This window comes from Microbacterium sp. NPDC088619, from assembly GCF_044752825.1.
GTDB lineage: Bacteria > Actinomycetota > Actinomycetes > Actinomycetales > Microbacteriaceae > Microbacterium.
Genome location: NZ_JBIVLZ010000002.1, coordinates 388,621 through 445,358, shown reverse-complemented (window position 1 = coordinate 445,358; position 56,738 = coordinate 388,621). Strand labels below are relative to the sequence as shown.

Annotated in this window: 51 protein-coding genes and 1 tRNA gene (2 of these 52 only partly in view); 38 read left to right on the top strand and 14 right to left on the bottom strand. The window is 68.0% G+C overall.

What is annotated here, in order from left to right; translation table 11 throughout:
• Positions 1-492: the end of a helix-turn-helix domain-containing protein gene (locus ACIP5T_RS16700; RefSeq protein ID WP_400865933.1), read on the top strand. 579 nt of this gene lie to the left of the window's left edge; only the last 492 of its 1,071 coding nucleotides appear in the window; the start codon falls outside the window, past its left edge; its stop codon occupies positions 490-492.
• A gap of 526 nt (positions 493-1,018) precedes the next feature.
• On the opposite strand, the gene ACIP5T_RS16695 is transcribed toward ACIP5T_RS16700, so the two are convergent.
• The 3 genes from ACIP5T_RS16695 to aceA all read right to left on the bottom strand — a co-directional run bounded on the left by ACIP5T_RS16695 (position 1,019) and on the right by aceA (position 4,592).
• The gene (locus ACIP5T_RS16695; RefSeq protein ID WP_400865930.1) at positions 1,019-1,453 is read right to left on the bottom strand and encodes a hypothetical protein; all 435 of its coding nucleotides are present in this window, start codon (positions 1,451-1,453) and stop codon (positions 1,019-1,021) included.
• A gap of 120 nt (positions 1,454-1,573) precedes the next feature.
• Positions 1,574-3,244 carry a malate synthase A gene (gene aceB, locus ACIP5T_RS16690; protein WP_400865927.1) on the bottom strand — a complete coding sequence of 557 codons (1,671 nt, stop codon included), beginning with the start codon at positions 3,242-3,244 and terminating at the stop codon, positions 1,574-1,576.
• Between the two features lie 22 nt (positions 3,245-3,266).
• On the bottom strand, positions 3,267-4,592 hold the full coding sequence (gene aceA / locus ACIP5T_RS16685) for an isocitrate lyase (protein ID WP_400865924.1): 1,326 nt from the start codon (positions 4,590-4,592) through the stop codon (positions 3,267-3,269).
• 136 nt (positions 4,593-4,728) lie between these two features.
• On the opposite strand from aceA, the gene ACIP5T_RS16680 reads away from it, so the two are divergent.
• A complete protein-coding gene (locus ACIP5T_RS16680) occupies positions 4,729-6,180 on the top strand; it encodes a helix-turn-helix domain-containing protein (protein ID WP_400865921.1) in 1,452 nt (483 codons plus the stop codon).
• 6 nt (positions 6,181-6,186) lie between these two features.
• Here the strand turns inward: ACIP5T_RS16680 and ACIP5T_RS16675 are convergent, their stop codons facing one another.
• On the bottom strand, positions 6,187-7,509 hold the full coding sequence (locus ACIP5T_RS16675; RefSeq protein WP_400865918.1) for an MFS transporter: 1,323 nt from the start codon (positions 7,507-7,509) through the stop codon (positions 6,187-6,189).
• Between the two features lie 111 nt (positions 7,510-7,620).
• Positions 7,621-8,271, bottom strand: a complete 651-nt coding sequence (locus tag ACIP5T_RS16670) for an amino acid deaminase (protein ID WP_400865915.1) — start codon at positions 8,269-8,271, stop codon at positions 7,621-7,623.
• Between the two features lie 135 nt (positions 8,272-8,406).
• On the opposite strand from ACIP5T_RS16670, the gene ACIP5T_RS16665 reads away from it, so the two are divergent.
• The 6 genes from ACIP5T_RS16665 to ACIP5T_RS16640 are packed head-to-tail and all read left to right on the top strand — an operon-like array spanning position 8,407 to position 13,439.
• On the top strand, positions 8,407-9,051 hold the full coding sequence (locus ACIP5T_RS16665; protein ID WP_400865912.1) for an HAD family hydrolase: 645 nt from the start codon (positions 8,407-8,409) through the stop codon (positions 9,049-9,051).
• 53 nt (positions 9,052-9,104) lie between these two features.
• Complete coding sequence (gene phnD / locus ACIP5T_RS16660) at positions 9,105-10,094, top strand: phosphate/phosphite/phosphonate ABC transporter substrate-binding protein (RefSeq protein WP_400865909.1); 990 nt, start codon at positions 9,105-9,107, stop codon at positions 10,092-10,094.
• A gap of 22 nt (positions 10,095-10,116) precedes the next feature.
• A complete protein-coding gene (phnC, locus tag ACIP5T_RS16655) occupies positions 10,117-10,920 on the top strand; it encodes a phosphonate ABC transporter ATP-binding protein (RefSeq protein WP_400865906.1) in 804 nt (267 codons plus the stop codon).
• A complete protein-coding gene (gene phnE, locus ACIP5T_RS16650) occupies positions 10,917-11,726 on the top strand; it encodes a phosphonate ABC transporter, permease protein PhnE (protein ID WP_400865903.1) in 810 nt (269 codons plus the stop codon). The genes phnC and phnE (ACIP5T_RS16650) overlap by 4 nt, the downstream gene beginning before the upstream one ends.
• The gene (gene phnE / locus ACIP5T_RS16645; protein WP_400865900.1) at positions 11,723-12,556 is read left to right on the top strand and encodes a phosphonate ABC transporter, permease protein PhnE; all 834 of its coding nucleotides are present in this window, start codon (positions 11,723-11,725) and stop codon (positions 12,554-12,556) included. The genes phnE (ACIP5T_RS16650) and phnE (ACIP5T_RS16645) overlap by 4 nt, the downstream gene beginning before the upstream one ends.
• On the top strand, positions 12,543-13,439 hold the full coding sequence (locus tag ACIP5T_RS16640) for a MurR/RpiR family transcriptional regulator (RefSeq protein WP_400865897.1): 897 nt from the start codon (positions 12,543-12,545) through the stop codon (positions 13,437-13,439). Before phnE (ACIP5T_RS16645) ends, ACIP5T_RS16640 begins: the two co-directional genes overlap by 14 nt.
• Positions 13,440-13,447: 8 nt before the next feature.
• Here the strand turns inward: ACIP5T_RS16640 and ACIP5T_RS16635 are convergent, their stop codons facing one another.
• Positions 13,448-14,974, bottom strand: coding sequence for a PucR family transcriptional regulator (locus ACIP5T_RS16635; protein WP_400865895.1), 1,527 nt, complete (start codon positions 14,972-14,974; stop codon positions 13,448-13,450).
• A gap of 121 nt (positions 14,975-15,095) precedes the next feature.
• Between ACIP5T_RS16635 and gabT the strand changes: the two genes are divergently transcribed.
• From gabT to poxB, 7 genes are all read left to right on the top strand, one after another.
• On the top strand, positions 15,096-16,463 hold the full coding sequence (gabT, locus tag ACIP5T_RS16630; RefSeq protein WP_400865892.1) for a 4-aminobutyrate--2-oxoglutarate transaminase: 1,368 nt from the start codon (positions 15,096-15,098) through the stop codon (positions 16,461-16,463).
• Between the two features lie 111 nt (positions 16,464-16,574).
• On the top strand, positions 16,575-17,957 hold the full coding sequence (locus ACIP5T_RS16625) for a flavin monoamine oxidase family protein (RefSeq protein WP_400865889.1): 1,383 nt from the start codon (positions 16,575-16,577) through the stop codon (positions 17,955-17,957).
• The gene (locus ACIP5T_RS16620; RefSeq protein WP_400865886.1) at positions 17,957-18,841 is read left to right on the top strand and encodes a universal stress protein; all 885 of its coding nucleotides are present in this window, start codon (positions 17,957-17,959) and stop codon (positions 18,839-18,841) included. Before ACIP5T_RS16625 ends, ACIP5T_RS16620 begins: the two co-directional genes overlap by 1 nt.
• Positions 18,841-20,385: an APC family permease gene (locus ACIP5T_RS16615; protein WP_400865883.1), complete on the top strand. Its 1,545-nt coding sequence runs from the start codon at positions 18,841-18,843 to the stop codon at positions 20,383-20,385. The genes ACIP5T_RS16620 and ACIP5T_RS16615 overlap by 1 nt, the downstream gene beginning before the upstream one ends.
• A 48-nt stretch (positions 20,386-20,433) precedes the next feature.
• Complete coding sequence (locus ACIP5T_RS16610) at positions 20,434-21,900, top strand: NAD-dependent succinate-semialdehyde dehydrogenase (protein WP_400865880.1); 1,467 nt, start codon at positions 20,434-20,436, stop codon at positions 21,898-21,900.
• 74 nt (positions 21,901-21,974) lie between these two features.
• Positions 21,975-23,339, top strand: coding sequence for an NAD-dependent succinate-semialdehyde dehydrogenase (locus tag ACIP5T_RS16605; RefSeq protein ID WP_400865877.1), 1,365 nt, complete (start codon positions 21,975-21,977; stop codon positions 23,337-23,339).
• Positions 23,340-23,616: 277 nt separating this feature from the next.
• The gene (gene poxB, locus ACIP5T_RS16600; protein ID WP_400865874.1) at positions 23,617-25,341 is read left to right on the top strand and encodes a ubiquinone-dependent pyruvate dehydrogenase; all 1,725 of its coding nucleotides are present in this window, start codon (positions 23,617-23,619) and stop codon (positions 25,339-25,341) included.
• A 217-nt stretch (positions 25,342-25,558) separates the two neighbouring features.
• Here the strand turns inward: poxB and ACIP5T_RS16595 are convergent, their stop codons facing one another.
• On the bottom strand, positions 25,559-28,357 hold the full coding sequence (locus ACIP5T_RS16595) for a hypothetical protein (RefSeq protein WP_400865871.1): 2,799 nt from the start codon (positions 28,355-28,357) through the stop codon (positions 25,559-25,561).
• Positions 28,358-28,394: 37 nt separating this feature from the next.
• Positions 28,395-30,218 carry an HSP90 family protein gene (locus ACIP5T_RS16590; RefSeq protein ID WP_400865868.1) on the bottom strand — a complete coding sequence of 608 codons (1,824 nt, stop codon included), beginning with the start codon at positions 30,216-30,218 and terminating at the stop codon, positions 28,395-28,397.
• A 192-nt stretch (positions 30,219-30,410) separates the two neighbouring features.
• Between ACIP5T_RS16590 and ACIP5T_RS16585 the strand changes: the two genes are divergently transcribed.
• The 3 genes from ACIP5T_RS16585 to nusG all read left to right on the top strand — a co-directional run bounded on the left by ACIP5T_RS16585 (position 30,411) and on the right by nusG (position 31,889).
• A tRNA-Trp gene (locus ACIP5T_RS16585) sits at positions 30,411-30,483 on the top strand.
• A 39-nt stretch (positions 30,484-30,522) separates the two neighbouring features.
• On the top strand, positions 30,523-30,795 hold the full coding sequence (secE, locus tag ACIP5T_RS16580; RefSeq protein WP_042539545.1) for a preprotein translocase subunit SecE: 273 nt from the start codon (positions 30,523-30,525) through the stop codon (positions 30,793-30,795).
• 41 nt (positions 30,796-30,836) lie between these two features.
• Positions 30,837-31,889, top strand: coding sequence for a transcription termination/antitermination protein NusG (gene nusG, locus ACIP5T_RS16575; protein ID WP_400865864.1), 1,053 nt, complete (start codon positions 30,837-30,839; stop codon positions 31,887-31,889).
• 94 nt (positions 31,890-31,983) lie between these two features.
• Here nusG and ACIP5T_RS16570 read toward each other — a convergent pair whose 3' ends face one another.
• Both ACIP5T_RS16570 and ACIP5T_RS16565 read right to left on the bottom strand, forming a co-directional pair.
• Complete coding sequence (locus tag ACIP5T_RS16570; protein WP_400865861.1) at positions 31,984-34,545, bottom strand: tetratricopeptide repeat protein; 2,562 nt, start codon at positions 34,543-34,545, stop codon at positions 31,984-31,986.
• Positions 34,546-34,547: 2 nt separating this feature from the next.
• Positions 34,548-35,789 carry a hypothetical protein gene (locus ACIP5T_RS16565; RefSeq protein WP_400867031.1) on the bottom strand — a complete coding sequence of 414 codons (1,242 nt, stop codon included), beginning with the start codon at positions 35,787-35,789 and terminating at the stop codon, positions 34,548-34,550.
• On the opposite strand from ACIP5T_RS16565, the gene ACIP5T_RS16560 reads away from it, so the two are divergent.
• From ACIP5T_RS16560 to ACIP5T_RS16535, 6 genes are all read left to right on the top strand, one after another.
• On the top strand, positions 35,679-36,617 hold the full coding sequence (locus ACIP5T_RS16560) for an SDR family NAD(P)-dependent oxidoreductase (protein ID WP_400867001.1): 939 nt from the start codon (positions 35,679-35,681) through the stop codon (positions 36,615-36,617). The genes ACIP5T_RS16565 and ACIP5T_RS16560 overlap by 111 nt on opposite strands.
• Before the next feature lie 12 nt (positions 36,618-36,629).
• Positions 36,630-37,061 carry a 50S ribosomal protein L11 gene (rplK, locus tag ACIP5T_RS16555; RefSeq protein WP_053097443.1) on the top strand — a complete coding sequence of 144 codons (432 nt, stop codon included), beginning with the start codon at positions 36,630-36,632 and terminating at the stop codon, positions 37,059-37,061.
• Between the two features lie 11 nt (positions 37,062-37,072).
• On the top strand, positions 37,073-37,762 hold the full coding sequence (gene rplA / locus ACIP5T_RS16550; RefSeq protein ID WP_400865858.1) for a 50S ribosomal protein L1: 690 nt from the start codon (positions 37,073-37,075) through the stop codon (positions 37,760-37,762).
• A gap of 163 nt (positions 37,763-37,925) precedes the next feature.
• Positions 37,926-38,738, top strand: coding sequence for a transporter substrate-binding domain-containing protein (locus ACIP5T_RS16545; RefSeq protein ID WP_400865855.1), 813 nt, complete (start codon positions 37,926-37,928; stop codon positions 38,736-38,738).
• Between the two features lie 3 nt (positions 38,739-38,741).
• Positions 38,742-39,407 carry an amino acid ABC transporter permease gene (locus ACIP5T_RS16540; protein ID WP_400865852.1) on the top strand — a complete coding sequence of 222 codons (666 nt, stop codon included), beginning with the start codon at positions 38,742-38,744 and terminating at the stop codon, positions 39,405-39,407.
• On the top strand, positions 39,394-40,218 hold the full coding sequence (locus ACIP5T_RS16535) for an amino acid ABC transporter ATP-binding protein (RefSeq protein ID WP_400865849.1): 825 nt from the start codon (positions 39,394-39,396) through the stop codon (positions 40,216-40,218). Before ACIP5T_RS16540 ends, ACIP5T_RS16535 begins: the two co-directional genes overlap by 14 nt.
• 30 nt (positions 40,219-40,248) lie before the next feature.
• Here the strand turns inward: ACIP5T_RS16535 and lysE are convergent, their stop codons facing one another.
• A complete protein-coding gene (lysE, locus tag ACIP5T_RS16530) occupies positions 40,249-40,908 on the bottom strand; it encodes an L-lysine exporter (protein WP_400865846.1) in 660 nt (219 codons plus the stop codon).
• A 71-nt stretch (positions 40,909-40,979) separates the two neighbouring features.
• Between lysE and ACIP5T_RS16525 the strand changes: the two genes are divergently transcribed.
• From ACIP5T_RS16525 to ACIP5T_RS16500, 6 genes are all read left to right on the top strand, one after another.
• Positions 40,980-41,855 carry a LysR family transcriptional regulator ArgP gene (locus tag ACIP5T_RS16525; protein ID WP_400865843.1) on the top strand — a complete coding sequence of 292 codons (876 nt, stop codon included), beginning with the start codon at positions 40,980-40,982 and terminating at the stop codon, positions 41,853-41,855.
• 223 nt (positions 41,856-42,078) lie between these two features.
• Positions 42,079-42,702, top strand: a complete 624-nt coding sequence (locus ACIP5T_RS16520; RefSeq protein WP_400865840.1) for a SipW-dependent-type signal peptide-containing protein — start codon at positions 42,079-42,081, stop codon at positions 42,700-42,702.
• 2 nt (positions 42,703-42,704) lie between these two features.
• Positions 42,705-43,322 (top strand): SipW-dependent-type signal peptide-containing protein, encoded by a 618-nt coding sequence (locus ACIP5T_RS16515; RefSeq protein ID WP_400865837.1) that lies wholly within the window; start codon positions 42,705-42,707, stop codon positions 43,320-43,322.
• A 39-nt stretch (positions 43,323-43,361) separates the two neighbouring features.
• On the top strand, positions 43,362-43,991 hold the full coding sequence (locus ACIP5T_RS16510; protein WP_400865834.1) for a signal peptidase I: 630 nt from the start codon (positions 43,362-43,364) through the stop codon (positions 43,989-43,991).
• On the top strand, positions 43,988-44,629 hold the full coding sequence (locus ACIP5T_RS16505) for an LAETG motif-containing sortase-dependent surface protein (protein WP_400865831.1): 642 nt from the start codon (positions 43,988-43,990) through the stop codon (positions 44,627-44,629). The genes ACIP5T_RS16510 and ACIP5T_RS16505 overlap by 4 nt, the downstream gene beginning before the upstream one ends.
• Entirely contained in the window at positions 44,626-45,135 is a 510-nt protein-coding gene (locus ACIP5T_RS16500; RefSeq protein ID WP_400865828.1) for a hypothetical protein, read from the top strand. The genes ACIP5T_RS16505 and ACIP5T_RS16500 overlap by 4 nt, the downstream gene beginning before the upstream one ends.
• A gap of 21 nt (positions 45,136-45,156) precedes the next feature.
• On the opposite strand, the gene ACIP5T_RS16495 is transcribed toward ACIP5T_RS16500, so the two are convergent.
• Positions 45,157-45,849: a YqaJ viral recombinase family protein gene (locus tag ACIP5T_RS16495; protein ID WP_400865825.1), complete on the bottom strand. Its 693-nt coding sequence runs from the start codon at positions 45,847-45,849 to the stop codon at positions 45,157-45,159.
• 88 nt (positions 45,850-45,937) lie between these two features.
• Positions 45,938-47,302 (bottom strand): glucose-6-phosphate dehydrogenase, encoded by a 1,365-nt coding sequence (locus ACIP5T_RS16490; protein ID WP_400865822.1) that lies wholly within the window; start codon positions 47,300-47,302, stop codon positions 45,938-45,940.
• A 50-nt stretch (positions 47,303-47,352) separates the two neighbouring features.
• Between ACIP5T_RS16490 and ACIP5T_RS16485 the strand changes: the two genes are divergently transcribed.
• The 3 genes from ACIP5T_RS16485 to rplL all read left to right on the top strand — a co-directional run bounded on the left by ACIP5T_RS16485 (position 47,353) and on the right by rplL (position 50,293).
• Positions 47,353-49,146 carry a glycoside hydrolase family 15 protein gene (locus ACIP5T_RS16485; protein WP_400865819.1) on the top strand — a complete coding sequence of 598 codons (1,794 nt, stop codon included), beginning with the start codon at positions 47,353-47,355 and terminating at the stop codon, positions 49,144-49,146.
• Positions 49,147-49,378: 232 nt separating this feature from the next.
• Positions 49,379-49,867 (top strand): 50S ribosomal protein L10, encoded by a 489-nt coding sequence (gene rplJ / locus ACIP5T_RS16480; protein ID WP_053097428.1) that lies wholly within the window; start codon positions 49,379-49,381, stop codon positions 49,865-49,867.
• A gap of 48 nt (positions 49,868-49,915) precedes the next feature.
• A complete protein-coding gene (gene rplL, locus ACIP5T_RS16475; protein ID WP_042539579.1) occupies positions 49,916-50,293 on the top strand; it encodes a 50S ribosomal protein L7/L12 in 378 nt (125 codons plus the stop codon).
• Between the two features lie 109 nt (positions 50,294-50,402).
• Here rplL and ACIP5T_RS16470 read toward each other — a convergent pair whose 3' ends face one another.
• The gene (locus tag ACIP5T_RS16470) at positions 50,403-51,407 is read right to left on the bottom strand and encodes a LacI family DNA-binding transcriptional regulator (protein ID WP_400865816.1); all 1,005 of its coding nucleotides are present in this window, start codon (positions 51,405-51,407) and stop codon (positions 50,403-50,405) included.
• A 279-nt stretch (positions 51,408-51,686) separates the two neighbouring features.
• On the opposite strand from ACIP5T_RS16470, the gene ACIP5T_RS16465 reads away from it, so the two are divergent.
• From ACIP5T_RS16465 to ACIP5T_RS16445, 5 genes are all read left to right on the top strand, one after another.
• Positions 51,687-53,003 (top strand): ABC transporter substrate-binding protein, encoded by a 1,317-nt coding sequence (locus ACIP5T_RS16465; protein WP_400865814.1) that lies wholly within the window; start codon positions 51,687-51,689, stop codon positions 53,001-53,003.
• Positions 53,004-53,104: 101 nt separating this feature from the next.
• Complete coding sequence (locus ACIP5T_RS16460) at positions 53,105-54,244, top strand: carbohydrate ABC transporter permease (protein ID WP_400865811.1); 1,140 nt, start codon at positions 53,105-53,107, stop codon at positions 54,242-54,244.
• Entirely contained in the window at positions 54,241-55,200 is a 960-nt protein-coding gene (locus tag ACIP5T_RS16455) for a carbohydrate ABC transporter permease (protein WP_400865808.1), read from the top strand. The genes ACIP5T_RS16460 and ACIP5T_RS16455 overlap by 4 nt, the downstream gene beginning before the upstream one ends.
• Before the next feature lie 88 nt (positions 55,201-55,288).
• The gene (locus ACIP5T_RS16450) at positions 55,289-56,665 is read left to right on the top strand and encodes a cystathionine beta-synthase (protein WP_400865805.1); all 1,377 of its coding nucleotides are present in this window, start codon (positions 55,289-55,291) and stop codon (positions 56,663-56,665) included.
• 55 nt (positions 56,666-56,720) lie between these two features.
• A protein-coding gene (locus ACIP5T_RS16445; protein WP_400865802.1) for a cystathionine gamma-synthase crosses the window boundary here: on the top strand, positions 56,721-56,738 show its start. The gene runs 1,134 nt beyond the window's last position; the window shows 18 of its 1,152 coding nt (coding positions 1-18); its start codon is at positions 56,721-56,723; its stop codon lies off the right edge, out of view.

Below are 56,738 nucleotides of genomic sequence, written 5' to 3'. Positions count from 1 at the left end.
GATCCGGATCAGGGTCAGGGGGCGCTCGCCGGCACCGAGGCGGCGCTGATCGCGCTCGTGCGAGGGCTCTTCCGACAGTTCCCCGGCGACGGCGAGACCAGCCGGACGAGTGAATTCCGCGCGGAAGCGGGGCGCATCATCGAGCGGCGGCATCGTGATCCGGCATTCGGCATCGCAGAGCTCGCCGCTGAACTGCACGTCAGCCGTCGCCAGCTCTTCCGCATGTATGAAGGCGCCGACGAGAGCCCGGCGAACCGCTTGCTGCGTCGGCGTCTCGTGACGGCGCGTGAAGAGCTGCTGTCGACACCCCCGCAGGACCTTGCGGCGGTCGCAGCTCGATCCGGTTTCGCCGACGCGTCCGCACTTCGGGCCCAGTTCTCCCGACACGTGGGGCACAGTCCCAGTGCCTTCCGCCTCGCCGCTCGTACGCAGCCGCCGCGTCTCGCCGAGGCGATGCTGCTCAGCGACGAGCAGTCCGCCCCGACCGTCTGACAGAGGTCGGCCCATCGGGCCGACCCGGTCGGGGCTGTCCGTCGTGGACCGACGCACGCGCCCGCGTGGGGCTGCCGTGTGCTGTCCGGCTGCTTCGGCGACCCCCGCCAGAAGAAGCCGGCCCAGGGGTCGACCCGCGTGGGGCTGGCGTGTGCGGCCCGGGTGGTTCGCCGACCCCGCCAGAAAGTGACACATGATCGCGAATCCGGTGCCAACTCGGGTTCTGCGTGCCGGGCCGAGCGCACCGGGTGACGCAACGTCCTGCGGCGGTTCCGGATCGTCGGAGCCGCTCCTAACCTGAACCTGCCCGTGTCCCCAGGCGGGCCATGACGGCAGATCGCGACGGAGCTCCGCTCCTGGCGCATCGGCCGTCACGGCTTCCGGACGCGGCGGGATCGCCCGTCCGGAAGTTCGGGGGACAGGCGCGAAAGCGTCGGGTATGACGGACCACCTGCGCGAGGGCGCGGGTGGACGTGCGGGTGCTTCGGTCAGGGGAGACCGGGGCACCCGCGAATCCCCCTCGGTGTCACGCGCCGAACGAGGAAGGCAGCGCGCAGTAGTCGGCGAAACGACGTGTCGGCGCCGCTGGATCGGTGAGATCGACGATCGCACTGGCGACCGAATGAGGCGCCTCGTCGCCGGCGAGCTGCCAGACAGTGAAGTTCCACAGTCCCCTCGCGGTCGCGCTCAGCAGCACGGCCGGGCCGGAGACCACCAGAACCGTCGCGGTCTCTGAGCTGGCGCGGAACGGCGCGACCGCATCAGCGCGCAACGTCGATTCGGCGCCATCGTCGCTGTGCCAGCGCTCGACCCGCTGCCCCGACGCCCTCAACGCCGAGGCGAGGTCATCGGCCCCGCGACGGGAGCGCTCGGCATCCGCTCCGGCGACGGCGACCAGCCGGCTCCCTCGGGGATAGAGATGCAGGAACTCGGAGGAGATGTCTGACCACACGTCGCTCATGTTCTCAGGCTACGCCCGACTGTCGCGGCGGGCTCCGACAGTCAGCGCATCGAACGCGACGGAGCCCCTCGGACGCCGATCGACGGCTTCCGAGGGGCCCTGCTCCGAAGGCCGACGGCCTCAGGCCTCCTCGACGAGGAAGCGGCTGTAGGCGCCGAGCGTCAGGAAGGCCGGGAACTCCTCCTGAAGTGCGACGTCGCGGAAGGCCTCCGCCGCATCGTCGAAACGGTCACCGGCAGATCGTGTCGCCTGAGCGAGCACATCGCGGATCAGGCCCTCGATGTACTCGGCCGTGATCGGCGTGCCGTCCTCGGTGGTGCGGTCCTGATGGATCCACTGCCACACCTGCGAACGGCTGATCTCCGCGGTGGCGGCATCCTCCATCAGGTTGTCGATCGCGACCGCGCCGAGCCCTCGCAGCCACGCCTCGAGGTAGCGGATCGCCACGGAGACGTTGTCGCGCACGCCCTGAGCCGTGATCGGGCGTCCGATGTGCACATCGAGCAGCTGTGCCGCGGTCACTGCGACCTCGGGCCGCTGACGACCGACCTGGTTCGGTCGCTCGCCGAGCACGGCGTCGAACTCCGCCTGCGCCGTGGGGATCAGATCGGGGTGCGCCACCCAGGTGCCGTCGAAGCCGTCGCCGGCTTCGCGCTTCTTGTCGGCCGAGACCTTCTCGAACGCCCGTGCGGTGACCTCGGGGTCGCGACGGTTCGGGATGAACGCGCTCATGCCGCCGATCGCGTACGCGCCCCGCTTGTGGCAGGTCTGCACGAGCAGCTCGGTGTAGGCCCGCATGAACGGCACTGTCATCGTGACCTCGCTGCGATCGGGGAGCACGAAGCGGGCGCCGCGACCGCGGTAGTTCTTGATGATCGAGAAGATGTAGTCCCAGCGTCCGGCGTTGAGGCCCGCGCAGTGGTCGCGCAGCTCGTAGAGGATCTCGTCCATCTCGAACGCCGCAGGCAGCGTCTCGATGAGCACCGTGGCGCGGATCGTGCCGTGCGGGATGCCGATGTACTCCTCGCTGAACGAGAACACGTCGTCCCACAGCTTCGCCTCTTCGCTCGACTCGATCTTCGCGATGTAGAAGTAGGGGCCGCGGCCGTTCGCGATGAGCTCCTTCGCGTTGTGCAGGAAGTACAGGCCGAAGTCCACGAGCGAGCCGGATGCCGCGGTGCGGCGCCCCGCCCGATCGGTGAACTGCAGGTGCTTCTCCGGCAGATGCCATCCGCGGGGGCGCATCACGATCGTGGGCGTGCGCTCCGCGGTGACGCGGTATTCCTTGCCCGGCCCCGACTCGGTCGACGGGCCGGTGAAGGAGAGCTCGCCGCGGATCGCGTCGCGGAGGGACAGCTGACCCTCGATGACGTTCTTCCACGTGGGGCTGGTCGCGTCCTCCTGGTCGGCGAGCCAGACGCGAGCGCCCGAGTTCAGGGCGTTGATCGTCATCTTCGGGTCGGTCGGACCGGTGATCTCGACGCGACGGTCCTCGAGACCGGGGCCTGCGCCGGCGACGCGCCACTCGGCATCCTGACGGATGTGCGCGGTGTCGTCGCGGAATCGGGGGTCGTGGCCGTTGCCGATCTCGAACCGCCGGCGCATGCGGTCGGCGAGCCGATCATGTCGGCGGGAGGCGAAGCGGTGGTGCAGCTCGGTGAGGAACGCGATCGCCTCGGGGGTGAGGATCTCGTCGTAGCGGTCGCGCAGCGGACCGGTGACGGTGATCGCCGGTCCCTGCTGCGTCGTCTGGATCGGAGCGGTGGTCGGGGGAGCGGTGGGAGTGGTCATGATCTGAGTCCTTTGGAATGGCTTAGTGGAACTGCGCGGCTTCGGTGGAGCCGGCGAGGGCGAGGGTCGCGCTGTCGGGGTTGAGCGCGGTGGAGATGACGTCGAAGTAGCCGGTGCCCGCCTCGCGCTGGTGCTTGGTGGCGGTGTAGCCGTTCGCCTCAGCGGCGAACTCGGCCTCCTGCAGTTCGACGTACGCGCTCATGGCGCGCTCGGCGTAGCCGCGGGCGAGGTCGAACATCGAGTGGTTCAGGGCGTGGAAGCCGGCGAGCGTGATGAACTGGAACTTGTAGCCCAGGTCAGCCAGCTCCTGCTGGAACGTCGCGATCTCGGCGTCCGACAGGTGGCGCTTCCAGTTGAAGCTCGGCGAGCAGTTGTACGCGAGCAGCTTGCCGGGGAACTGCGCGTGGATGGCTGCGGCGAACTCGCGGGCCAGCTCGATGTCGGGCTCGCCCGTCTCCACCCACAGCAGGTCGGCGTACGGAGCGAACGCGAGTCCGCGGCTGATGACCGAGTCGATGCCGGGGCGGATGCGGTAGAAGCCCTCGGTCGTGCGCTCGCCGGTGGTGAACTGCTGGTCGCGCTCGTCGACGTCGCTGGTGAGCAGGTCGGCGGCGAGAGCATCCGTCCGGGCGATGATGACCGTCGGGACACCTGCCACGTCGGCCGCGAGGCGGGCCGCGTTCAGGGTGCGGATGTGCTGCTGCGTGGGCACGAGCACCTTGCCGCCCAGATGGCCGCACTTCTTCTCGCTCGCGAGCTGGTCCTCCCAGTGGATCGCCGCGGCGCCCGCCTGGATCAGCGACTGCGCGAGCTCATAGGCGTTGAGCGGGCCGCCAAATCCGGCCTCGGCATCGGCCACGATCGGCGCGAGCCAGTCCTGGGTGACATCACCCTCGGCGTGCTCAAGCTGGTCCTGACGGATCAGCGCGTTGTTGATGCGACGCACGACCGCCGGCACCGAGTTCGCCGGGTAGAGCGACTGGTCGGGGTAGGTCTGGCCGGCGAGGTTGCCGTCGGCCGCGACCTGCCAGCCCGAGAGGTAGATCGCCTTGAGGCCCGCACGCACCTGCTGCACGGCCTGGCCGCCGGTGTAGGCGCCGAGCGCCCGCACGTAGTCCTCGGTGTGCAGCAGGTTCCAGAGGTTCTCGGCTCCGCGGTGGGCGAGGGTGGAGTCCTCGCGGACCGACCCGCGGATGCGGATGACGTCTTCGGCCGAGTATGTGCGCTCGACGCCGTCCCAACGGGGATCGGTCTCCCAGATCTCCCGGAGCTCGGCGGCCGTCTGAACCTGGTCGCCGGCACGCAGACCTGCGGGGCGGGGTGTGTGGTTCTGAGCGGTGTTCGTCATGGTGTCTCCTCCGTTGGATGCCCGGACCGTGAAGCCGGGTGGCGTGTTTCCACTGTGGGTGAAGAAGCCGTGCCCAACCGGCCGATCTGCGTGTGAAGATCAACCGAAATTCTGTTTCTGTGACAGAATCGGCCGCATGAGCACCTCAGCGGTCGAAGAAGACGCCGACGCCCTCACGATCGGGCGCCGCATCCGTCAGCTGCGAACGGCGCGAGGGATGACCCTCGATGACCTCGCCGCGGCCGTGGATCGGGCCCCGAGCCAGATGTCGATGATCGAGACGGGCAAGCGCGAACCGAAGCTCACCCAGCTGCAGGCGATCGCGCGCGCCCTCGGCGTCACGATCGATGCGCTGCTCGAAGGCGAGCCGCTCGACGAGCGCAGCGCGATCGAGATCGCACTCGAGCGAGCCATGAAGGGGCAGACGTTCCAGGCGCTCGGGATCGAGCCGTTCCGCATCGCGAAGAGCATGCCCACGGATGCGCTGAAGGCGCTGCTCGCCCTGCACGGTGAGATCGACCGGCTCAGGGACGAGCGGGCAGCGACGCCTGAGGAGGCCAGGCGTGCGAACGTCGAGCTGCGTCACCTGATGCGACGGCAGGACAATCATTTCGCCGACCTCGAGACGAAGGCGGCGGAGATCCTCGCGGCGGTCGGGCACCCGGGCGGCCCTCTCACGCAGCGCACCGCATCCGAGATCGCCGCCTACCTCGGCTTCAGCCTGCACTACGCACCCGATCTGCCGCAGACCACGCGCAGCGTCGCCGACCTCGCGAACGGGCGGCTCTACCTGTCGAGCAGCGTGCCGGCCAAGGGCGATGCGCGAACGGCCGTGCTGCAGGCGCTGTCCAGCCGCATCCTCGGTCATGCCGAACCGCGCAGCTATGCGGAGTTCCTGCGCCAGCGGGTCGAGACGAACTACCTCACCGGGGCGCTGCTGGTGCCGGAGGCTCACGTCGTGCCGGCGCTGAAGGATGCCAAGTCGCGTCGGGCGATCTCGATCGAGGACCTGCGCGACGCCTACTCCGTCTCGTATGAGACCGCGGCGCACCGCTTCACGAACCTCGCGACGCGCCACCTCGACATCCCCGTGCACTTCCTCAAGGTGCACGAGTCGGGCACAATCACGAAGGCCTACGAGAACGACGACGTGAACTTCCCGACCGATCGGCTCGGATCGATCGAGGGGCAGATGTGCTGTCGGCGATGGACGAGTCGTGTCGTGTTCGACGAGGACGACCGGTTCAACCCGTACTACCAGTACACCGACACGGGCAACGGGACCTACTGGTGCACGGCCCGCGTCGAGGCATCGAGCGAGGGGCTGCACTCGGTCAGCGTGGGCGTGCGCTTCGATGACACGAAATGGTTCGTGGGTCGTGACACCCCGCACCGGGGGGTCTCGAAGCACTCGGTCGAAGTGTGCTGCCGCAGGGCGCCGGCCGACCTCGAGGGACGTTGGCGTGAGAACTCCTGGCCGAACGTCAGGACTCCTCGCACGCTGCTCGCCACGCTCCCGACCGGAGCCTTCCCCGGGGTCGACACGACCGACGTCTACGAGTTCCTCGAGGCGCACGCGCCCCGCTGAGGTCGGTCAGCTGATCGAGGCAGGCTTCTTCGGCACCAGGGACACGGCCACAGCCGCCACGATCGCCACGAGGGCGAAGGCGACGAAGTTCCATTCGACGCCGATCGCGAGGGATGCCAGCCAGCCGCCCATGATCGGCCCGAGGATCGCGCCGATGCGGGCGAAGCTCAACGCCCAACCCGCCGCCGTCGCCCGGGCCGATGCGGGGTAGTAGTCGGTGATGTAGGCCGTGAGCACGAGGGACGTGGAGATCGACCCGATGCCCGAGAGGGCGACGAGCACGAGGTTCACGAACATCCCGTTGGGGAACATGAGCAACAGGCAGGCGACTCCGCCCAGCGCATAGAAGATGACGAGCACCGGCTTCGCCCCGAAGCGATCGGCGAGATAGCCGAGCCCCAGGCCGCCGACCGCGGAGGCGAGACTGAAAACCAGCAGGAAGGTCAGGGCGGGGCCGAGGTCGTAGCCGGAGGCACGCATGATCGACGGCAGCCAGGAGTTCAGCCCGTAGACGAGCAGCAGGCCGGCGAAGAGCGAGATCCAGAGGAATGCGGTCGAGCGGAGGTAGCGCCGGGAGAAGAGCTGGTGCAGGATGCTGTGCCACGGCCGGCGCTCGCCTTCCGGTAGAGAGGGGCGGTCGGTCGGGATGTAGGGCTGGATGCCGAGGCGTCGTGCGAGGTCGACTGCGTGATCGTGGCGACCGCGGTTCTCCAGGGACTCGAGCGACTCCGGCAGGACCTTCGCGATGACGGGGATGAGCAGGATCGGGAACGCGCCGACCGCGATCACCCAGCGCCACCCGAGGTGCGGGAGCAGCAGGATGGCGACCAGTGCCGATACGACGATGCCCAGCGAATAGCCGGAATACATGATCCCGTAGTTCAAAGCGCGCCGCCGAGGCGCGGAGAACTCGATCGTCAGCGCTGCGGCTACCGGGATTATGCCGCCCATGCCGAGCCCGCCCAGGAAGCGGAAGAGTCCGAAGATCTCAGGGGTGGGGGCGAGAGCCGCGCCGAGCTGCATCAGTGTGAAGATCGACATCGACACCAGCAGCATCCGCTTGCGGCCGACGCGATCGCTCAGTGTGCCGATGAAGAGCGCGCCGATCAGCATTCCGACGAGAGCCCAGGATGCGAGCCCTCCGAGCTCGACAGGGGAGAGTGCCCACGCGGCGTCTTCGGCAAGGGCCGGCAGTACTGCGCCGATCACTCCGATGTCGTAGCCGTCGGCGAGGATCGCCATCCAGCAGCTGAACAGGACGATCCCGGTGACGGATCGAGGCACCGGCCAGGCGGCCTCGCTATTCGTCTTGGTGGAGGTGGTGGACATCATCGTCTCCTTCGCAGTGACGCGACAGTGCGCCGAGCGTATGCGGCCATTCGACCGCGATTGCAAAACTATGACGATCGTCACAAGAATGCAATACGCAATGCGCGGGCGTCAGATCGCGTTCCATCTGAGGCCGGGTCTGGTGCGGAACTCGATGAGCGGCGGCGACGTGTCGGCGACCGGAAAGAGAGTGATCAGCAGAGGCGTGCCTCCGACCGGTGCTGCGGCATAGGCGAGTGCGGCGGGGCCGTTCGATGCGCTGAACGCCACGCGCGTGTCACGTCCGGCCACGTTTCGTTGCGCGCCGGCGCGCGGCGCTCGCAGGATGGCGGCGGCCGCGGTCGTCGCGCGGGCGAGCAGGGTCGAGCCGGTCGCCCAGGGGAGGAAGGCTCCTGGGGGCAGCTCGCACGCGCGAGCGAGTTCATCTTCCAGCCATCGGTCGCGCTTGAGCCCATAGGGGGTCGCTTCGAGGGACAGCAGGTACCCGTAGCAGTGCAGCAGCCCGGCGTTGCCGACGGGCCAGGCGGCCTCGAGGCCGGCGCGGCGATGCAGCTCGTCGAACAGTGCCCGGGGAATGACCGCGGTGCCGGTGTTCTCGTCGATCGCCCTCGAATGCCCCCAGGCGTCGAATCGCCGCGCGGTCCTGTCCTCGTCGATGGCTCCAGCGAGCCACGGGACAGCGTCGAGGGCATCACGTGAGGCAGCCGGTGAGTCGCCGAGTGCGAGGGCGGCGGCGCGCGTGAGCAGGTCGAGTTCGGACACGGCGCTCACGATACGCGATGGTCATGGACGGAATGTTCACATGGTGTTTACGCAAAGTGGTCGTTCTGTCCACAATTGTTCCTAAGAATGGACGCAGCGTCCGCAGGGTCAGAATGCGGAGGCGGAAAGACAACCGTGAACTCCATTCTCCTCTTCGACTTCGACGGCACGATCGCGCTCGGCGACGGTCCCGTTCTCGCCTACGCCGCGCAGGTGGCGACTGCACTCGGTGACGACGGCGGCTTCGTCGATGCGATCCGCAGCGCGCTCGCCGCATCCGATGACGAGGCGCTCGACGGATACGACGCCGTGCGGCGAGCCGCCGCGCATCGTGGAGCCGACTCGCGACTCCTCAGCGCCGCCTACCGGGCCAGCCGTGACCAGCTCGCCACGCCCGCCGCGCCGATCACCGCGCCGGCAGGGCTCGCCGACTTCCTGACCGAGGCGGCGGCGGATGCCGAACGGATGCTCGTCACCAATGCTCCGGCGACCCGCATCGACGCCGCGCTCGATGCGCTGGGGCTCTCGGGGCTCTTCGATCGCATCGTCACCGGAGCGGGCAAGCCCGCCGGACTCGAGGCAGTGCTCGCGACGCTTCCCGACGACTCCCGGGTGCTGAGCATCGGCGACATCTGGCACAACGACCTCGCCCCCGCTCACGCCCGTGGCCACGCGACCGCGCTGATCGGCGGATTCACAGACCCGGACGCGACCCCCACCTACCGCGCTGCCGACTTCGCGACGCTGATCCCTCAGCTCACCGCCTGGCTGCGTCCCTGAACCCGCACCTCTTCACCCTCCCTCACCCCCATCACCCCCATCGAAGGATGACAATGCGTACCTCCCCCTTCCGCCGGACCGCCGCCGGGCTCGTCGCCGCAGGCGCCCTGCTCGCCGTCGTGCTCACCGGCTGCTCGACCGACACGGCCGCACCCGACGGGTCCGCCGCTCCTGCGGCCGACCCTGAGTCGCTCGTGCTCGCGCTCGTCCCCTCGCAGGACCAGGACGGCCTCGTCGATACCGCGGCCCCGCTGACGGACTACCTCACCGAGGAGCTCGGCATCGAGGTCACCGGCGTGGTCTCGAAGGACTACCAGGCCGCGGTCGAGGCGATGGGGGCCGGTCAGGCGCAGATCGGTTTCCTGCCGTCGCTGCAGCTGTGGCAGGCCAACGACATGTACGACGCGTCGGTCGTGCTGCAGACCGAGCGCAACGGCAACATCACCTACCCCGCGCAGTTCATGACGAACAACCCCGACAAGTACTGCGACGACGAGCCGGTCGAGCGCGACGGGATGCTGTTCTGCAACGGCGCGGACGCCATGGCGGGTCCGGCCGGCCTCGACAGCATCGAGAAGGTCAAGGGTGCGAAGGTCGCGCTGCTCGGGCCGGGATCGCCCGCCGGCTACATCTACCCGGTCCTCGCGCTGCAGGAGGCGGGTCTCGACACGGATGCCGACATCCAGCAGATCCCGGTGACCGCGAACGACGCCTCGGTGCTGGCGGTCTACAACGGCGACGCCGAGGTCGGCTTCAGCTTCTGGGACGCCCGCACCATCGTGCAGAAGGACACCCCCGACGTCGGACAGAAGGTCGTGGTCTTCGCCCTGACCGAGGAGATCCCGAACGACGGCGTCGCCCTGTCGTCCGACCTCTCGCCCGAGCTCCAGGACCGCATCTCCACCGCGCTCGAGGACTTCTCGAACACCGAGGAGGGCTCCGAGATCCTCACGAGCATCTACTCGATCACGAAGCTCGCACCCGCCGACCCCGACTCGCTCGACGTCGTCGCTCGCGCCGCCCAGGCCCTGGGACTCCAGTAAATTGTCCGATCAGATCCAGCACGTGGACGCCGCAGCTCAGGTTGCGGCGTCCACGCCGTGGTCCATCCGTCTCGATGACGTCACGGTGCGATACCCCAACGGGACGATCGGCCTCGACCGGGTCTCCCTCGACATCGACGCCGGAGAGATGGTCGCCGTCGTCGGACTGTCCGGCTCGGGCAAGTCCACGCTCATCCGCACGATCAACGGCCTCGTCCCCGTGACGGGCGGAACGCTCGATGTCGGCGAGCACCGCGTCAGCGGTGCCTCCCCACGCACCCTGCGGCGCCTGCGCGGCGACATCGGAATGGTGTTCCAGGGGTTCAACCTCGCCGGCCGCGCGAGCGTCCTGCAGAACGTGCTCGTAGGACGCCTCGCTCATACGCCGCTGTGGCGAACGATGCTCGGGGCCTACCCCGAGGCAGACAGGCAGCTCGCCTATCAGGCGCTCGACCGGGTCGGCATCCTGGCGAAGCTCCACTCGCGCGCATCCGACCTCTCGGGCGGACAGCAGCAGCGCGTCGCCATCGCACGGGCGCTGGCGCAGGAGCCCCGCATCGTCCTGGCCGACGAGCCGGTCGCCAGCCTCGACCCGCCGACCGCGCATGGCGTCATGAACGACCTCCGCCGCATCAACCGCGACCTCGGCATCACCGTGCTGGTCAACCTGCACCTCCTCGACCTCGCTCGTGAATACGGAGCGCGGATGATCGGCATGCGTGCGGGGAAGATCGTCTACGACGGTCCGGCGTCGAGTGCGACGGATGCTGATTTCGAGAGGATCTACGGTCGGTCCCTCACCGCGGACGATCGGCTCGACACATGACCGAGACGGCACCGGCACCGCTCGAGATACCCGGGCGGCCACGCGGCGCGTGGCGCGGCCCCGTGATCCTGCTGGCGGTCGTCGCCGTCACCGTCGTCATGTGCCTGCCCGGCATCGGCATAGGTGTCGACCTCTCGGCGATCGCGCGCAACTGGCAGAACGGCGCCGACAAGATCATCAAGCTGCTGATGCCCGACTGGAGCTTCTTCCCGCGCACGCTGCCGCCGCTCATCGAGACGCTGCAGATGGCCGTCATCGCGACCGCGATCGGCGCGGTGATCTCGCTGCCGCTGAGCTTCTGGGCGGCTCGCGCCACCAACCCGAACGCTCCGGCGCGTATCGCCGTGCGGGGCATCCTGAACATCATCCGCAGCGTCCCCGACCTGCTCTACGCGGCGATCCTCGTCGCGATGGTCGGTGTCGGCGCGCTCCCCGGCATCCTCGCGCTGCTGCTGTTCAACATCGGCATCATCGTCAAGCTCGTCTCGGAGGCGATCGACACCAACGACAGGGGTCCGCTCGAGGCGGGCCGCGCGGTCGGGGCCACCCAGACGAAGATCAACCGCACGCTCGCGCTCCCGGACGTCTGGCCGGCGTTCGCGAACCAGACCCTCTACGTGTTCGAGCTCAACGTCCGCGCCTCCACCGTGCTCGGCCTGGTCGGAGCGGGCGGAATGGGTCTGCTCATCGACGCCGTGCGCACCTTCTACCGCTACGACCAGCTCTCGCTCATCATCCTGGAGATCCTCATCGTCGTCATCGTGATCGACCTCGTCTCCGACGCCATCCGACGGAGACTCGTATGACCGCGGCGCTCGCCTCGGCGACCACCCTCACCGTGATCCCCGACAAGCCGCGTCGACCCTGGCTTCTCGCCTCGTGGATCATCGTCACCGGCATCGTCGTGCTCGCCTTCTGGTCGATCGACATCAACTGGGCGCGTCTCGCCGATCTGCCGTCGGAGATCGTCCGCTACACGGTCCTGATGTTCGGAAGCCCGAACTGGGAGAAGCTGCCCGAGGCCCTCTGGCAGACGTGGCGCAGCATCGAGATGGCGTGGGTCGGCACGATCCTCGGCATCCTGCTCGCGACCCCGCTCAGCCTCCTCGCGGCTCGCGGATTCGGCCCCGCCTGGCTACGGGCGCTGCTGCGCGGGGTGTTCTCCCTCATCCGTGCCGTTCCGGAGATCATCATCGCGATCGTGATCCTGTCGGTCACCGGACTCACCCCGTTCACCGGCGCGCTCGCGCTGGCGATCAACGGCGTCGGCACGCTGGGCAAGTGGGGATACGAAGCGGTCGAGGCCGTGCCGCGAGGGCCGATCGAGGCCGCGCGTGCGGCCGGCGGCGGAACCCTGCAGGTGCTGCGCTGGGGCGTCTGGCCCCAAGCCGAGCCGGCGTTCTGGTCGTTCTGGCTGTATCGCTTCGAGATCAACGTGCGCTCGTCGGCCGTGCTCGGCTTGATCGGCGTCGGCGGAATCGGTGACATGCTCACCTCGTATACCCAGTACCGTGAGTGGTCGACGGTGGGTGTCCTGCTCATCGTGGTCGTCGCTGTGACGATGCTGATCGATGCCGTCTCCGGTGCGATCCGCCGCCGGATCATGGAGGGAGCCCGCACCCGTGTTCTCGCCTAGCGCCCCGCCCACCGCACGCATCGCCGCAGTGCTCAACACCCTGCAGCCCGCCGAGCGAAGAGTGGCCGAACTGATCGTCGAGTCGGCGGAAGCAGTGGTCGAATGGACGGCCCAGGAACTCGCCGACCGGGCCGGCGTCGGCCGTGCCACTGTCGTGCGCGCGTGTCAGAGCTTCGGCTACCGCGGATACCCGCAGCTGCGCGTGGCGCTCGCCGCAGAGCTCGGCAGCGGGCCGACGGAGGCGGGCACCGATCACGGGCCCGGCGCGCTCGGGCGGATGCGGGGCGAGATCGATCGCGTCGCGGCATCGCTTCCGGCGCTCGCCAGCCTGCTCGACGCGCAGACCGTGACCGAGGCGGTGCGGCTCGCAGCATCCGCTCGTCGTCTGCTCGTGCTCGCGAACGGCCTGTCCTCGCCCATCGCGAGCGACCTGGCGATGCGGCTGACCGCGTCGGGTCGCGCGGCGGAGTTCATCGCGGATGCCATCGCGCAGCAGATCGCGGCACGCCATCTCACGCCGGACGACGTGTGCCTCATCGTGAGCGCGTCCGGCGCGAACGAGGCGAGCCTGCGTGTCGCGACCGCGGCGGCCCGGGGCGGTGCGACGGTCATCGCCCTGACATCGTTCGCCTCATCGGCGCTCACGGAGGCCGCCACGCTGTCGCTCGTGATCGCCCCGACCGGGGTGAGCTTCCGGGACGAGCTCGAGCACACCTCGCGCGTCGCTTACCTCGTGTTCGCCGAGGTGTTCGCCGCGGCCGTCATGACGGAACGGGGCGCGGATGCCGTGCAGGCGCGGGCGCATGCGCTGGAGGTCGTCTCCGACAACCTCGGCGAGGGCGAGGGCGAGGGCGAGGGCGAGGGTGAGGACGCAGGCGAGTAGCAGCCCCGCTAGTCGCGTGCAGTCTGCAGCAGCGTCCACAGCTCGGCGCGTGCCGGGAACGACGACAGATCGCTGCCGAGCAGGGCGCCGGCCTGAGTGATCCGTGACCGCAGGGTGTGACGGTGCACGCCGAGGGCAGCGGCCGCCGGCTCGGCCTTCGCGTCGTGTTCGAGCCAGGTGCGCAGCGAGCGTTCGAGGTCGCCGCCTGATCGTGCGTCGTGGTCACGAAGGGGAGCGAGCCGCGACTCGGCCACCAGACGGGCCTCGTCGGTCGCGAGCGCGCTGAGGATGCTGGATCCTGCGGCGTCGGCGAAGTGGAAGACGCCTGTGCCGGACTGCTGGCGCAGCGCTGCGAGCGCCTGCGCGTGTGCACGCGAGAATGCGTCGTAAGACTCTGAGCCCGAGGCGCCGATGCGGATGCCGAAGCGTGCGGCGGCCTCATCGAGCAGCGCGTCGTCGGTCATCGACAGGCAGAGCACGACGCCCTCCGGCGACTCGGCGAGGAAGCTGGCGGTGCCGTGCTCGGAGCGGCGGCGGTCCCACCAATCGGCGAACGGTCCGGTGGGTGCGTCTGCGGCGATCGCGACCACGACGGGCGCCGACGGCATGCCTCCGAGCACCTTCCGGGCGAGGGAGGGGTCGTCGTCGAGCAGAGAGCTCAGCAGCTGCGAGTTCAGCCGACGCTTGCTGCGCGCGAGCTGGTCGCTCTGCTCGAGAGCGAGCCCGGCCATCGCGATCACCGAGGTCACGACCGCGCGGGCCTCGGCGTCGAGCGCATCGACGGCCAACGCGATCACACCCCGCAGGTGCCCGCCGCGGCCGACCGTGAAGAGCGTGAACGTCTGATCGTCGATCGTGAGCGACTGCCCGGCTTCGAGCCCACGGGTGAGGATCTCGGTGGCGCGTTCGCCGAGTCCGGTCAGGCGGCTCGCGGACACGGCCGATCGGGGGTGCGACAGCTGGAGGGCGCCGGCTGCGTCGTACATGCCGACCCAGACGTCGAGGCGTCGGCCGAGTTCGGCGACGGTCGCGTCGAGTCCCTGCGGGCGGAGCGCTGCCAGAGCGAGCGCGCGCTGGGTGTCGAGCGCCCACGATCTGCGGGCGTACGCCTGCGCCGCGATGGCCTCCGAGTGCGCGCGGGCGACCGCGATGAACGGCGTGCGGTAGGGCACCTCGAAGAGGGGGATCCCGCGGCGGGCGCACTCGAGGATCAGCTCCTCGGGGATTCCCGCACGGTGCACGTCCGTGCCGAATCCGAGGCCGAGCACCCCGCGATCCGCGAGCCTCCCCACGTACACCTCGAATCCGGTCCCGGCGTCGAACCGGGTGCCCGCGTCGAACTGGGTGCCCGTGGTCAGCAGCACGAGGTCCTCGGCGAGGAACGGCGTCGGGTCGGCGAGGTCGGAGCTGTGCACCCAGCGCAGGGGGCGATCGAGGGCACCGGCCGGAAGCGCGTCCTCGGCCGAGACCAGGCCGAGTCCGAGGTCACGGCGTCGGAACAGGGCGCGCAGCGTGGGCTGCTCGGTGTCGTCCATGCCAACGCTCCTCTTCCGAGTTCGCCCTCGACCATGGATTATACGATCGGGCGATGATCTCTTCGAGATTGTACAGTCAGGCGAATGCGGCGATGCCGGAACCGGTCGTACGCTCACGAACATGGCTCTCCTCGACACCGCAGCTGTTGCAGTCCCCCTCGGCGGACCCGACCTCCCTCAGGAGCGTCGCCTCGTCACCGACCTTCCCGGCCCCCGCTCGGCCGAGATCCTCGCACGCAAGGCGGATGCCGTCGCCGCAGGCGTCGGGCACACGGTTCCCGTCGCGGCCGTCGCGGCCGGCGGGGGAGTGGTCGTCGACGCCGACGGCAACTCGCTCATCGACCTGGGATCCGGCATCGCCGTGACCACGGTCGGCAACGCGCACCCGAAGGTCGCGGCCGCCGTCGCCGCGCAGGCGGCGCAGTTCACCCACACCTGCTTCATGATCTCGCCGTACGAGTCGTACATCGAGGTGGCCGAGGCGCTGAACCGTCTGACGCCCGGTGACTTCGCCAAGAAGAGCGCCCTGTTCAACTCGGGCGCCGAGGCCGTCGAGAACGCGATCAAGATCGCCCGCAAGCACACCGGCCGCCAGGCGGTCGTCGCCTTCGACCACGGCTACCACGGCCGCACCAACCTGACGATGGCGCTGACCGCCAAGTCGATGCCCTACAAGAGCGGGTTCGGCCCGTTCGCCCCCGAGGTCTACCGTGCGCCGATGTCGTACCCGTTCCGGGACGGGCTCGAGGGCGGCGAGGCCGCGGCCCGCGTGATCCTGCAGCTCGAGAAGCAGATCGGTGCAGACAACCTCGCCGCCGTGATCATCGAGCCCATCCAGGGTGAGGGCGGCTTCATCGTCCCGGCCGACGGCTTCCTTCCGGCGATCGCCGACTGGTGCCGCGCCAACGGCGTCGTCTTCATCGCCGACGAGGTGCAGACGGGCTTCGCCCGCACCGGCCACATGTTCGCGAGCGAGATCTTCGGGATCGAGCCCGACCTCATCACGACCGCCAAGGGCATCGCGGGCGGCCTGCCTCTCGCAGCCGTCACCGGGCGCGCCGAGATCATGGACGCCTCCCACGCGGGTGGGCTCGGCGGCACCTACGGCGGCAACCCCATCGCCTGCGCGGCGGCACTCGCCGCGATCGACGTCTTCGAGAACGACGGAGTGATCGAGCGGGCCCGTGAGATCGGCGAGATCCTCACGGCGCGCCTCGGAGCGATGCAGGATAAGGATGCACGCATCGGCGACATCCGCGGCCACGGCGCGATGATCGCGGCCGAGTTCGTGAACCCTGAGACGAACGCGCCGGATGCCGCGCTCACCGCCGCCGTCGCCAAGGCCTGCGTCGCCCAGGGTGTCATCGTCCTCACCTGCGGCACCTACGGCAACGTCATCCGCTTCCTCCCTCCGCTCTCGATCGGCGACGACCTCCTGAACGAGGGTCTCGACGTCGTCGCGGCAGCGCTCGCGGCGAACGCGGCCTGACAGACCAGTGGTCGCGGCTCACCGCGACCGCCACCACACGTCCGGCCGCGACGAGGATCGGGGGATTTCGAGTCGCGGCCGGCACACACATTTCCAATGAAGGAGAAGCAGATGGCTGAGATCACTCGTGACGTGCTGATCGTCGGAGCCGGAGCCGCAGGGCTCACGGCCGCGAACGACCTGCGCAAGGCCGGCCTGTCGGTCGCCGTCCTCGAAGCACGAGACCGCGTCGGCGGCCGTCTGTGGACCGACGTCATCGACGGCGCCATGCTCGAGATCGGCGGCCAGTGGGTCTCGCCCGATCAGGATGCGCTGAAGGACACGATCGAGGAGCTCGGGCTCGAGACCTACAGCCGGTATCGCGAGGGCGACAGCGTGTACGTCGGCCCGGACGGGCAGACGCACCGCTTCACGGGCGAGATGTTCCCGGTGTCGGCCGAGACCGAGGCGGTCATCGCCGAGATCACCGAGCGCCTCGACGCGATGGTCGCCGAGATCGACCCCGATCGTCCGTGGGAGCACGCGAACGCCGCGGAGTGGGACTCGGTCACGTGGGATGCCTGGCTGCGGGCGCAGACCGACGATGACGAAGCCGTGCGCAACCTCGCCTTCGCCACCGGATCCGCGATGCTCACGAAGCCCACGCATACCTTCTCGCTGCTGCAGTCGCTGCTGATGGCGGCATCCGCCGGTTCGTATTCGAACCTCGTCGACGCCGACTTCATCCTCGACAAGCGCGTCGTCGGCGGCCTGCAGAAGGTGCCGCTGCTGCTCGCCGAGCGCCTGGGCGACGACGTCCTCCTGAACCAGCCGGTGCGCTCGCTCGAGTGGGGCGTCGACGGCGTGACCGCCACGACCGATGACACCACGGTGCGCGCCCGCTTCGCGATCCTCGCGCATGCTCCCGTCCTCTACAGCCGGATCGCCTTCGTGCCGCCGCTTCCGCGTCGACAGCACCAGATGCACCAGCACATCTCGATGGGCTTCGTGATCAAGGTGCACGCCGTCTACGACCGCCCGTTCTGGCGCGAGCACGGCCTCAGCGGCACCGCATTCAGCCCGTATGAACTCGCGCACGAGGCGTACGACAACACGAACCACGGCGACGAGCGCGGCACGCTGGTCGGCTTCGTCAGCGATCAGAACGCCGACGACCTGTTCACGCTCTCGGCCGAGGAGCGCAAGGAGCGCATCCTCGAGTCGCTCTCGCACTACTACGGCGACGAGGCGAAGAGCCCGGTCGTCTACTACGAGAGCGACTGGGGCACGGAGGAGTGGACCCGCGGCGCGTACGCGGCGAGCTTCGACATGGGCGGACTGCACCGCTACGGCGCCGACCTGCGCTCAGCCGTCGGACCGATCCACTTCGCGTGCAGCGACCTGGCCGGAGCCGGATACCAGCACGTCGACGGCGCGATCCGCATGGGGCACCTCGTCGCCTCGAACATCGTCGAAGCCACCCGCGCCGCAGGCGACACCGCCGAGGTCGGCTGATGACCGGTGCGGTCGTCGTCGGCTACACGGCGACGGATGCGGGCGCGGATGCCGCTGCGCTCGGTGCGCGGCTCGCGCGCAGCCTCGGCGCGGTTCTGCATCTCGTGATCGTGCTGCCCTCCGAGGGCACCCGCAACGCGGCCGTCCCGCCCGAGCGGGCCTATGAGGACCACATCCGGCGACAGGCAAAGGAGTGGCTCGAGGATGCCGTCGTCCGGCTGCCGCAGGAGCTCACCCGCACGGGCCACGTGCGCTTCGGCGAGTCCTTCGCCGAGGGGCTCATCGCCGCGGGTGAGGAGTTCGATGCCCGCCTGATCGTCATCGGAACAGCCGGCGGCAGCATCTTCGGCCGCCACCGTCTCGGCAGCGTGGCCTCCGAGCTGCTGCACTCGTCGACCATCCCCGTCGCGCTCGCCCCGGCGGGCACCGCGGAGGAGGACGACCACGTGCTCCCACGGGTCACGGCGGCGATCGGCAACCGCGCCGGGGCGGAGAATCTCCTCGACGAGGCCGCGGCGATCGCGACCGAGTCGCGGGTCGGTCTGCGCCTCGTCTCGCTCGTGCCGTTCGACGTGCCGCCCGGTCTCGACACCGGCGCGATCCGACTTGTCGGCGACGAGCACGCGAACGACGTGCTCGAGGTGGCCAAGGGGCTGCTGCCCGAAGAGCTGAAGGCCGAGGTCGAACAGGCCCCCGGCGACACCGTCGAGGACGCCGTCGCGAATCTCTCGTGGCTGCCCGGCGAGGTCGTCCTCGTGGGCTCCAGCCGCCTGGCGCAGCCGCGCCGCCTGTTCCTGGGCTCGACCGCAGCGAAGATGCTGCACGAACTGCCCGTGCCCATGATCGTCGTCCCGCGCACCCGCGCCGAAGCAGGAGTCCGCTGATGAGCAGCTCGAACCGGGCGACGGAGCCCGCATCCGGTGTGACGACCGGCATCTCGCAGAAGGGTCTGCGCGCGGGGGCCGTCGGCGTCCTCGGAGCCGTGGTCATCGGCGTCTCCACGATCGCCCCGGCCTACACGCTCACCGCATCGCTCGGTCCGACGGTCGCCGTCGTCGGCACCCAGGTGCCGGCGATCATGCTCGTCGGGTTCATCCCGATGCTGCTGACCGCGTTCGGCTACCGCGAGCTCAACCGCATGATGCCCGACTCCGGCACCTCGTTCACCTGGGGCGTGCGCGCCTTCGGCCCGTGGATCGGCTGGATGACGGGGTGGGGCCTGATCGCTGCGACGGTCATCGTGCTGTCGAACCTCGCCGGCATCGCGGTCGAGTTCCTGTTCCTCCTGATCGCACAGCTCAGCGGAAACCCGGGGATCGCCGATCTGGCGTTCAACCCGATCATCAACGTCGTCGTCTGCCTGCTCTTCATGCTCGGTGCGACCCTCGTGTCGTATCGCGACATGCAGACGACGCAGAAGTTCCAGTACGTCCTCGTCGGCTTCCAGGTGCTCGTGCTCGTGGTCTTCGCGACCGTCGCGATCGTGAAGGCCGTCAACGGAGACGCTCCCGAGCCGACCGCATTCTCGTGGTCGTGGTTCAACCCGTTCGAGGTGCCGTCGTTCAGTGCCTTCGCCGCGGGCCTCTCGCTGTCGATCTTCATCTTCTGGGGCTGGGACGTGGTCCTGACCATGAACGAGGAGACGAAGGATCCCGAGAAGACGCCGGGCCGCGCAGCGATGGTCACCGTCGTGGTCGTCGTCGCCCTGTACCTCCTGCTCGCCATCGGCCTCATCATGTTCGCGGGCGTCGGCTCGGGCGACTACGGGCTGGCGAACGAGGACATCTCGGCGAACGTGTTCTTCGCGCTGTCCGACCCGATCCTGGGCCCGCTCGCATTCCTCGTCTCGCTCGCAGTGCTCTCGAGCTCGGCGGCATCGCTGCAGTCCACCGCTGTCGGTCCGGCCCGCACGCTGCTCGCGATGGGACACTACGGCGCCCTGCCGAAGAAGTTCGCACGGGTCAGCCCGCGCTTCTTCACCCCCGGCTACTCGACGATCGTCTCGGCCGTTGTCGCATCCGTCTTCTACGCCGTGATGCGACTGGTGAGCGAGAACGTGCTCACCGACACGATCCTGTCGCTCGGCATGATGATCTGCTTCTACTACGGTCTCACCGCGTTCGCGTGCGTCTGGTACTTCCGCAAGCAGTGGTTCGACTCGGCCAGGAGCTTCTTCTTCACGTTCCTGTTCCCGCTGGTCGGCGGTGCGATCCTCGCGGTGCTGTTCGTGACGACGCTCATCGACTCGATGGACCCCGCCTACGGCAGCGGTTCGAGCATCGGCGGGGTCGGCCTCGTGTTCGTCCTCGGTGTCGGCATCATCGGCATCGGGATCGTCATCATGATCTGGCAGTCGATCAAACGACCGGCGTTCTTCCGCGGTGAGACGCTCAGCATGGATGCTCCCGCGAGCGTCCGCAGACGCTGACCGGTTCCACGGCATCCCCCTTCCTTCCTCCCCACAGAAAGAGATTCCATGAGCACTCAGACTGAGCAGGCGCTGCTCGACAGCATCCCCACCGGCCTCTTCATCGGGGGAGAGTGGATCGACGGCGAGACCGGCGGCACCTTCGACGTGCAGGACCCGGCGACCGGTGCGGTCATCCGCACGATCGCGGACGCGACGCCCGCCGACGGCATCCGTGCCCTGGACGCCGCAGTCGCTGCGCAGGATTCCTGGGCGGCGACCGCGCCCCGCACCCGCAGCGAGATCCTGCGCCGAGCGTTCGATCTCGTGCAGGAGCACAAGGAGGACCTGGCGCTGCTGATGACGCTCGAGATGGGCAAGCCGCTCGCCGAGGCCCGCGGGGAGGTCGCCTACGGTGGCGAGTTCCTGCGGTGGTTCAGCGAGGAGGCGGTGCGCATCAGCGGTCGCTACGGCATCAACCCCGAGGGCACCGGCCACATGGTCGTCTCGCAGCGGCCCGTAGGGCCGTCGTTCTTCGTGACGCCGTGGAACTTCCCGTTCGCGATGGCGACGCGCAAGATCGCCCCCGCCCTCGCGGCCGGCTGCACCGTGGTCATCAAGCCCCCGGCACTCACACCGCTGACGACGATGTTCTTCACCTCGCTGCTCGAGAAGGCCGGCCTCCCGGCCGGTGTCGTCAACGTGGTGCAGACGTCGAAGTCGTCGGCGCTGTCGGCCCCGATCATCGCCGACCCTCGTCTGCGCAAGCTGTCGTTCACCGGATCGACCGAGGTGGGCCGCAAGCTCATCGCTCAGGCCGCCGAAGGCGTGCTGCGCGTGTCGATGGAGCTGGGCGGCAACGCCCCGTTCGTCGTCTTCGACGATGCCGACCTCGACAAGGCGGTCGACGGCGCCCTTGCCGCGAAGTTCCGCAACATCGGCCAGGCCTGCACCGCCGCCAACCGCTTCATCGTGCACAAGGATGTCGCCGACGAGTTCGCCCGCAAGGTCACCGACCGCGTCAAGGCGATGAAGATCGGTCGTGGCACCGAAGAGGGCGTGGCCATCGGACCGCTCATCGACGAGGGCGCGGTCGCCAAGGCGGGCGAGCTCGTCGATGACGCCGTCGAACGAGGCGCCACGCTGCTCGCCGGCGGCAAGGCGCTCGAGGGCACCGGCACCTTCTACGAGCCCACCGTGCTCACCGACGTGGTCGCCGGCTCCGCGATCCTCCGCGAGGAGATCTTCGGCCCGGTGCTCGCGATCGCGACCTTCGAGACCGAGGACGACGCCGTGCGTCTCGCGAACGACACCGAGTACGGTCTCGTCTCCTACGTGTTCACCGAGAACCTGCAGCGCGGGCAGCGGATGATCGACAGGCTCGAGACCGGCATGATGGGTCTCAACGTGGGTGTGGTGTCGAACGCGGCGGCACCATTCGGCGGCGTCAAGCAGTCCGGCGTCGGCCGCGAAGGCGGTCTCGAGGGCATCCACGAGTACCTGTCCACCAAGTACACGCTGATCCCGATCTCCTGATCCCTCCGGTCGTCGGGTGGGCGAAGCTCCGCTCCTCGCTCGACGACCGGACACCGAACGAGAGGAAGAAGAACATGACCGACTACGCCGTCATCAACCCCGCCACCGGAGAGACGCTGGCGTCCTTCGACACGTTCACGGATGCGCAGATCGAGGAGGCGATCGCCGCCGCCGACGAGGCACACCGCACCTGGTCGCGTTCCTCGACCGTGGCTGAGCGCGCAGCAGTGCTGCGCCGTGCAGCCGAGCTGCACCGCGAGCGTCGCGAGCAGCTCGCGGACGTGTTCGTGCGCGAGATGGGCAAGCCCCGCGAAGCGGCCCTCGGGGAGGTCGACTTCGCCGCCGACATCGCCGAGTACTACGCCGACCAGGCAGAGGCGATCATGGCTGACCAGCCGATCGCCATCCTCGGAGAAGGATCGGCGATCGTGCGCCGCTCCTCGCTCGGACCGCTCGTGGGCATCATGCCGTGGAACTTCCCGGCGTATCAGATCGTGCGTTTCGCGGCTCCGAACCTGATCGTCGGCAACACGATCCTCCTCAAGCCCGCACCCCAGTGCCCCGAGTCGTCGACCGCGATCGAGGCGATCTACCACGACGCCGGGTTCCCGAAGGGCGCGTACCAGAACGTGCTCGCGACGAACGACCAGATCGCGGACATGATCGCCGACCCCCGTGTGCAGGGAGTCTCGCTCACGGGCTCGGAGCGTGCGGGCGCCGCAGTGGCCGAGATCGCCGGGCGCAACCTCAAGAAGGTCGCCCTCGAGCTGGGCGGATCCGACCCGTTCATCGTGCTCTCGACCGACGACCTCGACGCCACGGTGCAGGCTGGCGTCGACGCCCGTCTCGACAACAACGGACAGGCGTGCAACGGCGCGAAGCGATTCATCATCGTCGACGGCCTCTACGACGAATTCGTCGAGAAGTTCACGGCGGCGATGGCATCGGTGACGGCGACCGACCCGACGCTCGACGACACCGTGCTCGGCCCGGTCTCGTCCGAGACGGCGGCGGAGAATCTGCAGAAGCAGATCGACCAGGCCGTCGAACAGGGTGCGACGCTGCTGACCGGAGGCACCCGTGACGGGGCGTTCTTCGCGCCGACCGTGCTGGCCGACGTGACTCCCGAGATGAACGTCTACCGCGAGGAGCTCTTCGGCCCCGCCGCCGTCGTCTACCGGGTCGCCGACGAGGACGCCGCCGTCGCCCTCGCGAACGACACCACCTTCGGCCTCGGCTCGTACGTCTTCACGACGGATGCCGAGCAGGCCGAGCGGGTCGCCGACAACATCGAGGCGGGCATGGTCTACGTCAACCTCGTGCTCGCCGACAGCCCCGAGCTGCCCTTCGGCGGCATCAAGCGCAGCGGCACGTCGCGCGAGCTCGGCCACCTCGCCGCCGACGAGTTCGTCAACAAGAAGCTCATCCGCATCGGCTGAGCGACTGCGACAAGAAGGGGCGGATGCTGCGGCATCCGTCCCTTTCTCGTGCCAGGCCCTTTCTTGTCGTGCCGGCCCCTCCTGCTGTGCCGCCCCCTCTTGCTGTGCCCGACTCCTGTGACCGTCTGCAGGACTGCGGCACGTCAGCAGGACCGTAAGCCGGTTCTCGACCCTGCAGACGTGCCAGAGTCCTGCAGACGGACGTGGGTACCGAACGTCGAGTCGAGGTCCGACGGATGCCGGAGCCCGCACAGGAACCCGGGCGTAGGTTGGAAGCATGGCAACCGTCGCAGCGAACATCGTCAAGACCCTCCGCGCCAACGGGATCGACCGTGTCTACGGCCTTCCGGGTGACTCCCTCAACGGGTTCACCGACGCCCTCCGAAAGGACGGCGGCATCCGCTGGGTGCATGTGCGACACGAGGAGTCCGCGGCCTTCGCGGCGGCGGCTGATGCGGCGCTCACGGGTGATCTCGCGGTGGTCGCCGGTTCGTGCGGCCCCGGCAACCTCCACCTGATCAACGGCCTCTACGACGCCAACCGCTCGCGGGTGCCGGTGCTGGCGATCGCGGCCCACATCCCGACCACCGAGATCGGCACCGGATACTTCCAGGAGACCCACCCCCAGGAACTGTTCCGCGAGTGCAGCGTCTACGTCGAGTACGTCGCGGACCCCAAGCAGATGCCGCGCCTGCTCGAGATCGCGATGCGCGCGGCGATCGAGCAGCGCGGTGTCGCCGTGCTCGTCATCCCCGGTGATGTCGCGCTGGCCGAGATCTCCGACGACCGTGCCGTCGTCATCGAGCGCGCCCGCCCGGTGATCGTGCCGAGCGGTGACGAGCTCGAGCGCGCCGCGACGCTGCTCAACGCGTCGAAGAAGACCACGATCCTCGCGGGTGCGGGCGTCGAAGGCTCGCATGACGAGGTGATCGCCCTGGCCGACAGGCTCGGTGCGCCGATCGTGCACGCCCTCCGCGGCAAGGAGTTCATCGAGTACGACAACCCGTTCGACGTCGGAATGACCGGACTGCTCGGCTTCGCCTCCGGATACCGGGCCATGGAGGCGGCCGACACGCTGCTGGTGCTGGGCAGCGATTTCCCGTACGAGCAGTTCTACCCCGAGCACGCCACGACCATCCAGGTCGACATCCGCGGTTCGCAGCTGGGCAAGCGGCATCCGCTCGATCTCGGTCTCGTCGGCGACGTCGGAGCGACCGCCGCGGCGCTCCTGCCTCGACTCGCGGCGAAGAGCGATCGCGACCACCTCGACGACTCGACCGCGCACTACCGCAAGACCAGGGCGAAGCTCGACGACCTCGCGACGCCGACGAAGGCCGGTCGTCCGATCCACCCGCAGTACCTCGCGCGGCTGCTGAACGAGCAAGCGGCGGATGACGCGGTGTTCACCGCCGACGTCGGCTCGCCGACCGTGTGGGCTGCCCGGTATCTGTCGATGACCGAGAACCGCCGCCTGATCGGCTCGTTCACGCACGGCTCGATGGCCAACGCGCTGCTGCACGGCATCGGCGCACAGGTCTCGCATCCCGATCGCCAGGTGATCGCACTCGCCGGTGATGGGGGGCTCGCCATGATGCTGGGGGAGCTGCTCACCCTCACGCAGAACAGGCTGCCGGTGAAGACGATCGTCGTGAACAACTCGTCACTGAACTTCGTCGAACTCGAGATGAAGGCCGCCGGCTTCGTGAACTACGGCACGTCGCTCGACAACCCGAGCTTCGCGGCGATCGCGGAGGCCATGGGCATCTTCGCGCGCCGCGTCGAGAACAGCGAGGATCTGCCGGATGCCGTCCGCGAGGTGCTCGCCCACGACGGCCCCGCGCTGCTCGACGTCGTCACTGAGCGTCAGGAGCTGTCGATGCCCCCGGCGATCGAAGCCGCGCAGGTCAAAGGCTTCGCGCTGTACGCGATCCGCACGGTGATGTCGGGCAAGGGAGACGAGCTGCTCGATCTCGCGCGGGCCAACTGGCGCCAGTTCCTCTGAGCAGCGGGCTTCGGGAGACAACACCCCCTGGGAGGAGAACGCGTCTTCGGGAGGAGAACACCTCCTGGGAACGCATCCTGGGGAGGAGAACACCTCCTGGGGAGGATGAATCTGCCCGATTTCTCCTCCCGACGGGGAGATCTCCTCCCGACGAGGCGCTGCCCCGAACCCGACCCCGAACCCGAAGCCGAACCCGAACCCCCGCTCCGACACGCGCCTAGCTGTCGATGAGCGCGCGCACCTCGGCCGCCTCGACCTGGCGACCGAGCGCCTCGAGCAGGTTGCCGAGCTCGAGCGCCGACACCTGACGCAACGGGGCGTGGTCCACGGCGTGCTCGAGCGCGCTGCGGTAGATCGGCACGGCGTCGGCGGCGCGGTCGTCGGCGGCGAGCAGGCGCGCGGCGAACAGCTCCGAGCCACCAGCCGAGCCCGCATCCCCGATCGCGGCGAATCCATCGGCCGCCGTGAGCGCCGCGGCCACGGCCTCGTCGATGCGGCCGAACTGAGCGAGCACCCGACCTCGCGAATCGGTGACGTCGGCGAGCAGCCATCCCGCCTCATGCTCCTGAGCCAGAGCAGCGACCTCGTCGAACAGAGCGAAGGCACGGGCGTCCTGCTTCGCGCCATAGGCCTGGCCGAGGTTGTGCAGCACGTCGGCGAGGGCGCCGACAGCCTCGGGCGCCTTGCGTGCGATCTCGGACGCTGATTCGAGCGATTCGATCGCTTCGTCGTGCTCGTCGAATCGGGCGAGGATCTTCGCGCGCTCGGTCAACGACATGGCCTGATCCGCGTGCTCCTCCGCCTCGCCGAAGAGATCCGCCGCATAACCGAACGCGCCGACCGCCTGGCCGAACTCGCCGGCCGAGCCGAGGGCTCGCGCGAGCAGCGACGCCGTCATCGCTCGAGAAGCTGCAGGCACCTCGGCCTGCTCCTCCCGCTCGAGGACCTGACCGAACAGCTCGGCGGCCACCTCGGCGTCACCCGCGGCGAGCATCGCCCGTGCGAGGCGGAAGTCCGCCCCGGCCTGGTCGCCGCCCTCCTGCGCGACGAGACGCGAGGTGACCCGGTACCGAGCGACGGCCTTCTCCGGGTCGCCCGCATCCTCCCAGAGCGCCCCGGCGAGCAGATGCGCCGTAGCCAGAGCCGTGGTCGCGCCGAGCCCGGCGAGCAGCCGAGACGCCTCATCGGCATCCGCCGCGCCTTCCGCGTAGTCTTCGCTGCCACCGCGTACTCTGGCGCGGGTCTGCAGTGCCTGCGCGCGGTGACCTGCGCTGAGGTCGTCCTGGGCCAGGAAGCGATCGAGCAGAGCGGACGCCGCCTCGATGTCGCCCTTCTGCAGCACGGCCGCGATGGCGACCAGCGTGGTCGTGTTCGAGAGCCGCACGTCGTCTGCGTCGGCGAACGCCCGAGCGGCGATCTCCGCCATGTCGAGCGCCGCATCGGCTTCGTCGGCCCGCATGTGCAGCGAGGCCCGGCTGATCGCGAGATCGCCGAGAGACCAGGCCGGGAGCGACGCGGCGTTCGCGAGTTCATCCTCGAGCGCGGCGGCGGCGTCGGCGGTGTTCAGGCCGAAGGTCGCGAGCCCCAGGCGCTGCTCGAGGTCGGCCTGCGCGTCGAGCCCGGCGGCGCGCAGGGCGTCGATCCGCGCCGGCAGCAGCTCGGCCGCCTCCTCGCTGCGGTCGAGGGCGATGAGGATGCCGAGGCGCATCGACATGAGCTGAGCGATCTTCGAGGGGTCCTCGACTCCCAGAGCATGCGGCAGAGCCTGCAGCGTCTCGTGCTCCGCCCCGAACTGGGCGAGGTTCATCACCCGCTCGAACCAGGCGTCCGGATCGCTCGGCGTGGCCGAGTCCGTGGCCGTGACGAACGCATCCGACCTGATCGGCACGTCGTAGCGCTCGTCAGCGAGAGCCCGCAGGCGGGCGAGGCTTCGCGCGTGGCCCTCGGTGCCGTCGCGGCGATCGAACTCGGACCCGATGCGCTCGGCGGCGGCCCAGGAGACGGCGGCGAGTTCGGCCGCGCCCCACGTTCCGTCGTGCTCGCCGAAGAAGTCGGTGAGCGCGGGGGAGTCGGCTCCGCGCACCGGAGCGTCGCCGTGGCCCGCTGCGGTGACGCGGTCGAGGGCGAAGGCGAAGGCGGCCAGTGCTGCGAAGTGCGCGTCGACGTTGAGTCCGTCGTGCGCGAGCCACGGGATGTGTCGCTCGACCTGGGCGAGCGCCCTGGCCTCGTTGCCGGTGAGGGCGGCGAACACGATGTTGTTGGCGACGATCCGCAGGTTGTCCGGGTTGTCCTTCGCGAGGCGATAGCTGCGCAGGTGCGCGCTCTTCGCCTCGTCCAGGCGCCCGGCGCGCAGGTACGGCACGAGCACGCGCGACAGAGCGTGCTCCGGCTCCTCGCCGCACGAGAATCCACCCTCGAGCATCTCCTCGACGAGCCGGATGGCCTCGGCATCTCGATCGGTCTCCGCGAAGAACCCGGCGAACTGGCTGCGCCCGCACGCGTCGCAGTGGCTGTGGTCGTCGCGAGGCGTGGCCTCCAGCTGCACGCGCAGCGCCTCGGCGTCGTCGATGCGTCCGGAGTCCCAGGCGTCTTCGAATCGGGCCGTGAGCACCCCGCTCATGCCGAGCCCGGCCGTGCGGTAGTGGGTTTCCATGTCATCGAGCACCGCCGCGATCTGCTCGACCGAGAAGGCGGGGGACGAGCGCAGAGACGATGCCATCCACTTGAACTGCCACATCAGATCGGCGCCGCCGTATTCGAGGTCGGCGGGGAACCGCTGCGGGTCGGCGTCGTGCCGGGCGAGACACCACGCGAAGGAGTTCAGCATCACGTCGGTGGCGCCGTTCATGTTCGCGGATGCGGTCTGACGCATCCGCGCTTCGTATTCGAGCCTCTCATCACCGAGTTCGACGGCGAGTGAGACGGCATCCGCCACCAGCGCCTGCTCGGCCGGGCCCCACGGAGTGCGGTCGATCTCCTCGATCAGCTGCGTGAAGCGCTTCTTCGGACGTGTCATGGGGATCCTTCGAACGGAGCGGGTGTGCAGAGCGTGGTCAGACTGCGTCGCCGAAGGGGATCGAGTCCTCTTCGATGCCGGCCGACAGTGAGACGAGGTCGGAGAGCGCCGTCGTCATGAGCGCACGATCCGAGTCGGAGAGCGGATGGTGACCGGCCAGCAGAGCCTGGATGTAGAGCAGCTGCACGGTGCGGGCGAACACCGCGTCGTCCTGCACGCGCACGAGCGCTCGCACGACGCGGTTCGACCAGTTCAGGCACAGGCGCGCGCTCAGATCGTCGTCGCGGGAGGCGGAGACGGTCGCGTCGATGCGGTCGAGCACGCCACCCCACAGCGACCCGGTGATGCCCTTGGTGCGTCCGCGGTCGATCCGGCGCAGCACCTCCGGATCGGCGACGTAGAGCGCTGCGAGCTCAGGCTGGTCGATCGAGCGCACGGTGACGGAGCATCCGGATGCCGTCAGCACCCCGCCCGCTCGTTCCTCCAGCGCCATCGCGGCATCGCGGTCGTCGAGGGGCGGAGGGTCGAGGCGGTCGAGCTCACCCGCGACGTCGACGAGCTCGATCGTGACGTGAGGGTAGAGCTCTGGAAGCATCCGCACGAGGTCCGCGTCATACAGGTAGCCGCCGTTGACCAGCACCTCGGAGCCGGGCGAGATGCCGGCGACCTGGCGGAACTCGTCGACCGACTGCGCGAAGCGCACGTGCGGGTACCGTTCGACGAGATCGCCGATGCGCATCGTGCCGTGCGTGGTCTCGAGGGTCAGCCAGCGCGTGATGAACGTCGCCAGCTCCTCGTCGTGACGCACGAGCGACTTCAGGCCCACCTCGTGGATCGCCACGAACTGGGCCAGTCTGTGCGGCTCGCGCAGTCCCAGTTCGAGCACCCAGCGACGGATGCCGGCACCCAGCTGTTCGCGGACACGCTCGAGCGCCGCATCGTCGACGAGAGACTCGCGGCTGGCCGTCGGAGCGAGGCCGGTCGAATCGACGACCGCCCGCACGAAGAACGCCCACTCGGGCAGCACGTCGTCGACGCGTTCGCCCAACAGCATCCGCCCGAGGTACATGCGGGTGGCCTGGCGGGCGCCGGGCGGGGGAGCGTAGGGCAGCACATAGGCGAGCCCTCGGGTGCCCGTGGCGGGTTCGCTGAGCTCGATCGCGTCGAGCGGGGTGGCGCCGAGCAGATCGCGTCCGTACTGGAGCGCACCCTCGATGTCGTCGACGGCATCGAGGAAGGGCGCCCGCCGCGTGATGTCGATGTCGCCGTTCGAGGACTCGAGCGTCACCCGTACGGGCAGGAATTCGGCGAAGGCCGTCGCCAGCTCGCGCACGGCGGCAGGGCGCAGCAGCTCGTCGGCGTCGAAGCGCGGCTTCAGGTGCACACTCGTGCCGATGGGAAGGTCGTCATCGATCTCGACGACGCGGAAGGTGCCGTCGGCGCTGCCCGTCCACTCGACGGCAGAACCGCCCCGGGCGCTGCGCGAGCGGATCACGATCGAATCGGCGACCATGAAGCAGCTGAGCAGGCCGATTCCGAACTGACCCAGGTAGTCGCTGCGGGGAAGGTCGAAGATGTCGCGTTTCGAGCTGCGTCCGACGGTGGCGAGGAGATCGCCCACCTCCGCCGCGTTCAGACCGACCCCGTCATCCCGCAGCACGAACTCGCCGGAGCCGTCGGTCAGCGCGGTGATGCGGATGCGTCCGCCCCCGCCGTCGACCTCGCGGCGTGCCGTGATGGCGTCGCGTGCGTTCTGCAGCAGCTCTCGCAGGTACACGCGCGGACTGGAATAGATATGGCGGCTCAGAAGGTCGACGACACCGCGCAGGTCCACCTGGAACTGCTGCACGTCAGCGCTCACTGCGCCCCCTCCCGTTTCTTCCGCTCGCCGAGCCTAACAACAACGGCGAGAGCGGGCCCGGTTCGGCACCGACCGGCGGATGCCGTATGCTTGACCAGCAGTTGTTGTCTGCATTCTTTCGCCGTGCCCCGGTCCTTCCGGTCCGGTAGCGGTGGCAGGATGGAGATGACACCCCGAGACCTCCCGGTCTCTAGGGCGGTAGCTCAATTGGCAGAGCAGCGGTCTCCAAAACCGCAGGTTGCAGGTTCGATTCCTGTCCGCCCTGCGCGTCAGCACACGCTGACACACGAAAGGTACATTCAGGATGGATCAGGACGAACCGCGCGGCGAGGTCGTCGCGGCCGGCGCCACCCGCGAGAAGAAGCGTGGCATCGCGGGCTTCTTCGCAGGGATCGCCCTGTTCTTCCGTCAGGTCATCGCCGAGCTGCGCAAGGTCGTCACGCCGACCCGCAAGGAACTGGTCAAGTTCACCGCAGTGGTGCTCGTCTTCGTTCTCATCGTCATGGGCATCGTCTACGGACTGGACACCCTGTTCGCCTGGGTGACGCACATCGTCTTCGGGGTCCCGGGCGCCTGACGCCCTCGCGGCCCTGGCCGCAGTGATTGGAAAGAAACAACGTGTCTGAACGATATTCCGACGACGCCGACTGGGCGACGGCTGCTGAGCAGTCCAGCGAAGAGGACGAGGCCCAGGAGGGCAACGTGCTCGCTGCGGAAGAGCAGTCGGTCACCTCGGCCGAACATGTCGCCCTTCACATCGAGGACGTCGACGGAGACGACGACGCCGTCGCGCAGGACGACGACACCGACATCGACATCAACGACCCGGAGGCGGACGCGATCGTGAACGACGCTCTCAACCTGGACGAAGCGGCTGAGACGGAAGCTGCCGCTGAGGTCCTCAACGAATCCGTGGCGGAAGAGACCGCCGAGCTCGAGGCCGCTGAGGCCGAAGAGGTCACCCCGTACGACGGACCCGACATCAACGGCGACGATGACGCCGCGACCGAGTCCGACGACGAGTCCGAAGAGGACGACGACGCCGAGGAAGACCCGTACGAGGCCTTCCGCCTCGACCTGCGGATGCTTCCGGGCAAGTGGTACGTCATCCACTCGTACGCCGGATTCGAGCGCAAGGTCAAGGCCAACATCGAGCAGCGCAAGTCGACGCTCGAGGTCGAGGACGAGATCTACCAGATCGAGGTCCCGATGGAAGACGTGGTCGAGATCAAGAACGGCCAGCGCAAGATGGTCACCCGCGTGCGCATCCCGGGCTACGTGCTCGTGCGCATGGAGCTCACGGAAGACACCTGGTCGGTCGTCCGCCACACCCCCGGCGTCACCGGCTTCGTGGGCAACGCCCACAACCCGACGCCGCTGCGCTTCGAAGAGGCCTTCAACATGCTGAAGTCGCTCGTCGAGGTCAAGGACGTCCCGACCGCCAAGAACATCGCGTCGAAGGGCGGCCTCGCCGTCGCTCGTCCGCTTCCGGCCGAGGTCGACTTCGAGGTCGGCGAGACCATCACGATCAAGGAGGGCTCGTTCGCGGGTCTTCCCGGTTCGATCAGCGAGATCAAGCCGGAGAGCGGCAAGCTCACCGTGCTCGTGTCGCTCTTCGAGCGCGAGACCCCGGTCGAGCTGTCGTTCGACCAGGTCACCAAGATGGTCTGACACACACGCTTCACGAGAACGGCCGTCCCATCCGGGGCGGCCGTTCTCGTACCTTTCGATCCTCCCGGCGGGCTGGGGGCTCGAGCTGCGCCCATCAGGTCGCGCCCGCGGCCCGGTACGCGTCGGCGAGGTTGTTGCGGCTGTGTAGGGTGTTGGGGTGGTCGGGGCCGAGGATGCGTTCGCGGTCGGCAAGGGTTCGTTCGTGGAGCGCAATGGCTTCCTCGTACCTTCGTGTCCGCGAGTACAGATTGGCGAGGTTGCTGCGGCTGCCGAGTGTGTCTGGATGGTCGGGGCCGAGGATGCGTTCGCGGTCGGCGACATTCTGTTCGTGGAGTGCGGATGCTTCGTCGTATCGATTGATCTCCGCGTACGCGCTGGCGAGGTTGTTGCGGCTGCCGAGTGTGTCGGGGTGGTCGGGGCCGAGGATGCGTTCGCGGTCGGCGAGGTTCTGTTCGTGGAGTGCGATCGCTTCGTCGTATCGCCCGGTCTGCGCGTAGATGTTGGCCACGTTGTTGCGGCTGATGAGGGTGTTGGGGTGGTCGGGGCCGAGGATGCGTTCGCGGTCGGCGAGGTTCTGTTCGTGGAGTGCGATCGCTTCGTCGTATCGGTGGATCTCCGTATACGTGCTGGCGAGGTTGTTGCGGCTGCCGAGTGTGTCGGGGTGGTCGGGGCCGAGCATGCGTTCACGGTCGGCGAGGTTCTGTTGGTGGAGTGCGATCGCTTCGTCATGCCGCCCTGCCTTGGCGTACGCGGTTGCGAGGTTGTTGCGGCTGCTGAGGGTGTTGGGGTGGTCGGAACCGAGGATGTGTTCGATGTCGCTGAGGTTCTGCTCGTGGAGTGTTATCGCCTCGTCGTATCGGCCAGCAAGGGCGTACGCGGTTGCAAGTGTGTTGCGCAGAGCGAGAGTCTCATGACGGGCGTCTCCACCGATCTTTACGGCTGTGCCCACCAGCGCTTCGGTAAGAACGATCGCCTGGCTGAGGCGCCCCGCCGAGATCAAAGCTGACGTTACGTAAAATCCGGCGACCAGCCGTTCCCGTTCAGTCGAGCCGGCCAGGGCCATCGCGGTCAGGCTACCTTCCGCGGCAGCGAAGTCCCATCCCTGAAGTTGCCAGCGTATGGTCGTGAGTAGGTCTGAGTTCCCCCGGGGGCTTGCAAGCGTTGATGCACGTCGGAGCCATTCCGCGCCGAGGGGGTGGGGCACGGATCCCATCTCTTCGAGTGCGAGGAGATGGACTTCTCTACGAAGCGCGCGAAGTTCTATGAGGAAACGGGAGCCCCCAGACGGCAGCCTTGATTCGAGCGCGACCCTGAGCGGTGTGGGCAGTCGCATTATGGCGGCAGGATTCCCGGTGGGCAGGGCCGCGAGTGCGTCGTCGATCTGCCCCAGAAGTTCGACCGAGGGTACCCGTGTGCTCGGCAGGCGGCTGAGGGTGCGGATTACGCTGCCCGCGGGATCGGTTTCGAATTCTTCGATCATTCGCCTCGTGTACTGGTCAGCGTCGAGATCGTCCGTATCGGCGGGATCGAACCAGGCCGTGAGGAAGTCGACCACGAGGCGCAGTGGCTCTCCTCGTGTCTCCTTGATCTGGAAGGAGAGCCTCGCCAGGGGCTCGGCCAGCTCGTAGTACGTGCGCCGGGCATCCACCAGCTTGGCGAACGGCGAGGTCGTCGGGCGGACCCAGCCAAGGTCGCGCAGCTCCCCTAGGGTCTTGGCCATCGAGCGCTTCTCGATCCCGACAGAATTCGAGAGCTCTGCCACGTGTACCGGGTGGTCTGCGGATGCGAGGGCCGCGACGGCGAGTCGTTGATGTCCGCTCAACCGCGCGAGCTGTTCCTGGTAGTAGGGCGTCAGGTCGTCGAACCGAGTCAGGAGCGTGTCGATGAGTCCGCGCGCCCCTGTGGCGGTAAGGGCTTCAGCAAGTGCGCTCCACAGTCGTGGCTGTCCGCCGGCAAGGTGAGCGATCGTCCGCAGCCGTGCCGTTGCTTCGTCGCTGTCGAGTCGTGCCGCGAGCTCATCGTCTCCGCGCTCTCGGGCAATCGTCTGCAGCATCAAGCGAGCTTCCTCGACCGTGAAGGGTTCGAGCTGCGTCGTGGTGAAGAAGTTATAGAACGGTTCCGAAGAGGATGTGAGCGCGCGGTCCAGACGGGTCGTCGAGGCGACGACAAGCAGATGCTCGGTCGTCTGGAGCAGGTGGCGGAGTTGGCTCTGCCCGGTAGGGGTGATTTGGAGGAGCACCTGGTCGAGATTCTCAACAATGACCACCAGCGGTCCAGCCTCGCGGACCAGATCTGCGAGCAGCGTCTCGTAGTCACGGTCTTTCAGGCCCGGGTCAGCACTGCGTCCCGCGTGAGCGAGGACTGCGCGCAGGAGTGAGCCATAAGAGACGATCGTCCAGGGATCCTCCGGTAGCCACGACAGCTGCAGACGCGCGCCGGCTTTGATGAGCCCCCGCGTCCGATGAGCCACCAGTGAGAGCAGGTGGGTCTTTCCCGCGCCCCGAGGTCCGACGAGCAGGCTGTGATTGCGAACGTCGCTCGCCGCTGCCTCGCGCACTCGGTCCATGGTTAATTCGAGTGGTCGTTCGCGTGCGACGAAGAGTGCTTCGAGTGTTTCGCCGGGGAGGAGCGAGGGGGTGTAGCGGGTGTAGGACACGGTCAGGTCAGCTTTCTGCGCTGCAGCCAGATGCGCTTCAACACGGGGTACCGCCAGGTGAGTACGCCGCTGCTTTCGATGAGGTAGTGGTCGTCGACGAGCAGATCTATCAGCCGCGCGCGAGCGTTTCGGCCGCTTTCGTGGTTGAGTATCTGGGTGACGACCACAGACTCGTCCATGGCCACTCGATCGAGTATTCCCATCGCCTCATCGCGGTCCTCGCCGTAGTTGACGTCGAAGCGCTCGACGAAGTGCGTGACCGCGCCGCTCTCGTCTCGATCGTCGAGAAACCCCTGAAATACATCGACGATGAGGTCGGGTGTCGCTTCTGAGGTCGACCGCTCCCCGATCATCTGCGCGATCTTGTGCATCAGGAAGGGTATGCGGCCGCATCGTTCCCTGAGTTCGGCGATGGCGGCGGGCGAGGGACTGACGCACCCGGCCCCGAGGAGGAGTCGTTCCGACAGCTCATCGGCTTCAGTCTTTTCGAGCGGTCCGAGGGGGATGCTCTGCAGGTCGTTGAAGTCCCCCTTGGTTGCACCGCACTGGGTGACCACGTGGTGGAGTCCGATGGATCCGCAAAGGATCCAACGGACGTTCGGTGCCGACGAACGAAGCGCCCGGAGAGTTTGTAGGACGATTCGGGCCTCCTCCGGAGATTGATTCTCGGTAATGTTGCGGATCGCGAGAGGAAGCTCATCGATCAGCAGAAGCACCGGCCTGCCGCTGTCGGATGCGGTCTCATCGTTCAGAGTGGTTATCAGATTCTGCAGTCTTTGCGCTGCCGTCCCTCCTACGCGTAGGTCGAGCGACACGCCCATCGCCGATGCTCCCTCGATCGGCTTGAGGAACTGTAGGAGGCCGTCGAGGAACCTCTTCGGAAGACGCGCAGCGTGGACGAGCGCGTCCGCGGTCTTCTCGAAGAGCTCATCCGAGGTGCGCGCAGATTCGTAGTTGATGAAGACGGGCGTAAAGGCGACGGTCGTTCGCTCCAGATGCCGGAGCCATTGGGTCTTTCCCATGCGCCGCGGGTCGGTCAGGAGCAGGTTCTCTCCGTTCAGCAGCCTGGTCTCCGCTCGCGTGGTCATCCCTTTCCGACCGACGAACGTCTTCGCCGACTGCGCGTTGCCCGGTTGGGGCGTTATCGGTTCCATCGAGCCTCGTTTCGATATGCGGCAGATCTCCCGTATAAATGGACGGAGAATCTCCCGTCCATTTATACGGCAGATTTCCCGTCCAATCAAGAGGCTTCTCGCTCTTGTCAGGATTCAGCCGAGACAGGCTGGCGTCACGGTCTCCGACACCATCAGGGCGCTGATCGAACGAGTGGCCTCCGACCCGCGTCCGCTGCGGGTGCTCAACAACGCGGGGCGATCAAAGCCCCGGTCGAGACCATGCCGCTCGACGACTGGCGTCGGGTGTTCGAGGTCACCGTGTTCGGCAAGATCGCCCTGACCCAGGCTCTGCTTCCCGCCCTTCGGCGTGGGCGAGGTCGCATCGTCAACATCAGCTCGGCTGGCGTCGGGGTCTCGATATCCGCAGCCGGAGCGTTCTTGGGCAGCAAGTTCGCCGTGGAGCGGTGGGCGACGCGCTCCGTCAGGGGCTCGCCATCGAAGGCATCGGCGTCGCGATCGTCGAACCCGGAGCGGTGCGGGCGTCGACGGCTGGCTCATGCATGCGGCCGTCTCGCTCACCGCCTCCTTCGGGAAGGATGGTACGTCGGCAGAGCAGGCTGCGGCGACCTCGACAAGGCCGCGACGGCTCTCCGGCCGCGCATCCGCTACACGATCGGATGTGACAACACCATGCTCACGCGTCTCGCGGCTCCTGCCCGTGCGGTTGCTCGACCGCGCCATCGTCCTCACGATGCGCCCGCACCTTCCCGCCTCCTGACGAGCGCGCGGCCTGCGTCAACCGGGGTCGTCGAGCAGGAGACCGAGCCGACGTGCGGTAGACGCGGTTCTCAGGTAGACTTGTGTGGTTTGCGTGTCGCTTCGGCGTGCGCGCAGACGACCGCAGCCCGGAGATGCCGGGTTCGCGGGAGAGCAGATGCATCCGCATCCGTTCGATGAAAGGAAGAGGATATGGCACCGAAGAAGAAGGTGACCGGCCTGATCAAGCTTCAGATCAACGCCGGTGCAGCCAACCCGGCGCCGCCGATCGGCCCCGCGCTCGGTCAGCATGGCGTCAACATCATGGAGTTCTGCAAGGCGTACAACGCCGCGACCGAGTCGCAGCGCGGCAACGTCATCCCCGTCGAGATCACCGTCTACGAGGACCGCAGCTTCACGTTCATCCTGAAGACCCCGCCGGCCGCGGAGCTCATCAAGAAGGCCGCCGGCGTGCCCAAGGGCTCGTCGACGCCTCACACGGTCAAGGTCGCGAAGATCACCAAGGACCAGGTCCGTCAGATCGCCGAGACCAAGCAGGCCGACCTGAACGCGAACGACATCGAGGCTGCCTCGAAGATCATCGCCGGCACCGCCCGTTCCATGGGCATCACGGTCGAGGGCTGAGGAGAATAATCATGGCTACGAAGTCCAAGGCTTACAAGGCTGCCGCCGAGAAGATCGAGGCAGACCGTTTCTACACTCCCACCGAGGCAGTCGCCCTCGCCAAGGAGACCGGCTCGTCGAAGTTCGACTCGACCGTCGAGGTCGCGCTGAAGCTCGCCGTCGACCCCCGCAAGGCAGACCAGATGGTGCGCGGCACCGTCATCCTGCCCCACGGCACCGGTAAGACCGCCCGCGTCATCGTCTTCGCCACCGGCCCCGCGGCCGAGGCAGCGATCGCCGCAGGTGCAGATGAGGTCGGCGGCGCCGAGCTCATCGAGAAGGTCGCCGCAGGCTGGACCGCGTTCGACGCGGCCGTCTCGACACCGGAGCTCATGGGCCAGGTCGGTCGTCTCGGAAAGGTCCTGGGTCCGCGTGGACTCATGCCGAACCCGAAGACCGGCACCGTGACCCCCAACACGGCCAAGGCCGTCGAGGAGATCAAGGGCGGAAAGATCGAGTTCCGCGTCGACAAGCACGCCAACGTGCACTTCGTCGTCGGCAAGTCGTCGTTCTCCGCTGAGCAGCTCGACGAGAACATCGGCGCAGCGCTCGAGGAGATCGTCCGCCTCAAGCCGTCGAGCTCGAAGGGCCGTTACATCCAGAAGGGCGCCGTGTCGACCACGTTCGGCCCCGGCATCCCGCTGGACGTCAACTCCATCTGAGTGTGATTCCTGAAAGGCCCCCGCATCGTGCGGGGGCCTTTCTGCATCCCCTCGGGGCGACATCCGACGTCATCCGATGTGGGATGCTGAACCGAAGCCCCGTACTGTAAACGAGTCCGCGCCACAGCACTCGCGCCTCACCGCACCCCAGGAGGGTACTCACATGTCCCGTCGCATCATCGCCGTCACCGCACTGGTCGTCGCCGCAGCAGCGCTCACCGCCTGCAGCGGCAGCACCGCCCCCGCCGAGAGCAGCTCCAGCGAAGGCGGCGCCGACTTCGGTCTCGTCAAGGACGGCACCCTCACCGTCGCCACGGAGGGCACGTACCGTCCGTTCAGCTTCCACGGTGACGGCGGCACGGGTGACCTGACCGGCTTCGACGTCGAGATCATCCAGGCGGTCGCCGACAAGCTCGACCTCGAGGTCGAGTTCCAGGAGACGCAGTGGGATGCGATCTTCGCGGGCCTCGATGCAGGCCGCTTCGACGTGATCGCGAACCAGGTCAGCATCAACGAGGAGCGCCAGGAGAAGTACCTGTTCAGCACTCCGTACACCGTCTCGCCCGGCGTGATCGTGGTCGCGGAGGACGACGACTCGATCTCGTCGTTCGACGACCTCGAGGGCAAGACCACCGCGCAGTCCCTCACGAGCAACTGGTATGAGCTGGCCACCGAGTCGGGCGCCACGGTCGAAGGCGTCGAGGGCTGGGCACAGGCCGTCGAGCTGCTGCGACAGGGTCGCGTCGATGCGACCGTCAACGACAAGCTGACCTTCCTCGACTACGAGACGACGAACAGCCCGTCCGGACTGAAGATCGCTGCCGAGACCGATGAGGCCGGCGAGCAGGCGTTCGTGTTCACCAAGGACAAGACCGACCTGGTCGACGCGATCGACGGCGCACTCGAAGAGCTGCGTGCCGACGGCACCCTGGCCGAGATCAGCGACAAGTACTTCGGCGAAGACGTGACTCAGTAGCCCATGGAGAACCCCTGGCAGCTGTTCTTCGACTCGCTCGGCCCGATCGCCCTCGCGGGGGTGACGGTGACGGTTCCGCTCGCGCTGATCTCGTTCGCGCTGGGTCTCGTGCTCGCCATCGGCGCGGCGCTCATGCGGATCTCGGTCAATCCGCTGTTGTCGGGCATCGCCAGGTTCTACATCTCGGTCATCCGCGGCACGCCGATGATCGTGCAGCTGTTCGTGATCTTCTACGGGCTCGGATCGATCGGGCTCAAGCTGGATCCGTGGACCAGCGCGATCATCGCACTGTCGCTGAACGTCGGCGGCTACGGAGCCGAAGTGGTGCGCGCAGCCATCCTCTCCGTTCCGAAGGGGCAGTGGGAGGCGGCGTACACGGTAGGCATGAATCGCACGCGCACTCTCACGCGCGTGATCCTGCCGCAGGCTGCGCGGGTCTCGGTGCCTCCGCTGTCGAACACGTTCATCTCGCTGGTGAAGGACACCTCGCTCGCCTCGCTGATCCTCGTGACCGAGCTCTTCAAGGTGGCGCAGCAGATCGCAGCGGCGACCCTGGAGTTCATGGTCGTCTATCTGGCTGCCGCGCTGGTCTACTGGGTGATCTGCCTGGTGCTCTCGTTCGGCCAGAGCGCACTCGAGAGGAGACTCGATCGCAATGTCGCTCACTGATCCGACCCACCCGGCGCACACGTCCACGGCCGACGCGCTGCTCACCGCCCGCGGACTGCACAAGCGCTTCGGTGACAACGAGGTGCTTCGCGGCATCGATCTGACGCTGCATCGCGGAGAGGTCGTCGTGCTGATCGGTCCGAGCGGATCGGGTAAGACGACGGTGCTCCGCGCGCTCAACGGCCTCGAGACGCCGGATGCCGGCACGATCGTCGTCGCAGGCGGACCCGACATCGACTTCGCCCCGTCGGATCCGGTGTCGAAGCGCACGCGGGCGCAGAAGCGTCTCGCGCTGCGCGACCGCTCGGCGATGGTCTTCCAGCATCACAACCTCTTCCCCCACCTCTCGGTGCTCGAGAATGTGATCGAGGGCCCGTGGCGGGTGCAGGGTCGACCGAAGGCCGAGGTGGTCGCCGAGGCGCAGGTGCTGCTCGCGAGGGTCGGACTCGCCGACAAGGAGAATGCTCGCCCGCACGAGCTGTCCGGCGGGCAGCAGCAGCGGGTCGGCATCGTTCGCGCTCTCGCCCTGCGCCCCGACCTGCTGCTCTTCGACGAGCCGACGAGCGCGCTCGATCCCGAACTCGTCGGAGAGGTGCTCTTGGTGATCAAAGAGCTCGCCGACGAGGGGTGGAGCATGGTCGTCGTCACGCACGAGCTGAGTTTCGCGCGCGAGGCGGCAGACCATGTGCTGTTCATGGATTCGGGAGTGGTCATCGAAGAGGGGGCACCGGCCGACATCTTCGGCGCGCCGCAGCACGAACGCACGAAGAGGTTCCTCACCCGCATCCTGCGGCCGCTCGACGGCGACTGACGGGCATCCGCCCACTTCTGCGACGCAGGGTCAGCCGCCGAGCACCGGCAGCACCAGGCTGACAGCCAGGGTGATCATGACGACGGCGATCAGCGCGTCGAGGATGCGCCACGCTCGTTCCGTGCGCAGCCAGCGGCCGAGATAGCGGGCGCCGAACCCCAGCGCGGTGAACCACAGGATGCTGGCAGCGATCGCTCCGGCGGCGAACAGCCAGCGCTCGTCGCCGTGCGTCGCGGCGATCGACCCGAGCATCAGGACCGTGTCGAGGTAGACGTGCGGGTTCAACCAGGTCAGGGCGAGAACCGTCGCGATCACGGGAGCGAGCGCGGTGCGGGTCGCAGTCGTGGTTCCGCCGCCCGACCCGGGCGCCGAGCCCTCCGCACCGGTCCGGTCGACTCGCAGCTCCTCGCCGCCCCTCCAGGCGCGGCGAGCGGCGAGGATGCCATAGGCCAGAAGGAACACGGCCCCCGCCCAGCGCGCGACGACCACGAGCCACGGGGCTGCGGAGATGACGAAGCCGAGTCCCGCGACGCCGGCGGCGATGAGCAGGGCGTCCGACACGGCGCAGATGATGACGACGGGCAGGACGTGCTCTCTGCGGATGCCCTGACGGAGGACGAACACGTTCTGCGCGCCGATGGCGACGATCAGGGAGAGGCCGAGTCCGAGACCCGAGAAGACGGAGAGCATGAGTCCACGGTACGGATGCCACAGACATGAGCACCAGCGATGATTCCTTGTGCGGCATTAGCATGACTAATGTGAAGATCGATCCGGAGCTTGCCGCCACTGTCGCCGCCGTGGCCGACGAGGGAACCCTCGACGCAGCGTCGCGGGTGTTGCGTGTGACTCCTTCCGCCGTGAGCCAGCGGCTCAAGACGCTCGAGGAGCAGCTCGGACGGGTCCTCGTCGTGCGCACCAAGCCTGCCCGTCTCACTGAGGCGGGCGAGGCTGTCGTGCGGCTCGCACGACAGCTGGCACTGCTCGAGCACGATGCCCTCGCAGAACTCGGCCTCGAGGGCGACGAGGCGCCCCGCACCCGCATACCGCTCGCCGTGAACGCGGACTCGATGGCCACGTGGTTCCTGCCTCCGCTCGCACGGCTCTCGGCAGCCCACGACCTCGACTTCGACCTGCACCGCGACGACCAGAACTTCACGGCCCGGCTGCTCGAGTCCGGCACGGTGATGGCGGCGGTCACGAGTGAGGCGGCGCCTGTCGCCGGGTGCTCCGTCGCACCGCTCGGTGTGCTGGAGTATCACGCGATGGCAGAACCGGCGTTCGCTGATCGCTGGTTCTCCTCCGGTGTCACCAGGGAGGCGCTGGGCGCCGCGCCCTTCGTCGACTTCGACAGGCGAGACACGCTTCAGCACGAATGGCTCGAGCGGATGGGCGTCGCGCACCACGGTGCTCCTCGGCACTACGTGCCCGCGTCGCACGACTACGCGCTCGCCGTGCGGCTGGGCCTCGGATGGGGGATGCTGCCGCTCCTGCAGAAGGAGCGCGGGCTCGTGCCGCTCGGCGGGCCACCGCTGCGAGTCCGGCTGTACTGGCAGCAGTGGAACCTGCGCTCCGCGCTGCTCGACACCATCGCGGCCGAAGTCTCCGTCGAGGCGAAGCGCGTTCTCGCGACCTGACCCCCAGTTCTGGACGAACTGCAACCATCCGATCGGTCGCAGAAACCGATAGACGTTTCTGCGGAATTCACGAGCCGGAATGCGCAATCATGACCCCGAAGGCCTTGAGTGGGCGCAGAAAGTGGACGAAGCTGTCGGGAACGACACGAGTACCGGATGCAGGCCGCGAAGGGCGGCCGTCCCCAGCCATCTGCGTCTCGTGAAATTCCTGAGGGGGAATGTCATGGTTGAGAAGGATACGCAGCGCAAGGTTCTGGCAGTGCTGGCCGGCGGGCTGGTGCTCGGAGTCGGGATCGGGGTGACGCTCGCAGCCTGGAACGATTCGGAGTTCGCGACCGGAACCTTCACCGCAGGGTCGTTCAACCTGGAGGGGTCGACGACGAGCGCCACTGCCGGCTACGCCGACCACAACGTCGACGACGAGGATGCTCCGGCCTCGCTCATCTTCCAGCTGCCGGCCGTCGCGTCGTCGATGTCACCGGGTGACGTGGTCTACGCGCCTTTCTGGGTGCGTCTCGACAGCACGACGACAAACGGAGCCACGCTGGTCCCCTCGGGGATCACTGCGGGCACCGGTGGGAACGAGGCCAATCTCTCGTACACGGTCACGGCCATCGCCGATGAGGACACGTGCGGGGCCGCGGCGACCGGGACGGTCGTCGCGACAGGAGCGACGCTCAGCGCCCAGACGGGTGCGACGTCGGTCGATCTCGCTGAGGGCGCACCGGCAGGCACTGCGGGAACACCGGTCCAGCTGTGCTTCGCGGTGACCGCCGGCGCCGGACTGACCCAGGGTGCCGCCGCGACCGCGACATGGGAGTTCACGGCCACCTCGACTGCGGACTGATCATGGCCGAGACCCGCAGAGGCATGCGGGAGGGGAAGCGACTGCTCTCCCGTCGGATACGTGCCGTGCTCGCGGGCGGTCTGGTGTTCGGCGTCGGTGCGACGATGACCCTCGCCGCCTGGAACGATTCCGAGTACGGCAACGCGACCTTCACCGCAGGACGGTTCGACATCGTGGGTGCGACCGACGGAGCGACGTTCTCGAGCCACCCTGTCGGCACCCCGGCAGCCTTGTCGTTCAGTGCACCGTTCTCGGCGATGGCGCCCGGCAACACGGCCTACGCCCTGTTCAGCGTGCGCACCGCGAACCCATCCGTGGCGGGAGCGCTGCAGCTCAGCGTGACCTCGACGGCAGGAACCGGGCTCGGCACATATCTGCGATACGGAGTGCGGGCGATCACGGGGACGACATGCAACGGCACGACCTACACGGCGGGAACCGCGGTCGTTCCCGACAACTCCGTGATGTCGATCGGCGGAACCGGCACCCAGGCGGTCGCGGCCAACGGTGGCACGACCGTCAACTACTGCTTCGCGGTGACGCTGCCGGCGGCGACCGACAACGGGGCCCAGGGCCTGACGGCGATTCAGACGTGGCAGGTCGTCGGGACTTCGAGCTGACGCACGCGTCGAAACACCGATGACGTCCGAGGAGGATTGATGAATGCACCGACGAGGCGGAGCCTGCGGGAGCATGCGGCGAGCATCGATGCGTCGCCCTCCGTCCTCGCAGCGTCGTCGGCCGTCCCGTCGCGGCCGACTCGACGCACTCTCGGCCGCCTGTTCGCCGATGTCCTGCTCTGGCTCGCGGCCCTCGCCGGGCTCGCCTGCATCGTGCTGGTGGTCATCGCGTTCACGGCGAACATCACTCTCATCATGTTCCGCACCGGATCCATGGCGCCCACCATCCCGGCAGGCTCGGTCGCGGTCGTCCAGAGCGTCGCGGCATCGGACGTGCGGGTCGGTGACGTCGTCACCGTCGATCGCGACGGTGATCTGCCGGTCACCCACCGCATCACCTCGGTCGCCCCCGGTGCGAACGAGGGCGAGCGCGTGATCACGATGCGAGGAGACGCGAACGCCGCGGATGATCCCTACCCGTACACCGTGCAGACGGTTCGAGTCGTGCTGTTCTCGATCCCGGGGATCGCCGCCGTGATCGTCGCGATGGGCAGCCCCTCTGTGCTCGGCGGGCTCACGCTCGGCGCGACGGCCCTGGTCGTCTGGGCATTCTGGCCGCGCTCGAAGGGTCCCCGTGCACGGCACGAGACTGCGGAGCCCGACCGATGAATCGGCGGACGGCATGCGCGGCGGGCGCTTCGGCGGTGGTCCTCGGACTGCTCGCGGCAGGCCCGGCGTGGGCTGCGCCGTCGACGCAGGTCGTGCAGGGCGAGGTCCTGCGGCTGGTCTCGGTCGCCGACTGGGACGTCGCATCGAGCCTGCGGCCGGGGCAGCCGGTGCAGTGGGACGTCACGGTGAGCGCGGAGGCGCCCGATCCGGGGACCGTCGCCGTGGGGATCAGCGCGAGCGGCGGTGCGCAGCTCGTGATCGATGTGCTCCGCTGCGCCCAGGAATGGGACGGCGGCGGATGCCCCTCGGGGTCGACCACACTCGAGTCCGGCTGGTCGATACCGCGAGACGGCATCGAGGTGCCGCTCGTCGAGATGGCGGATACGGAGGTCGCGCACCTCAGACTCATCATCGCGCTCGCCGGTGAGTCCTCCGGCAGCACGCAGGTGCGCGTGCATGCGCGTGGCGCGGGAGAGTCGGCGGCGATCGGGCCCGGAGACGGCGATCTCGCGACGACGGGTATGACACCGCTCACTCCCTGGATCACGGGCGGCGCTCTGGCCCTCGTCGCCGCGGGCGCCGCGCTCAGCACGACTCTGCGGCGTCGAGCCTCCGGACGGAACGGCGGTGAGACATGACCGACAGGAGACGGCATCGCACCCTGGCCGGATTCGCCGGCGTGGCGCTGCTGATCGGTGTGGGGTTGGCTCCGACCGCCCAGACGACGGATGCCGCGTTCACCGACCCCGAATACGCGCGAACCACCATCACCGCGTTCCGTGTCCCGGCGCCCACGATCATCGCCTGCGGGGTCACCAACAACGGGCTCGGAATCTTCCAGAGCGTCAGGCTCGACTGGACATCGCCCTACCCCGTGACCGGGACCAGACTCACCCTCACCCAGGGTGCGACGACAGCAGTGGTGCCCGCTTCGAACATCACCACGAGCGGACCGGCCGGTGGTCTCTACACGCACTCGGCGGTGCTCACACAGGCCCTGTTGACCAGCCTCATCTCCAACCTGCTCGGCAGCACGACGACGTTGACGGCCACGAACCTTCTGGCCGGAACGACGTGGGTGTCGGCGGGAGCATCGCGTCAGCTGTCCATCGCGTTGCTCGGACTCAACGCGTCCTGCACGTGAGAGCGGACGAGGAGTGCAGGTTCAGTCGGCGAGAGCGAGCGCACGGAAGGCGTCGCGCTCGCGGAGGTGCTCACGGCGGCTGGCGGCGGCCGCAGCCGCGGCATCCGCTATGCGCGTCGGCACCTGCATGCCGGTGGTCCGCCGGTACAGCTCGTCGATGAGGTCGGTGGCGAGGCCGACGAGCTTCGCGATCTCGCGGTCGTCGCGGTCGATCCAGACGCAGCGGGGCTCGTCATGGATGGGGGAGAAGTCGACGTGCTCCTCCCAGACGAACAGGGTGCGCTCGGCGCCGAGCACGTGCTGCTGCCACCAGATCTGGCGGAGGTAGGTGCGGGGGATGCCGCGGAACGCCTTGTTGGTGGTCTTGATCTCGGCGAGCTTCACGCGGCCGTCTGCATCGACGGCGATGCCGTCCGGCGTGGCGAGGTGACGGTGTTCGACCTCTGCACGGAACAGGGCGGAGGAAGGCAGGATGCCGTGCGTCGCCGCCACCCAGGCGGCGATCTCGGGCTCGCGGCGGCGCCCGTGATCGGTGTACGCGTTCCCTCCGAAGCGGGGGCCACCGCCGAGCTTCGAATCGGCCGCGCGCGCGATGGACCTCTCGCTGGTGAGCCCGGCGACGTCCGTGGCGGTGATCCCGCGCGACCGTGCTCTCATCCAGGCCACGCGGTCGCGGGAGTCCGCGACGATGCGAGCTTGGAGTTCCGGGGTCACCTATCGAGGGTAACCCCGGTCGCCGACTCTCCCGCCCGCACACGCCGCCCCGAAGCATCCCTCGGGGGCTCGCGATGGCGGTGGCGGGTCAGCCGTGCGTCGGCCACCCCTCGGGCCCGGAGGAACCGGCGACGTAGTCGTCGAGCGGCACATCGCCCCGTCGCCACGCCTCGAGGATCGGGGCCACGATGCGCCAGGACTGTTCGGCGGCGTCTCCGCGCACCGCCAGCATCGGATCGCCGTCGAGCACGCCGGACAGGACCTCGGCGTACGCCTTGAGTGCGCCTTCGCCGAGCTCGGCCGACAATGTCGCCCGTTCCAGCTCGAACGGGTCGTCGGATGCGTTGAGGTTGAGCTCGAGCGACATCAGGTCCGGCCCCAACGAGAACCGCAGGACTGCGCCGTCCGATGTGCCGGTGAGTCCGCGCGGCAGGTGCCGGACGGGACGGAAGCGTACGACGATCTCCCTGGCAGGCGTGCCGAGGGCCTTGCCGGAGCGGAGCCGGAACGGGATTCCCGCCCAGCGGGAGTTGTGCACCTCGAACGTCGCCTCAGCGAGCGTCTCGGTCTGACGTGCCGCGTCGACTCCCGGCTCGTCGACGTACGACGGCTTCGCCGTGCCGTCGATCTCTCCCGCCGTGTAGCGGGCTCGGCGCGACGACGCGCCGGGGTCATCGCCCCACACTGCGGTCGCGCGCAGCACCGCGCCCGTCGCCGCGCGGAAATCGATCTCGTCGAGGGTGGCAGGTTCTTCCATCGCGAGGACGGCGAGCACCTGGAGGAGATGGCTCTGGATCATGTCGACGAGTGCGCCGGCCTTGTCGTAATAGCCCGCGCGGCCCTCCAGTGCCAAGGACTCGTCGTAGACGATGTCGACCGACTCGATGCTCTCGGCAGACCAGAGCGGCTCGAGGATGCGGTTCGCGAACCGCGCTCCCAGCAGATTCAGGGTGGTCGAGCGGCCCAGGAAGTGGTCGACGCGGAACACCTGGCTCTCCGGCACGAGCGCGGTCAGCGTGCGGTTCAGCTCTCGGGCGCTCTCCTCGTCGGTGCCGAACGGCTTCTCCATGACGAGCATCGCGCCCGCGGGCAGCATGTCGGGAGTGAGGGTCGCGATGCATGCTGCGGCGACCGATGGAGGTACAGCGAAGTAGACGGCGACCCGACCGGTGAGCCCGCCCAGCAGCGAGCGGAGGTCATCGGCGCGGGTGATGTCGGTGCGCACGTACGTGACATCCACGCGGACTGCCTCGTCCTCGGCGCCCATGGAAGCGAAGGCCGTCCGGACGACGGTCTGCAGCTCGGCATCCGTCCATTCCTCGCGGTCGGCACCGATGATCCGCACTGCGCGCGCGGGCTCCCTCGCCAGCAACTGTCCCAGGGCGGGAAGGAGCAGCCGCGAGGTGAGGTCGCCACCTGCTCCGAGGATCACCAGCGTCGTCGCATCGGTCATGTTCTCACCGTAACGGCTCTCACCGAGCACGAACATGCCAGACTCGGTCGATGCCTGCTCCGATCGAGGACTACGCCCTTCTCAGTGACTGCCGCACCGGCGCGCTCGTGTCGAAAGAGGGCAGCATCGACTGGCTCTGCCTCCCGCGCTTCGATGCACCGTCGCTGTTCGGTGCGCTGCTGGGAGAGGAGAGCAACGGATGCTGGAGCCTGCGACCGCTCGATGCGACGGCGACCTCGAGCCGTCACTATGTGTCGGACACGTTCATCCTCGTCACGCGATGGGAGACCGCCGACGGCGTCGCAGAGGTGCAGGAGTTCATGCCGCTGCACACGTCACGCAGCGATGTCGTGCGCCGGATCGTCGGCATCGAGGGTCGCGTCGAGTTCGTGACCGAGCTGCGGCTGCACTTCGACTACTCCCGCAGGCTCCCCTGGGTGCGGCAGGTGGGCACGAGCGACGAGCCGGTGCTGAGAGCGACGGCCGGACCCGAGGCGGTGACCGTGCGAGGAGTGCGGCTCGTCGCGGAGGACCACCGGCACCGGGCGACCTTCACCGTGTCGGCGGAGGAGGTCCGCGACCTGACGCTCAGCTGGTTCCCCTCGCACGAGCATGCGCCGTCGGCGCTCGATGTCGACGATGCGATCGCCGGGACGCGATCGTGGTGGCAGGGATGGGCGAGCGGGATCCAGCACGACGGAGAGCATCGCGCGGAGGTCGTGCGCTCGCTGCTGGTGCTGCGAGCGCTCACGAACAGAGACACCGGGGGCATCGTGGCGGCGGCCACGACCTCTCTTCCCGAGCAGTTCGGCGGATCCCGGAACTGGGACTACCGCTTCGTCTGGCTGCGCGACGCCGCGCTGACCCTCGAGGCCCTCATCGCCCACGGGTTCCTCTCCGAGGCGCACCATTGGCGGCGATGGCTGCTCCGTGCCGTCGCGGGCGAGCCGGCGGAGGTGCAGATCATGTACGGGATCGCGGGGGAGCGTGATCTCATCGAGCGTGAACTCACGAGTCTTCCCGGCTACGGCGGCGCCGCGCCGGTGCGAATCGGCAACGGCGCGGTCGACCAGTACCAGGGCGACGTGATCGGCGAGGTTCTGGTCGCTCTGGAATCGGCACGGATCGCCGGCCTCGAGGAGGGCGACTTCTCGTGGCCTCTGCAGCGCGCGCTCATCGAACAGGTGATCGCCTCGATGGATCGTCCCGACAACGGCATCTGGGAGATCCGGGGCGAGCCGCAGTGGTTCACGCATTCGCGAGTCATGATGTGGGCTGCGCTCGACCGGGGCGTCCGCGCCGTTCAGGAGCAGGGCCTCCCGGGCGATGCAGCTCGATGGGCGGTCGTCCGCGACACGCTGCGGCGCGAGATCGACGAGCGCGGAGTGGACGCCGAGCACGGGTACTTCATCCAGCACTACGGGTCGACCGAGGTCGACGCATCGCTGCTCGTTCTTCCGCAGGTCGGGTACTGCGCACCCGACGATCCTCGGATGCTGCGCACCGTGGAGCAGATCGAGCGGACGCTGCTCACAGGCGGGTTCCTTCGGCGCTACCGCACGGAGTCCGGGGTCGACGGTCTCGACGGCGGAGAGCACCCCTTCATCGCGTGCAGCTTCTGGTTGGTCGAGCAGTATGCGACGAGCGGCCGGATCGACGAGGCCCGCGGCCTGATGGCGCGGTTGATCGCGATGTCGAACGATCTGGGCCTGCTGTCGGAGGAGTACGACGTCGCGAATGCGCGCCAGGCGGGCAACACCCCGCAAGCGCTCTCGCACCTCAGTCTCATCCGCGCCGCCGACGCGCTCGCCGGCCATGGAGGACGCGCGGCTCACCGGCGGTGACCCGCCGGATTTGAGTGGCAGGAGGCGGTGGGGTACAGTAGGAGCAACCGAAGACCGCTGGTCATCGTCGTGCGTGTGAACGCGAGGCGATCGAAGCTCTGCTCAGCAGGGGCCCGCGCAGGACACGAACTTTCACAGCTCCGTGCGCTTGCGCCGGAGCTTTTCTGTTGCATGCGGTCAGGGGTTGGTGCCTCACCGCCGTGAGGCGCCTCGTACACACCAAGGAGTGACCATGGCGCAGAAGGACGCATCGGTCGCCGAGCTCACGAAGTCATTCGAGAACTCGACTGCCGTTCTGCTGACCGAGTACCGCGGTCTGACGGTTGCCCAGCTCAAGGAGCTGCGCAACAGCATCCGTCAGGACGCTGAGTACGCCGTGGTGAAGAACACGCTGACCAAGATCGCCGCCAACAAGGCTGGCATCACCGCGCTGGACGACGACCTCAAGGGTCCGTCGGCCGTCGCGTTCGTGCACGGTGACTTCGTCGCCACTGCCAAGGCTCTTCGTGACTTCGCCAAGGCCAACCCGCTTCTCGTGATCAAGTCGGGCATCTTCGAGGGCAACGCCCTCTCCGCCGACGAGGTCAACAAGTACGCCGCGCTCGAGAGCCGTGAGGTTCTGCTGGCGAAGGCTGCGGGCATGATGAAGGCCACGATGGGCAAGGCTGCCGCCACCATCGATGCTCTTCGCGAAAAGCTGGAGACCGCTGAGGCCGCGTGAGCGACCTGCGATCTCGTTCAACAAACCCATCTATCTAGGAGATACATCATGGCTAAGCTCACCACTGAGGAGCTGCTCGAGCAGTTCGCAGGCCTGACCCTCGTCGAGCTCAACGACTTCGTCAAGGCGTTCGAGGAGAAGTTCGAGGTCACCGCTGCTGCCCCCGTCGCCGTTGCAGGCGCAGGCGGCGGCGCTGCTGAAGAGGTTGAGGAGAAGGACTCCTTCGACGTCATCCTCGAGGCTGCCGGCGACAAGAAGATCCAGGTCATCAAGACCGTCCGCGAGCTCACCTCGCTCGGTCTCGGCGAGGCCAAGGCTGTCGTCGACGGCGCTCCCAAGGCCGTGCTCGAGGGCGCGAACAAGGAAGCCGCCGAGAAGGCCAAGGCTGCTCTCGAAGAGGCAGGCGCCACGGTTACCCTCAAGTAATCCGTTCCAGGTCGCGGCGCGTGCGCCTCGCCCTGGATGCGTCTGAACGCTTCATGAAAGCCCCGGGTTCGCCCGGGGCTTTCGTGCGTCCAGGCCGATGGGCTGAGGCTCAGCGACGCCCGGCGGTGGAGCTGCGCACGACGAGCGAGGATGCCGTGACGGTGCGCTGTAGCGGCGCATCCGGTCTGTCGATCTGCTGCTGCAGCAGTCGCACGGCCTCGTGCCCCTGTTCTCGCGGCGACTGCCTGATGGTCGTGAGCGCGAACATCTCGGCGTGCACGTGGTCGTCGACTCCGACGATGCTGAGTTCAGTGGGGACGGCGATTCCCAGGCGTCGGGCCCCGATCATCGCTCCGATCGCCGTTTCGTCGCAGACGCCCACGATCGCGGTCGGACGCCCTCGGCGGTCGCCGAGCAGCTCGACGGCGGCGGCGTACCCGCCCGGCATGGTCGGCGGGGAATCGGCGATCCGCGCGACCGCCTCGAGTCCGGCGGCGGCCAGGGCTTCCAGATAGCCCTCGACGCGCTGGGCGTCGCCGTAGCTGAGCTCGTCGGGGTCTGCCGACCCTCCGACGAAGGCGATGTCGGTGTGACCGAGCTCGATGAGATGCTCGGTGGCGATGCGAGCGGCGGCGACGTCATCGATCGAGACCGCACTGGACCCCTCACTGTACGGACCGACGCTGACGAGCGGCCGTTCCGAACGATGCAGGCGCTCGAGCTCCTGGGCGCTGGGTTGGATGCCGACGGCGATGATCCCGTCGAACCGCCGACCGGGCAGAACCGTGTCGAACAGACGCTCTCGGGTCTCGGTGCCTTCTCGCACCCCGTAGAGCGCCAGCTCGTAGTCGAGACCGAACAGCGATTCCTGGATGCCGGCCAGCAGCTCGGAGAAGAACCAGCGGTCGACCGGCGGCATGATGACGCCGACGGTCTGGGTGCGCCCCGTGGCGAGGCTGGTCGCCGAGGAGTGCGCGACGTAGGCCAACTCGGTCGCCGCCGTCGTGACCCTGTCGCGCGTGCCCTCTGAGACGTAGCCGCGGCCGCTGAGTGCCCGGCTCGCAGTCGCCTTCGACACGCCGGCGCGCGCCGCGACGTCGGCGATCGTGCTCATCGGTCCTCCTCGACCATGCCCTCGGCGCGTCGTCTCCCCCCACGCGCCGATGACAGCGTACCCGGTGCGGAGAGGGAAAGGAACCGGTTCCAGGCGGAAAGCGAGGGAGCGCTCCCATCGCTCCGGAGAGAACCGTCGAAAAGGTTGCGAGCTTGTGATCCTGGCTTGTTGTGTCGCGCTGCCGGACCCCGGTAGGTTGTCCTGGAATCGGTTCCCGATTCCGTGTCCAGGGGCGGCGCGGAACGAGGGGAGCCGCAAAACTCGAAGAGGAGAATTCACATGGGTCTGTCACAGCGTTCCCGGCGTTACGCGCCAATCGCTCTGCTGGGAGTCGCGGGTATCGCGCTCGCCGGTTGTGGTGCTCCCGGCGGCACGGACGGCGGGGGAGAAGGCGGCGGCGGCGACAACACCGTCACGATCTACGGCACGATCGTCGAGGGAGAGGCCGACCTTCTCGCGGAGTCCTGGGCGGACTTCGAGAAGGAGAACGACATCGAGATCAAGTACGAGGGCAGCCAGGACTTCGAGACGCAGCTCGGCACCCGCGCTCAGGGCGGCAACCCGCCCGACATCGCGATCTTCCCGCAGCCGGGTCTGTTCGCGGACTACGCGGCACGCGACTTCCTGAAGCCGGCCCCCGACGCGGTCGAGGCGAACGCCAAGGAGTACTGGACGCAGGGCTGGGTCGACTTCGGCACGTACGAAGACGAGTTCTACGGCGCACCGCTGATGGCGAGCGTCAAGGGCTGGGTCTGGTACTCGCCGAAGAAGTTCGCCGAGTGGGGCGTCGAAGAGCCCACCAGCTGGGACGAGCTGCTCACGCTGACGCAGAAGATCCAGGAGACGAGCGGCAAGGCTCCCTGGTGCGCCGGCTTCGAGTCGGGCGTCGCGACCGGCTGGCCCGGAACGGACTGGATCGAGGACCTCGTGCTCCGCAACGCCGGAGCCGATGTCTACGACCAGTGGGTGAAGAACGAGGTCCCGTTCACCGACCCGCAGATCAAGGAGGCGTTCGACGCCACGGGTGAGCTCCTGCTCAACCAGGCATACGTCAACGCCGGCTTCGGCGACGTGCGCTCGATCAACTCGACGGCATTCGGAGATGTGGCACCGGCGGTCGCCAGCGGCGAGTGCGCGCTGACCCACCAGGCATCCTTCCTCTCGGGCTTCTTCCCCGAGGGCACCGACATCTCCGAGGACGGCGACGTCTGGGCCTTCCTGCTCCCGAGCCAGAGCGAAGACGAGACCTTCATCACCGGCGGTGGCGAGATCGTGGGAGCGTTCAGCGACGACGAGGCGACCCAGAAGGTGCTGGAGTACCTGTCGAGCCCCGAGTGGGCCGACAAGCGTCTGGCCCTCGGCGGCGTGACCTCTGCCAACAAGGGCGTCGACATCGAGGCCGTGGAGAACCCGATCCTCCAGGAGTCGATCAAGCTCCTGCAGGACGACTCGGTCACGTTCCGCTTCGACGGATCCGACCAGATGCCCGGCGCTGTCGGCTCCGGAACCTTCTGGAAGGGCATGGTCGCCTGGATCAACGGGACCTCGACCGACGAGGTCCTGACCCAGATCGAGACCGGCTGGCCTTCCAGCTGATCGGATGAGGTGGGCCGCCCTCGGGCGGCCCACCTTCTCCCTCTCGGTCCGAGCGTCTTCGCCCGGACCGCTGATCAGCTCCGTCTCATGAAGGGGAATCCATGAACGCGACTGTGTTCTTCCAATGGATCGGGACTCTGCCCCCGATCGCCCAGGCTCTCGCCGTCGTCATCGCCTTCGCGGTGGTCGTCGTCGTCATCCTGCTTCTCGTCGACATCGCGCCTCGCAAGGGCGCGCTCTACACCGGCATCCGCCTCGCGATGTGCCTGCTCATCCCGTTCGCGGTGATGTGGTTCTTCAACTCCTATTACTGGGCGATGGGAGTCGCGGTCGCCGTCGGCGCACTGTTCTTCTTCCTCGACTACCGGTCGCGTGACGGAGCCGGGTACCTTATCCAGCTCGTCGCATTCATGGCTCCCGCCATGCTGCTGCTGCTCGCGGGTCTGATCCTGCCGTCGATCCAGACGGTGTACGCATCGTTCTGGAACTCCACCGGCAGTGACTTCGTCGGATTCTCGAACTACCTGTGGATCTTCACGCAGTCGGATGGCGTCACCTCGGTCGTGAACACGATCGTCTGGGTGCTGCTGGTTCCGACGCTCTCGACGATCGTCGGTCTGGCCTACGCGGTGTTCATCGACAAGACCCGCGGCGAGAAGATCTACAAGCTGCTTGTCTTCATGCCGATGGCGATCTCATTCGTCGGCGCGAGCATCATCTGGCGCTTCGTGTACGCCTACCGTGGCCCCGAGTTCGAGCAGATCGGTCTGCTCAACCAGATCCTGGTCTGGTTCGGCGGAGAGCCGCAGCAGTTCCTGCTGAACGGCCCGTGGAACAACCTGGCGCTCATCGTCGTGCTGATCTGGGTGCAGACCGGTTTCGCGATGGTCGTGCTCTCGGCATCCATCAAGGGTGTTCCCACGGAACTCCTCGAAGCGGCCGAGCTCGATGGCGCGAACGCCTGGGAGCGTTTCCGTTCGGTCACGATCCCCTCGATCCGACCGGCTCTGATCGTCGTTCTGACCACGATCTCGATCGCCTCGCTGAAGGTGTTCGACATCGTGCGCACGATGACCGGTGGCAACTACGGCACGTCGGTGCTCGCGAACGAGATGTACACGCAGTTCTCCAAGTTCGAGGCGGGACGCAGTGCTGCGCTCTCCGTCATCCTGTTCATCCTGGTGCTCCCGATCGTGATCTACAACGCGCGCCAGATCAAGAAGCAGCGGGAGATCCGATGACCGACACCGTGAACTCAGACACCGGGCAGAGCACGAGGGCGATCACGACCGCCGGACGCTTCGAAGCCTCGGCCGGCCGTGCGCGAAAGCGGCTCAGTCGCCCGTGGGCGACGGTCGCCTCGATCGTCATCGCAGTCCTGTGGACCATCCCGACGCTCGGACTCTTCATCTCGTCGTTCCGCGAGCGGGATGCGATCGAGACCACGGGGTGGTGGACGTTCTTCACCAACCCGCAGTTCACCCTCGACAACTACGTGGCCGTGCTGCAGTCCGGCACCACGCAGCTGACGATCCTGGAGTCCTTCTTCAACTCGATCGTGATCACGATCCCGGCCACCCTCATCCCGCTGATGATCGCGGCGATGGCGGCATACGCCTTCTCGTGGATCGACTTCAAGGGACGCAACGCGCTGTTCATCTTCGTGTTCGCACTGCAGATCGTGCCGATCCAGATGGCGCTCGTCCCGCTGCTGTCGTCGTTCTCGCGGGGTATCAACCTGTTCGGCGTGCAGGTGACGCAGGGACTCGATGCCTCGGGCGGCTACGCGCAGGTGTGGATCGCCCACACCATGTTCGCGCTGCCGCTGGCCATCTACCTGCTGCACAACTTCATGTCGGAGATCCCCGGCGAGATCATCGAGGCCGCGCGCGTCGATGGCGCATCGCGTGGTCAGATCTTCTTCCGGATCGTGCTGCCGCTGACGATGCCGGCGATCGCCTCGGTCGCGATCTTCCAGTTCCTGTGGGTCTGGAACGACCTGCTCGTGGCCCTGGTGTTCGCCGACGGCGCTGCGTCTCCGATCACGAAGGTTCTCGCCGAGATCACCGGTCGAGGCGAAGGATGGTACCTGCTCACCGCAGGTGCGTTCGTGTCGATCATCGTTCCGCTGATCGTCTTCTTCTCGCTCCAGCGGTACTTCGTGCGAGGGCTCCTGGCGGGTTCCACGAAGGGCTGATCGCTTCTTCGGCACATCTGATGACATGATGCCGCGATCGGGTGCAACACAGACCCGGTCGCGGCATCGTCGCACGTACGCTGTGAACATGAAGTACGCAGACTCCATCGTCGACCTCATCGGCGACACGCCCCTCGTGAAGCTCCAGCACGTCACCGAGGGCGTGGAGTGCACGGTGCTCGTGAAGCTCGAGTACCTCAACCCCGGCGGGTCGGCGAAGGATCGCATAGCCGCGCGGATCATCGACGCGGCCGAGGCCTCGGGCGACCTGCAGCCGGGTGGGACCATCGTCGAGCCCACGAGCGGCAACACCGGTGTCGGCCTCGCTCTGGTCGCCCAGCAGCGCGGATACAAGTGCGTCTTCGTGCTTCCCGACAAGGTCGGCGAGGACAAGATCGACGTGCTCCGCGCCTACGGCGCCGAGGTGGTCGTCACTCCGACCTCGGTCGCGGCGGACAGCCCCGAGTCGTACTACAGCGTCAGCGATCGGCTCGCCCGCGAGATCCCCGGAGCGTTCAAGCCCAACCAGTACGAGAACCCGAACGGCCCTCGCAGCCACTACGAGACCACAGGTCCCGAGATCTGGCGCGACACCGACGGGCTGATCACCCACTTCGTCGCCGGTGTCGGCACGGGCGGCACCATCACGGGCACCGGCCGCTATCTGCGCGAGGTGTCGGAAGACCGCGTCCGCATCGTCGGGATCGACCCGGAGGGCAGCGTCTACAGCGGTGGCACCGGACGCCCGTATCTGGTCGAGGGGGTCGGCGAGGACATCTGGCCCGGAGCCTACGACCCGACGATTCCGCATGAGATCGTCGCGGTCGGCGACGCCGAGTCCTTCGCGATGACCCGGCGGCTCGCACGTGAAGAGGGAATCCTCGTCGGAGGCTCCAGCGGCATGGCCGTGGTCGGCGCCCTGCGGGTCGCGCGCGAACTGCCGGCGGATGCCGTGATGGTGGTGCTGCTGCCGGACGGCGGACGCGGCTACCTCAGCAAGATCTTCAACGACGGCTGGATGCGCTCCTACGGCTTCAGCGAGGTCGAGGAGGGCGAGACGGTGGCCGACGTGCTGGCCGCCCGCACCGACCGCCTGGGGGAGGGGATCCCCGATCTCGTGCACGCGCACCCGACCGACACGGTGCTCGAGGCGATCGGCATGATGACCGAGTACGACGTCTCGCAGCTGGTGGTGCTGAGCGCGGAGCCTCCGGTGATGATGGGCGAAGTGGTCGGCACGGTCGACGAGAAGGGCCTGCTCGACCTGCTGTTCCGCGGAGACGCCAAGCCGGCCGACGCCGTGGGAGAGCACGTCGGGGAGCGGCTGCCGCTCATCGGCATCCATGCTCCTCTCGCGCAGGCCAGAGCCGCTCTCGCCGACGCCGACGCGCTGCTCGTGACGCTCGACGGCAAGCCGCACACGGTGCTCACGCGACAGGACCTGCTGTCGTACCTCTCGCGCTGACGCTCGGCGTAACAGGGGCGGCCGCCCTCCCCGGCGCGGACGTAGGCTGAGGGGCATGTCCGAGCATGCTTTC

Bases quoted from the DNA above. Each gene is read 5' to 3' on its own strand.
- poxB (WP_400865874.1), top strand. From the start codon at position 23,617: ATGGCAACCGTCGCAGCGAACATCGTCAAGACCCTCCGCGCCAACGGG.
- ACIP5T_RS16620 (WP_400865886.1), top strand. From the start codon at position 17,957: ATGACCGGTGCGGTCGTCGTCGGCTACACGGCGACGGATGCGGGCGCG.
- phnE (WP_400865903.1), top strand. From the start codon at position 10,917: ATGACCGAGACGGCACCGGCACCGCTCGAGATACCCGGGCGGCCACGC.
- ACIP5T_RS16615 (WP_400865883.1), top strand. From the start codon at position 18,841: ATGAGCAGCTCGAACCGGGCGACGGAGCCCGCATCCGGTGTGACGACC.
- ACIP5T_RS16500 (WP_400865828.1), top strand. From the start codon at position 44,626: ATGACCGACAGGAGACGGCATCGCACCCTGGCCGGATTCGCCGGCGTG.
- phnD (WP_400865909.1), top strand. From the start codon at position 9,105: ATGCGTACCTCCCCCTTCCGCCGGACCGCCGCCGGGCTCGTCGCCGCA.
- ACIP5T_RS16515 (WP_400865837.1), top strand. From the start codon at position 42,705: ATGGCCGAGACCCGCAGAGGCATGCGGGAGGGGAAGCGACTGCTCTCC.
- rplJ (WP_053097428.1), top strand. From the start codon at position 49,379: ATGGCGCAGAAGGACGCATCGGTCGCCGAGCTCACGAAGTCATTCGAG.
- ACIP5T_RS16470 (WP_400865816.1), bottom strand. From the start codon at position 51,407: ATGAGCACGATCGCCGACGTCGCGGCGCGCGCCGGCGTGTCGAAGGCG.
- secE (WP_042539545.1), top strand. From the start codon at position 30,523: ATGGATCAGGACGAACCGCGCGGCGAGGTCGTCGCGGCCGGCGCCACC.
- ACIP5T_RS16595 (WP_400865871.1), bottom strand. From the start codon at position 28,357: ATGACACGTCCGAAGAAGCGCTTCACGCAGCTGATCGAGGAGATCGAC.
- ACIP5T_RS16625 (WP_400865889.1), top strand. From the start codon at position 16,575: ATGGCTGAGATCACTCGTGACGTGCTGATCGTCGGAGCCGGAGCCGCA.
- aceA (WP_400865924.1), bottom strand. From the start codon at position 4,592: ATGACGAACACCGCTCAGAACCACACACCCCGCCCCGCAGGTCTGCGT.
- ACIP5T_RS16485 (WP_400865819.1), top strand. From the start codon at position 47,353: ATGCCTGCTCCGATCGAGGACTACGCCCTTCTCAGTGACTGCCGCACC.
- aceB (WP_400865927.1), bottom strand. From the start codon at position 3,244: ATGACCACTCCCACCGCTCCCCCGACCACCGCTCCGATCCAGACGACG.
- ACIP5T_RS16460 (WP_400865811.1), top strand. From the start codon at position 53,105: ATGAACGCGACTGTGTTCTTCCAATGGATCGGGACTCTGCCCCCGATC.
- rplK (WP_053097443.1), top strand. From the start codon at position 36,630: ATGGCACCGAAGAAGAAGGTGACCGGCCTGATCAAGCTTCAGATCAAC.
- ACIP5T_RS16465 (WP_400865814.1), top strand. From the start codon at position 51,687: ATGGGTCTGTCACAGCGTTCCCGGCGTTACGCGCCAATCGCTCTGCTG.
- ACIP5T_RS16505 (WP_400865831.1), top strand. From the start codon at position 43,988: ATGAATCGGCGGACGGCATGCGCGGCGGGCGCTTCGGCGGTGGTCCTC.
- ACIP5T_RS16680 (WP_400865921.1), top strand. From the start codon at position 4,729: ATGAGCACCTCAGCGGTCGAAGAAGACGCCGACGCCCTCACGATCGGG.
- ACIP5T_RS16545 (WP_400865855.1), top strand. From the start codon at position 37,926: ATGTCCCGTCGCATCATCGCCGTCACCGCACTGGTCGTCGCCGCAGCA.
- ACIP5T_RS16540 (WP_400865852.1), top strand. From the start codon at position 38,742: ATGGAGAACCCCTGGCAGCTGTTCTTCGACTCGCTCGGCCCGATCGCC.
- ACIP5T_RS16695 (WP_400865930.1), bottom strand. From the start codon at position 1,453: ATGAGCGACGTGTGGTCAGACATCTCCTCCGAGTTCCTGCATCTCTAT.
- ACIP5T_RS16675 (WP_400865918.1), bottom strand. From the start codon at position 7,509: ATGTCCACCACCTCCACCAAGACGAATAGCGAGGCCGCCTGGCCGGTG.
- ACIP5T_RS16455 (WP_400865808.1), top strand. From the start codon at position 54,241: ATGACCGACACCGTGAACTCAGACACCGGGCAGAGCACGAGGGCGATC.
- ACIP5T_RS16520 (WP_400865840.1), top strand. From the start codon at position 42,079: ATGGTTGAGAAGGATACGCAGCGCAAGGTTCTGGCAGTGCTGGCCGGC.
- ACIP5T_RS16450 (WP_400865805.1), top strand. From the start codon at position 55,289: ATGAAGTACGCAGACTCCATCGTCGACCTCATCGGCGACACGCCCCTC.
- gabT (WP_400865892.1), top strand. From the start codon at position 15,096: ATGGCTCTCCTCGACACCGCAGCTGTTGCAGTCCCCCTCGGCGGACCC.
- ACIP5T_RS16535 (WP_400865849.1), top strand. From the start codon at position 39,394: ATGTCGCTCACTGATCCGACCCACCCGGCGCACACGTCCACGGCCGAC.
- rplL (WP_042539579.1), top strand. From the start codon at position 49,916: ATGGCTAAGCTCACCACTGAGGAGCTGCTCGAGCAGTTCGCAGGCCTG.
- ACIP5T_RS16610 (WP_400865880.1), top strand. From the start codon at position 20,434: ATGAGCACTCAGACTGAGCAGGCGCTGCTCGACAGCATCCCCACCGGC.
- ACIP5T_RS16605 (WP_400865877.1), top strand. From the start codon at position 21,975: ATGACCGACTACGCCGTCATCAACCCCGCCACCGGAGAGACGCTGGCG.
- ACIP5T_RS16635 (WP_400865895.1), bottom strand. From the start codon at position 14,974: ATGGACGACACCGAGCAGCCCACGCTGCGCGCCCTGTTCCGACGCCGT.
- ACIP5T_RS16490 (WP_400865822.1), bottom strand. From the start codon at position 47,302: ATGACCGATGCGACGACGCTGGTGATCCTCGGAGCAGGTGGCGACCTC.
- rplA (WP_400865858.1), top strand. From the start codon at position 37,073: ATGGCTACGAAGTCCAAGGCTTACAAGGCTGCCGCCGAGAAGATCGAG.
- phnE (WP_400865900.1), top strand. From the start codon at position 11,723: ATGACCGCGGCGCTCGCCTCGGCGACCACCCTCACCGTGATCCCCGAC.
- ACIP5T_RS16510 (WP_400865834.1), top strand. From the start codon at position 43,362: ATGAATGCACCGACGAGGCGGAGCCTGCGGGAGCATGCGGCGAGCATC.
- lysE (WP_400865846.1), bottom strand. From the start codon at position 40,908: ATGCTCTCCGTCTTCTCGGGTCTCGGACTCGGCCTCTCCCTGATCGTC.